Annotated in this window: 54 protein-coding genes (1 of these 54 cut by a window edge); 34 read left to right on the forward strand and 20 right to left on the reverse strand. The window is 69.3% G+C overall.

Going from position 1 to position 57,253, the window contains the following annotated elements:
- The 16 genes from VFK57_03685 to VFK57_03760 all read left to right on the forward strand — a co-directional run.
- Positions 1-224, forward strand: a 224-nt coding sequence (locus VFK57_03685; protein HET7694783.1) for a hypothetical protein, incomplete at its 5' end; no start/stop codon positions are given.
- 116 nt (positions 225-340) lie between these two features.
- Positions 341-697 (forward strand): NADH-quinone oxidoreductase subunit A, encoded by a 357-nt coding sequence (locus VFK57_03690; protein HET7694784.1) that lies wholly within the window; start codon positions 341-343, stop codon positions 695-697.
- Positions 698-718: 21 nt separating this feature from the next.
- Positions 719-1,177, forward strand: coding sequence for an NADH-quinone oxidoreductase subunit B family protein (locus VFK57_03695; protein HET7694785.1), 459 nt, complete (start codon positions 719-721; stop codon positions 1,175-1,177).
- A gap of 28 nt (positions 1,178-1,205) precedes the next feature.
- Complete coding sequence (locus VFK57_03700; protein ID HET7694786.1) at positions 1,206-1,799, forward strand: NADH-quinone oxidoreductase subunit C; 594 nt, start codon at positions 1,206-1,208, stop codon at positions 1,797-1,799.
- Positions 1,800-1,803: 4 nt separating this feature from the next.
- Positions 1,804-3,057, forward strand: a complete 1,254-nt coding sequence (locus VFK57_03705; GenBank protein HET7694787.1) for an NADH-quinone oxidoreductase subunit D — start codon at positions 1,804-1,806, stop codon at positions 3,055-3,057.
- A 13-nt stretch (positions 3,058-3,070) separates the two neighbouring features.
- Positions 3,071-3,544, forward strand: a complete 474-nt coding sequence (nuoE, locus tag VFK57_03710; protein HET7694788.1) for an NADH-quinone oxidoreductase subunit NuoE — start codon at positions 3,071-3,073, stop codon at positions 3,542-3,544.
- Entirely contained in the window at positions 3,541-4,890 is a 1,350-nt protein-coding gene (nuoF, locus tag VFK57_03715) for an NADH-quinone oxidoreductase subunit NuoF (protein ID HET7694789.1), read from the forward strand. Before nuoE ends, nuoF begins: the two co-directional genes overlap by 4 nt.
- Positions 4,891-7,113: an NADH-quinone oxidoreductase subunit NuoG gene (gene nuoG, locus VFK57_03720; GenBank protein HET7694790.1), complete on the forward strand. Its 2,223-nt coding sequence runs from the start codon at positions 4,891-4,893 to the stop codon at positions 7,111-7,113.
- A complete protein-coding gene (nuoH, locus tag VFK57_03725) occupies positions 7,114-8,166 on the forward strand; it encodes an NADH-quinone oxidoreductase subunit NuoH (protein ID HET7694791.1) in 1,053 nt (350 codons plus the stop codon).
- The gene (locus tag VFK57_03730) at positions 8,159-8,770 is read left to right on the forward strand and encodes an NADH-quinone oxidoreductase subunit I (GenBank protein ID HET7694792.1); all 612 of its coding nucleotides are present in this window, start codon (positions 8,159-8,161) and stop codon (positions 8,768-8,770) included. The genes nuoH and VFK57_03730 overlap by 8 nt, the downstream gene beginning before the upstream one ends.
- Positions 8,767-9,261: an NADH-quinone oxidoreductase subunit J gene (locus VFK57_03735; protein HET7694793.1), complete on the forward strand. Its 495-nt coding sequence runs from the start codon at positions 8,767-8,769 to the stop codon at positions 9,259-9,261. Before VFK57_03730 ends, VFK57_03735 begins: the two co-directional genes overlap by 4 nt.
- Before the next feature lies 1 nt (position 9,262).
- A complete protein-coding gene (gene nuoK, locus VFK57_03740) occupies positions 9,263-9,562 on the forward strand; it encodes an NADH-quinone oxidoreductase subunit NuoK (GenBank protein ID HET7694794.1) in 300 nt (99 codons plus the stop codon).
- Positions 9,563-9,565: 3 nt separating this feature from the next.
- Positions 9,566-11,446, forward strand: a complete 1,881-nt coding sequence (gene nuoL, locus VFK57_03745; GenBank protein ID HET7694795.1) for an NADH-quinone oxidoreductase subunit L — start codon at positions 9,566-9,568, stop codon at positions 11,444-11,446.
- Positions 11,425-12,981 (forward strand): NADH-quinone oxidoreductase subunit M, encoded by a 1,557-nt coding sequence (locus VFK57_03750; protein ID HET7694796.1) that lies wholly within the window; start codon positions 11,425-11,427, stop codon positions 12,979-12,981. Before nuoL ends, VFK57_03750 begins: the two co-directional genes overlap by 22 nt.
- Complete coding sequence (locus VFK57_03755) at positions 12,978-14,387, forward strand: NADH-quinone oxidoreductase subunit N (GenBank protein ID HET7694797.1); 1,410 nt, start codon at positions 12,978-12,980, stop codon at positions 14,385-14,387. The genes VFK57_03750 and VFK57_03755 overlap by 4 nt, the downstream gene beginning before the upstream one ends.
- Before the next feature lie 396 nt (positions 14,388-14,783).
- On the forward strand, positions 14,784-15,725 hold the full coding sequence (locus VFK57_03760) for a PEGA domain-containing protein (GenBank protein ID HET7694798.1): 942 nt from the start codon (positions 14,784-14,786) through the stop codon (positions 15,723-15,725).
- Between the two features lie 10 nt (positions 15,726-15,735).
- Here VFK57_03760 and VFK57_03765 read toward each other — a convergent pair whose 3' ends face one another.
- The gene (locus VFK57_03765) at positions 15,736-17,274 is read right to left on the reverse strand and encodes a HAMP domain-containing sensor histidine kinase (GenBank protein HET7694799.1); all 1,539 of its coding nucleotides are present in this window, start codon (positions 17,272-17,274) and stop codon (positions 15,736-15,738) included.
- The gene (locus VFK57_03770) at positions 17,267-17,998 is read right to left on the reverse strand and encodes a response regulator transcription factor (GenBank protein ID HET7694800.1); all 732 of its coding nucleotides are present in this window, start codon (positions 17,996-17,998) and stop codon (positions 17,267-17,269) included. The genes VFK57_03765 and VFK57_03770 overlap by 8 nt, the downstream gene beginning before the upstream one ends.
- A 119-nt stretch (positions 17,999-18,117) precedes the next feature.
- Here VFK57_03770 and VFK57_03775 point away from each other — a divergent pair, with 119 nt between their 5' ends.
- Together VFK57_03775 and VFK57_03780 are read left to right on the forward strand one after the other, a co-directional pair.
- Positions 18,118-19,338 carry an efflux RND transporter periplasmic adaptor subunit gene (locus tag VFK57_03775; GenBank protein ID HET7694801.1) on the forward strand — a complete coding sequence of 407 codons (1,221 nt, stop codon included), beginning with the start codon at positions 18,118-18,120 and terminating at the stop codon, positions 19,336-19,338.
- A gap of 64 nt (positions 19,339-19,402) precedes the next feature.
- Positions 19,403-20,284 (forward strand): alpha/beta fold hydrolase, encoded by an 882-nt coding sequence (locus VFK57_03780; GenBank protein HET7694802.1) that lies wholly within the window; start codon positions 19,403-19,405, stop codon positions 20,282-20,284.
- Positions 20,285-20,294: 10 nt separating this feature from the next.
- Here the strand turns inward: VFK57_03780 and VFK57_03785 are convergent, their stop codons facing one another.
- Together VFK57_03785 and VFK57_03790 are read right to left on the reverse strand one after the other, a co-directional pair.
- On the reverse strand, positions 20,295-22,406 hold the full coding sequence (locus tag VFK57_03785) for a VWA domain-containing protein (protein ID HET7694803.1): 2,112 nt from the start codon (positions 22,404-22,406) through the stop codon (positions 20,295-20,297).
- A 2-nt stretch (positions 22,407-22,408) separates the two neighbouring features.
- Positions 22,409-25,792 (reverse strand): TonB-dependent receptor, encoded by a 3,384-nt coding sequence (locus VFK57_03790; protein ID HET7694804.1) that lies wholly within the window; start codon positions 25,790-25,792, stop codon positions 22,409-22,411.
- A gap of 91 nt (positions 25,793-25,883) precedes the next feature.
- Between VFK57_03790 and VFK57_03795 the strand changes: the two genes are divergently transcribed.
- A complete protein-coding gene (locus VFK57_03795) occupies positions 25,884-26,666 on the forward strand; it encodes an SGNH/GDSL hydrolase family protein (protein HET7694805.1) in 783 nt (260 codons plus the stop codon).
- Between the two features lie 291 nt (positions 26,667-26,957).
- Here VFK57_03795 and VFK57_03800 read toward each other — a convergent pair whose 3' ends face one another.
- Positions 26,958-29,633 (reverse strand): ABC transporter permease, encoded by a 2,676-nt coding sequence (locus tag VFK57_03800; protein HET7694806.1) that lies wholly within the window; start codon positions 29,631-29,633, stop codon positions 26,958-26,960.
- Positions 29,630-29,977 carry a PadR family transcriptional regulator gene (locus VFK57_03805; protein HET7694807.1) on the reverse strand — a complete coding sequence of 116 codons (348 nt, stop codon included), beginning with the start codon at positions 29,975-29,977 and terminating at the stop codon, positions 29,630-29,632. Before VFK57_03805 ends, VFK57_03800 begins: the two co-directional genes overlap by 4 nt.
- A gap of 125 nt (positions 29,978-30,102) precedes the next feature.
- Here VFK57_03805 and VFK57_03810 point away from each other — a divergent pair, with 125 nt between their 5' ends.
- From VFK57_03810 to VFK57_03820, 3 genes are all read left to right on the forward strand, one after another.
- A complete protein-coding gene (locus VFK57_03810; GenBank protein HET7694808.1) occupies positions 30,103-30,393 on the forward strand; it encodes an NAD(P) transhydrogenase subunit alpha in 291 nt (96 codons plus the stop codon).
- Entirely contained in the window at positions 30,390-31,784 is a 1,395-nt protein-coding gene (locus VFK57_03815) for an NAD(P)(+) transhydrogenase (Re/Si-specific) subunit beta (GenBank protein HET7694809.1), read from the forward strand. The genes VFK57_03810 and VFK57_03815 overlap by 4 nt, the downstream gene beginning before the upstream one ends.
- A 336-nt stretch (positions 31,785-32,120) precedes the next feature.
- Complete coding sequence (locus VFK57_03820) at positions 32,121-32,513, forward strand: response regulator (GenBank protein HET7694810.1); 393 nt, start codon at positions 32,121-32,123, stop codon at positions 32,511-32,513.
- Positions 32,514-32,618: 105 nt separating this feature from the next.
- On the opposite strand, the gene VFK57_03825 is transcribed toward VFK57_03820, so the two are convergent.
- From VFK57_03825 to VFK57_03865, 9 genes are read right to left on the reverse strand one after another with little or no spacing between them, the layout of a single operon-like run.
- Positions 32,619-33,818 (reverse strand): cytochrome c oxidase assembly protein, encoded by a 1,200-nt coding sequence (locus VFK57_03825; GenBank protein ID HET7694811.1) that lies wholly within the window; start codon positions 33,816-33,818, stop codon positions 32,619-32,621.
- Positions 33,815-34,192, reverse strand: a complete 378-nt coding sequence (locus tag VFK57_03830; protein ID HET7694812.1) for a hypothetical protein — start codon at positions 34,190-34,192, stop codon at positions 33,815-33,817. Before VFK57_03830 ends, VFK57_03825 begins: the two co-directional genes overlap by 4 nt.
- Positions 34,173-34,784: a cytochrome c oxidase subunit 3 gene (locus tag VFK57_03835; GenBank protein HET7694813.1), complete on the reverse strand. Its 612-nt coding sequence runs from the start codon at positions 34,782-34,784 to the stop codon at positions 34,173-34,175. Before VFK57_03835 ends, VFK57_03830 begins: the two co-directional genes overlap by 20 nt.
- Positions 34,781-36,787 carry a cytochrome c oxidase subunit I gene (gene ctaD / locus VFK57_03840; protein ID HET7694814.1) on the reverse strand — a complete coding sequence of 669 codons (2,007 nt, stop codon included), beginning with the start codon at positions 36,785-36,787 and terminating at the stop codon, positions 34,781-34,783. Before ctaD ends, VFK57_03835 begins: the two co-directional genes overlap by 4 nt.
- A complete protein-coding gene (coxB, locus tag VFK57_03845) occupies positions 36,784-37,725 on the reverse strand; it encodes a cytochrome c oxidase subunit II (GenBank protein ID HET7694815.1) in 942 nt (313 codons plus the stop codon). Before coxB ends, ctaD begins: the two co-directional genes overlap by 4 nt.
- Positions 37,725-38,243, reverse strand: coding sequence for a cytochrome c (locus VFK57_03850; GenBank protein ID HET7694816.1), 519 nt, complete (start codon positions 38,241-38,243; stop codon positions 37,725-37,727). The genes coxB and VFK57_03850 overlap by 1 nt, the downstream gene beginning before the upstream one ends.
- A 53-nt stretch (positions 38,244-38,296) precedes the next feature.
- A complete protein-coding gene (locus VFK57_03855; protein HET7694817.1) occupies positions 38,297-39,109 on the reverse strand; it encodes a substrate-binding domain-containing protein in 813 nt (270 codons plus the stop codon).
- Positions 39,106-40,929, reverse strand: coding sequence for a methanol/ethanol family PQQ-dependent dehydrogenase (locus tag VFK57_03860; GenBank protein HET7694818.1), 1,824 nt, complete (start codon positions 40,927-40,929; stop codon positions 39,106-39,108). The genes VFK57_03855 and VFK57_03860 overlap by 4 nt, the downstream gene beginning before the upstream one ends.
- 51 nt (positions 40,930-40,980) lie before the next feature.
- Positions 40,981-41,238 (reverse strand): histidine phosphatase family protein, encoded by a 258-nt coding sequence (locus VFK57_03865; GenBank protein ID HET7694819.1) that lies wholly within the window; start codon positions 41,236-41,238, stop codon positions 40,981-40,983.
- A gap of 87 nt (positions 41,239-41,325) precedes the next feature.
- On the opposite strand from VFK57_03865, the gene VFK57_03870 reads away from it, so the two are divergent.
- Together VFK57_03870 and VFK57_03875 are read left to right on the forward strand one after the other, a co-directional pair.
- On the forward strand, positions 41,326-41,772 hold the full coding sequence (locus VFK57_03870) for a hypothetical protein (GenBank protein HET7694820.1): 447 nt from the start codon (positions 41,326-41,328) through the stop codon (positions 41,770-41,772).
- A gap of 7 nt (positions 41,773-41,779) precedes the next feature.
- On the forward strand, positions 41,780-42,847 hold the full coding sequence (locus tag VFK57_03875; protein HET7694821.1) for a chemotaxis protein CheB: 1,068 nt from the start codon (positions 41,780-41,782) through the stop codon (positions 42,845-42,847).
- 5 nt (positions 42,848-42,852) lie between these two features.
- Here VFK57_03875 and VFK57_03880 read toward each other — a convergent pair whose 3' ends face one another.
- Complete coding sequence (locus VFK57_03880; protein HET7694822.1) at positions 42,853-44,709, reverse strand: CheR family methyltransferase; 1,857 nt, start codon at positions 44,707-44,709, stop codon at positions 42,853-42,855.
- 72 nt (positions 44,710-44,781) lie between these two features.
- Here VFK57_03880 and VFK57_03885 point away from each other — a divergent pair, with 72 nt between their 5' ends.
- The 3 genes from VFK57_03885 (at position 44,782) to VFK57_03895 (ending at position 46,274) form a co-directional block, all read left to right on the forward strand.
- Positions 44,782-45,342, forward strand: a complete 561-nt coding sequence (locus tag VFK57_03885) for a PAS domain-containing protein (protein ID HET7694823.1) — start codon at positions 44,782-44,784, stop codon at positions 45,340-45,342.
- A gap of 87 nt (positions 45,343-45,429) precedes the next feature.
- Positions 45,430-45,684: a DUF2934 domain-containing protein gene (locus tag VFK57_03890; protein HET7694824.1), complete on the forward strand. Its 255-nt coding sequence runs from the start codon at positions 45,430-45,432 to the stop codon at positions 45,682-45,684.
- A complete protein-coding gene (locus VFK57_03895; protein HET7694825.1) occupies positions 45,681-46,274 on the forward strand; it encodes a response regulator in 594 nt (197 codons plus the stop codon). Before VFK57_03890 ends, VFK57_03895 begins: the two co-directional genes overlap by 4 nt.
- 19 nt (positions 46,275-46,293) lie before the next feature.
- On the opposite strand, the gene VFK57_03900 is transcribed toward VFK57_03895, so the two are convergent.
- The gene (locus tag VFK57_03900) at positions 46,294-46,626 is read right to left on the reverse strand and encodes a tRNA-binding protein (GenBank protein HET7694826.1); all 333 of its coding nucleotides are present in this window, start codon (positions 46,624-46,626) and stop codon (positions 46,294-46,296) included.
- Between the two features lie 65 nt (positions 46,627-46,691).
- Between VFK57_03900 and VFK57_03905 the strand changes: the two genes are divergently transcribed.
- Both VFK57_03905 and VFK57_03910 read left to right on the forward strand, forming a co-directional pair.
- Positions 46,692-47,429 carry a DUF72 domain-containing protein gene (locus VFK57_03905; GenBank protein HET7694827.1) on the forward strand — a complete coding sequence of 246 codons (738 nt, stop codon included), beginning with the start codon at positions 46,692-46,694 and terminating at the stop codon, positions 47,427-47,429.
- Positions 47,426-48,445, forward strand: coding sequence for an SDR family oxidoreductase (locus tag VFK57_03910; protein HET7694828.1), 1,020 nt, complete (start codon positions 47,426-47,428; stop codon positions 48,443-48,445). The genes VFK57_03905 and VFK57_03910 overlap by 4 nt, the downstream gene beginning before the upstream one ends.
- 27 nt (positions 48,446-48,472) lie before the next feature.
- Here the strand turns inward: VFK57_03910 and VFK57_03915 are convergent, their stop codons facing one another.
- The 3 genes from VFK57_03915 to VFK57_03925 are packed head-to-tail and all read right to left on the reverse strand — an operon-like array spanning position 48,473 to position 50,767.
- Positions 48,473-49,603, reverse strand: coding sequence for a zinc-dependent alcohol dehydrogenase (locus VFK57_03915; GenBank protein ID HET7694829.1), 1,131 nt, complete (start codon positions 49,601-49,603; stop codon positions 48,473-48,475).
- Positions 49,604-49,638: 35 nt separating this feature from the next.
- A complete protein-coding gene (locus VFK57_03920; GenBank protein ID HET7694830.1) occupies positions 49,639-50,385 on the reverse strand; it encodes an SRPBCC family protein in 747 nt (248 codons plus the stop codon).
- A gap of 19 nt (positions 50,386-50,404) precedes the next feature.
- Complete coding sequence (locus tag VFK57_03925) at positions 50,405-50,767, reverse strand: hypothetical protein (protein HET7694831.1); 363 nt, start codon at positions 50,765-50,767, stop codon at positions 50,405-50,407.
- Positions 50,768-50,819: 52 nt separating this feature from the next.
- Here VFK57_03925 and VFK57_03930 point away from each other — a divergent pair, with 52 nt between their 5' ends.
- The 5 genes from VFK57_03930 to VFK57_03950 form a co-directional block, all read left to right on the forward strand.
- Positions 50,820-52,370, forward strand: coding sequence for a D-aminoacylase (locus VFK57_03930; GenBank protein ID HET7694832.1), 1,551 nt, complete (start codon positions 50,820-50,822; stop codon positions 52,368-52,370).
- A gap of 7 nt (positions 52,371-52,377) precedes the next feature.
- Positions 52,378-53,823, forward strand: a complete 1,446-nt coding sequence (locus VFK57_03935) for a hypothetical protein (protein ID HET7694833.1) — start codon at positions 52,378-52,380, stop codon at positions 53,821-53,823.
- Positions 53,824-53,968: 145 nt separating this feature from the next.
- Positions 53,969-54,934 (forward strand): metalloregulator ArsR/SmtB family transcription factor, encoded by a 966-nt coding sequence (locus VFK57_03940; GenBank protein HET7694834.1) that lies wholly within the window; start codon positions 53,969-53,971, stop codon positions 54,932-54,934.
- A 37-nt stretch (positions 54,935-54,971) separates the two neighbouring features.
- The gene (gene ahcY / locus VFK57_03945) at positions 54,972-56,468 is read left to right on the forward strand and encodes an adenosylhomocysteinase (protein HET7694835.1); all 1,497 of its coding nucleotides are present in this window, start codon (positions 54,972-54,974) and stop codon (positions 56,466-56,468) included.
- 175 nt (positions 56,469-56,643) lie between these two features.
- Positions 56,644-57,253 carry the 5' end (the start) of a S9 family peptidase gene (locus tag VFK57_03950; GenBank protein HET7694836.1) on the forward strand. It continues 1,706 nt past the right edge of the window, so 610 of the gene's 2,316 nt are visible here — the first part of the coding sequence; the start codon lies at positions 56,644-56,646; its stop codon lies off the right edge, out of view.

A 57,253-nucleotide genomic window follows, 5' to 3' on the forward strand; every position in this document is an offset into this window, starting at 1 on the left:
CCGCCCAGGAGCTCGAGCAGCGCGTTTCGCAGATGCTGCAGCTCTACGCGCAGGAGACGCAGGCGCTCAGCCACTCGGTGCGGCTGCCGGCGCTGCTCGCGCCGGTGCGCGAGCGCCTTGCCCAGCACCTCAGAGAGGAAATGGTCCGAGTCGCGCGTACCCTCGCGCGCAACGTGGCGACGCCCAGGATGCGTGGCCGCCGCGCGCGCTCGAGCGTGCAGTGAACCTTCGCGCGCACGGTCTTTGCCGTTTGATCTGGGTCAAGCTTGGCACGCGAAAACAGGTAGAATTTGCGCCTGCAGCGACGGGGGGCGGGAAGGTTCCGCTGGTCGCCTGAACTATGCTAGCTGAGTACTATCCAATCCTGCTCTTCATCCTCGTCGGCTTGGCGGTCGGCGTGGGCCCCATGGTGCTCGGCAAGCTGCTCGGCCCGAGCCGGCCGGATCCGGAGAAGCTCTCGCCCTACGAGTGCGGCTTCGAGGCCTTCGAGGACGCGCGCATGAAGTTCGACGTGCGCTACTACCTCGTGGCCATCCTCTTCATCCTGTTCGACCTGGAGATCGCCTTCCTCTTCCCCTGGGCCACGGTGGTCAACGAGGTCGGCCTGTTCGGCTTCCTGTCGATGATGCTGTTCCTCGCCATCCTCGTGGTGGGCTTCGTGTACGAGTGGATGAAGGGAGCGCTGGAATGGGAGTAGCCCGTGGGCGTTGAAGGGCTGATGCAGCAGGGCTTCGTCACCACGAAGCTCGACACGGTCATCAACTGGACGCGCACCGGCTCGATGTGGCCGATGACCTTCGGCCTCGCCTGCTGCGCGATCGAGATGATGCATGCCGGCGCGGCGCGCTACGACCTCGACCGCTTCGGCATCGTGTTCCGGCCGAGCCCGCGCCAGTCCGACGTGATGATCATCGCCGGCACGCTGTGCAACAAGATGGCGCCGGCCCTGCGCAAGGTCTACGACCAGATGGCCGAGCCGCGCTGGGTGGTGTCGATGGGTTCCTGCGCCAACGGCGGGGGCTACTACCACTATTCGTATTCCGTGGTGCGCGGCGCCGACCGGATCGTGCCCGTCGACATCTACGTGCCGGGCTGCCCGCCCACCGCCGAGGCGCTGCTGTACGGCCTCGTGCAGCTGCAAAACAAGATCAAGCGCACCAGCACGATCGCTCGATGATGCCGAGCCCGACTGCAACGATCGCTCGATGACGCCCAGGCTGCAGAAGCTGTTCGACCTTCTCCAGCAGGCGGGCCTCGCGCCGCTCGAGCGCCTGGGCGAGGTGACCGTCGAGGTATCCGCCGCCCGGTACAAGGAGACCTGCCTCGGGCTGCGCGACAGCCCGGAGCTGCGCTTCGAGCAGGCGACCGACCTCTGCGGCGTCGACTACGCCGCCTACGCCGGGCGCCGCGTGCCGCAGGGCGGCCGCTATGCCGCCGTGGTGCACCTGCTGTCCTTCACGCACAACTGGCGGCTGCGGGTGCGCTGCCTGTGCCCGGACGACGAGTTCCCGATGCTGCCGTCGCTGGTCGAGGTGTGGCCGAGCCTCAACTGGTACGAGCGCGAGGCGTTCGACCTCTTCGGCATCATCTTCGACGGCCATCCCGACCTGCGCCGCATCCTCACCGACTACGGCTTCGTCGGCCACCCGTTCCGCAAGGACTTCCCGATCACCGGCTACGTCGAGATGCGCTACGACCCGGAGCAGCGGCGCGTGGTCTACCAGCCCGTGACCATCGATCCGCGCGAGGTGACGCCGCGCATCGTGCGCGAGGAGCACTACGGCGAGGGGGGCGCCTAGCGCGATGCCGGAGATCCGCAACTACACGCTCAACTTCGGGCCGCAGCACCCGGCGGCGCACGGGGTGCTGCGCCTGGTGCTCGAGCTCGACGGCGAGGTGATCCAGCGCGCCGACCCGCACATCGGGCTGCTGCACCGGGGCACGGAGAAGCTGGCGGAGCACCGCACCTTCCTGCAGACGCTGCCGTACATGGACCGCCTCGACTACGTGTCCATGATGTGCAACGAGCACGCCTACGTGCTGGCGGTGGAGAAGCTGCTCGGCATCGAGGTGCCGATCCGCGCGCAGTACATCCGCGTCATGTTCGACGAGATCACGCGCATCCTGAACCACCTGCTGTTCCTCGGCACGCAGGGCCTGGACCTGGGCGCGATGACGGTGTTCCTCTACTGCTTCCGCGAGCGCGAGGACCTGCTCGACTGCTACGAGGCGGTGTCCGGCGCGCGCATGCACGCGGCCTACTACCGGCCGGGCGGCGTGTACCGCGACCTGCCCGACAGCATGCCGCAGTACCAGGCGCAGTACTCGCGCAACTCGAGCCAGATGCGCGAGATGAACGCCAACCGCCAGGGCTCGCTGCTCGACTTCATCGAGGACTTCACCCGGCGCTTTCCCAAGTACGTCGACGACTACGAGACGCTGCTCACGGACAACCGCATCTGGAAGCAGCGCACCGTGGGCATCGGCGTGGTGGAGCCGGAGCGCGCCAAGGCGCTCGGCTTCGGCGGCGTCATGCTGCGCGGCTCGGGCATCGAGTGGGACCTGCGCAAGAAGCAGCCCTACGAGGTCTACGACCGGCTCGACTTCGACATCCCGGTCGGGCGCAACGGCGATACCTACGACCGCTACCTCGTGCGCATCGAGGAGATGCGCCAGTCCAACCGCATCATCAAGCAGTGCGTGGACTGGCTGCGCAACAACCCCGGTCCGGTGATCGTCGACAACCACAAGGTGGCGCCGCCATCGCGCGAGGAGATGAAGCGCGACATGGAGCAGCTCATCCACCACTTCAAGCTGTTCACCGAGGGCATGCACGTGCCCGAGGGCGAGGCCTACGCCGCCATCGAGCACCCGAAGGGCGAGTTCGGCGTCTACCTGGTCTCCGACGGCGCGAACAAGCCCTACCGCATGAAGCTGCGCTCGCCGGCCTACGTGCACCTGTCGGCCATGGGCGAGCTGGCGAAGGGGCACATGCTGGCCGACGCCGTGGCCATCATCGGCACCATCGACATCGTATTCGGCGATATCGACAGATGAGCGAGCGCGCGCGATGCTGACCCCCGAATCCCTGCAGAAGATCGACCGCGAGGTGGCGAAGTACCCGCCCGAATGGAAGCAGTCGGCGGTGATGATGGCGCTCGCCATCGCGCAGGACGAGAAGGGCTGGCTGTCGACGGAGACGATGGATTTCGTCGCGCAGTACCTCGGCATGCCGCCGGTGGCGGTGTACGAGGTCGCCACCTTCTACAACATGTACAACCGCGAGCCGACCGGCAAGTACAAGATCACGCTGTGCACCTGCCTGCCGTGCGGCCTGCAGGGCTCGCTCGCCACGGCGGACTACCTGCGCCAGAAGCTCGGCATCGACTTCAACGAGACCACCCCGGACGGGCACTTCACCCTCAAGGAAGGCGAGTGCATGGGCGCCTGCGCGATGGCGCCGGTGCTGCTCGTCAACAACAAGAAGATGCACGACTACATGAGCAACGAGAAGATCGACCAGCTCCTCAAGGACCTGAAATGAGCCTGCTCGACTACGGTCCGGACGCGATCCTCATGAAGGGGCTCGACGGGCGCAACTGGCGGCTCGCCGACTACGAGAAGCGCGACGGCTACGCGGCGCTGAGGAAGATCCTCGCCGAGAAGACCAAGCCCGAGGACGTGACCGCCGAGGTGAAGAAGTCGGCGCTGCGCGGCCGCGGCGGCGCCGGATTCCCCACCGGCCTGAAATGGTCGTTCATGCCGCGCCAGTTCCCGGGGCCGAAGTACGTCGTGTGCAACTCCGACGAGGGCGAGCCGGGCACGTGCAAGGACCGCGACCTGCTGCGCTACAACCCGCACTCGGTCATCGAGGGCATGATCATCGCCGGCTACGCCATGTCGGCGGGCGCGGGCTACAACTACATCCACGGCGAGATCTGGGAGATCTACGACCAGTACGAGGAAGCGCTGCGCGAGGCCTATGCCGCCGGCTACCTCGGCAGGAACATCCTGGGCTCGGATTTCTCGTTCGAGATGTACGCGCATCCGGGCTACGGCGCCTATATCTGCGGCGAGGAGACGGCGCTGCTCGAGTCGCTCGAGGGCAAGAAGGGCCAGCCGCGCTTCAAGCCGCCGTTCCCGGCGAGCTACGGGCTCTATGGCAAGCCGACGACCATCAACAACACCGAGACCTTCGCCTCCGTGCCGTGGATCATGCGCCACGGCGGCGACGCGTTCCTCGCGCTCGGCCGGCCGAACAACGGCGGCACCAAGCTCTTCTCCGTGACCGGCCACGTCAACCGGCCCGGCAACTACGAGGTCAGGCTGGGCACGCCGTTCGCGAAGCTGCTCGAGATGGCGGGCGGGGTGCGCGCCGGCCACAAGCTCAAGGCGGTGATCCCGGGCGGCTCGTCCATGCCGGTGCTGCCGGCGGACATCATGATGGCGACCGACATGGACTACGACGCGATCGCCAAGGCGGGCTCCATGCTCGGCTCCGGCGCGGTGATCGTGATGGACGACTCGACCTGCATGGTGCGGGCGCTCGAGCGCCTGTCGTACTTCTACTTCGAGGAATCGTGCGGGCAGTGCACGCCCTGCCGCGAGGGCACCGGCTGGCTCTACCGCGTGGTGAACCGCATCGAGACGGGCCGGGGGCGCATGGACGACCTCGCGCTGCTCGACAACGTGGCGGACAACATCGCCGGCCGCACCATCTGCGCGCTCGGCGACGCGGCGGCGCTGCCGGTGAAGAGCTTCCTCAAGCACTTCCGGCAGGAGTTCGTCCACCACATCGAGCACAAGCGCTGCCTGGTTCAGGGCGAGATCGAGCCGAGGTGGGGGCGCTCCGGCGCGCACCAGGAGACATCGATGAAGGCGGCGGCCTAGATGCTCAAGGTCCAGATCGACGGGGTCGAAGTCGAGGTGCCGCACGGCGCGACCATCATGGACGCGACCAACAAGGTCAAGACCTACGTCCCGCACTTCTGCTACCACAGCAAGCTGTCCATCGCCGCCAACTGCCGCATGTGCCTGGTCGAGGTGGAGAAGGCGCCCAAGCCGCTGCCGGCGTGCGCCACGCCGGTGACCGACGGCATGAAGGTCTGGACGCACTCGGAGAACGCCAAGAAGGCGCAGAACGGCGTGATGGAGTTCCTGCTCATCAACCACCCGCTCGACTGCCCGATCTGCGACCAGGGCGGCGAGTGCCAGCTGCAGGACCTCGCGGTCGGCTACGGCCACAGCAACTCGCGCTACCAGGAAGAGAAGCGCGTCGTGCTGCGCAAGGAGCTGGGGCCGCTGGTCGCGGCCGAGGAGATGAGCCGCTGCATCCAGTGCACGCGCTGCGTGCGCTTCGGACAGGAGATCGCCGGCATCATGGAGCTCGGCATGGCCGGCCGCGGCGAGCATTCGGAGATCGTCTCGTTCGTCGGCAAGGCGGTGGACTCGGAGCTCTCCGGCAACATGATCGACCTTTGCCCGGTGGGGGCGCTGACCTCCGAGCCGTTCCGCTACAAGGCGAGGACATGGGAATTGTCGCGGCGCAAGTCGGTGTCCCCGCACGACGCGCTGGGCTCCAACCTGCTCGTGCAGGTGAAGCAGAAGAAGGTGATGCGCGTGCTGCCGCTGGAGAACGAGGCCATCAACGAGTGCTGGCTCTCGGACAAGGACCGCTTCTCCTACGAGGGCCTCAATTCCGCCGACCGCCTGACGCAGCCGATGCTCAAGCGCAACGGCCGCTGGGAGGAGGTCGAGTGGCAGGTGGCGATGGACGAGGCGGTGTGGGGCCTCAAGGGCCGCGGCCTGGGCATCCTCGCCAGCCCGCATGCGACCCTGGAGGAGCTCTACCTCGCCGGCAAGCTCGCCGCGGCGAGCAGCGGCGCGGCGGACTTCCGGCTGCGCCATGCCGACTTCTCGGCCGACGGCAAGCGCGGCGGCGTGCCGTGGCTCGGCATGGGCATCGCCGACCTGGGCGGCCTGGACCGCGTGCTGGTCGCCGGCTCGTTCCTGCGCAAGGACCATCCGCTCATCGCCCAGCGCCTGCGCCAGGCGGCGAAGCGCGGCACCAAGATCTACGTCGTTCACTCGGCGGACGACGACTGGCTGATGCCGATCGCCGGCAAGAGGATCGTCGCGCCATCGGAGCTCGCCGCGACGCTCGCCGGTTGCGGGAAATGGCTGGAAGGGGCGAAGAACGCCGCCGTGCTGCTCGGCAACTTCGCCCAGCAGCATCCGCAGGCGGCGCAGATCCATGCGGCGGCCCAGGCGCTCGCGCAGGCGGCGGGCGCCAAGCTCGGCTTCCTCGGCGAAGCGGCCAATTCGGTGGGCGGCTACCTGGCCGGCCTGCCGGTCGGCGGCGGCCTCGCCGCCGCGCTCGCCAAGCCGGCGCTGGTGCTGCTCAACCTCGAGCCTGAGCTCGACTGCGCGGACCCGCGCGCCGCCATGGGCGCGATCCGCCAGGCCGAGTTCGTCATCGCCCTCAGCCCCTGGCGCGTCGGCCTCGACTACGCCAATCTCGTCCTGCCGATCGGCGCGTTCTCCGAGACCGCGGGCACCTTCGTCAATACCGAAGGCCGCGCGCAGGGCTTCCACGCCGTGGTGCCGCCGCCGGGCGAGGCCCGCCCCGGCTGGAAGGTGCTGCGCGTGCTCGGCAGCATGCTGGGCGCGCCCGGGTTCGAGCTCGACACGATCGAGCAGGTGCGCGCCGAGTGCCTGGACGGCAAGGACATCCGCTCGCTCCTCTCCAACCAGATCTCGGCCGGGGCCCAGCCGCCTGCGGCAGCGGGGCAGGGCATCCAGCGCGTCGCCGACGTGCCCATCTACTTCGCCGACCCGCTGGTGCGGCGCTCGGCGCCGCTGCAGGCGACCCGCGACGCCGCCCACCCCAGGGCATGGATGAACAGCAGGCTGATGTCGCGCCTCGGGCTCGGCAGCCAGGACCATGTCCTCGTGAAGCAGGGCGATGGCCAGGCGCGGCTCGCCGCCGCCCTCGACGAGCGGCTTCCCGACGACTGCGTGCGCATCGCCGCCGCCCATGCCTCCACCGCGGCGCTCGGGCCCATGTTCGGCACGGTGTCCCTCGAGAGGATCGCCGTGGGGAAGGCCGCCTAGATGAACTGGACGACCCGGCTCGAATGGCTCCAGACGCGGCCCGAGACATGGTTCGGCCCGACCTGGGGGCCGGCCGTGTACGAGACGGTGGTCAGCCTCGCCTTCATCGTGGCGATCGTCGCCCCCCTCATGATCGGCATCGCCTACCTCACCCTTTGGGAGCGCAAGCTGATCGGCTGGATGCAGATCCGCATCGGGCCCAATCGCGTCGGGCCGCTCGGCCTGCTGCAGCCGATCGCCGACGGCGTCAAGCTGCTGCTGAAGGAGAACCTGGTGCCGGAGAGCGCCGACCGGCCGGTCTATCACCTGGCGCCGGTCGTGTTCCTGATCCCGTGCCTGCTGATCTTCGCGACCATTCCGTTCGCGCCCGGGCTCGGCGTCGCCGATCTGAACACCGGCGTGCTCTTCTTCCTGGCGATCTCGTCGATGGAAATCGTCGGCCTGTTCATGGCCGGCTGGGGGTCGAACAACAAGTATGCGCTGCTGTCGGTGATGCGCGCGGTGAACCAGATCATCTCCTACGATCTGCCGTTCCTGTTCGCCGCGCTCGTGCCCGCCATGCTCGCCGGATCGCTGAAGATGACCGACATCGCCGCGGCGCAGTCGGGCCTGTGGTTCATCGCCTATCCGGTGTTCGGCCAGCTCGCGTTCTTCGCCTTCATCGTCGCCGCGGTCGCGGCGGAGAACCGCGCGCCGTTCGACATCCTCGAGGCGGAATCGGAGCTGGTCGCCGGGTTCCGCGTCGAGTATTCGGGGATGCAGTTCGCGTTGATCCAGCTCGCCGAGTACGCGCACGTGCTCGGCGCCTCGTTCCTCGGCGCGCTGTTGTTCCTCGGCGCCTGGGCCGGGCCCGGCCCGGCGTGGCTCGGGCCGCTGTGGTTCCTGATCAAGGCGCTCGGCGTCTTTCTGCTGCTGACGTGGATCCGCTGGAGCTTCGTCCGCATCCGCGCCGATCAGATCATGCGCCTGTCCTGGAAGCTGATGCTGCCGGCGACGCTCCTGCTGCTGCTCGCCACGGCCGTGTTCATCGTCCTGCGGGGGCCGCATGCATAACCAGCCCCGGACGCCGGCGCCGCGGAGCGCGCTCGCCGAAGCGGCGGCCATCGCCGGCGCGGTCGTGCGCGGCATGCGGATCACGCTCGTCAACCTGTTCCGCAAGCCGGTCACGGTGCACTACCCGACGGTGACCCGTCCGGCCACGGATCGGTTCCGCGGCCTGCTCGCGCTCACCTACGACAAGGAGACCGGCGAAGAGAACTGCATCGGCTGCCGCCTGTGCGAGTTCATCTGTCCGCCGGCCGTGATCAAGGTCGAGATGCTGAAGGGGGAGAAGCGCAACTACGCCAGGACCTTCACCCTCGAGCTCTACGCCTGCGAGTTCTGCGAGCTGTGCGTGCAGGTCTGCCCGACCGACGCGATCGTGATGATGAAGTCGTTCGATCTCTCGACCGCGGACCGCCGCGAGATGCTGCTCGACAAGGATCGGCTGCACGTGCTCGGCCTCCAGCACGTGCCCTCGTGGGCCACCGGCAACCGCCTGCGCGACATGCAACAGCCCCCGAAGAAGGAAGCTGGAAGCGCGAAACTGGAAGCTGAAAGCGGGAAGCCGGGAGCCGGAAGCGGGAAGCCGGAAGGCGGAAGCGGGGCGCCAGCGTGACGCTCGACGCGATGGCCTTCTGGGCGTGCGCCGCGGCGCTCGTCGGCTCGGCGCTCGCGGTCGTGCTCGGCAGGAATCTCTTTCATTCCGTCCTCTGGCTCGCGCTCGCGCTGGTCTCGACCGCGGCGATCTTCCTGACGCTCGACGCCGAGTTCCTCGCCGCCGTGCAGGTCCTCCTCTACGCCGGCGGCGTCGTCACCGTCGTCGTCTTTGCCATCGTCGTCACCGAACGGCTGGTCGGCGAGCGCCTGTCCCACGTCAGCCGGCGGGTCGCCACGGCGGGCGTGGCGTGCGCGGCGCTCCTCGCCGTGCTCGTCCGCGCGATCGACGCCGCCGATCTGCATCTGCCGAAGCCCGCGCTCGCGGGCGATTTCACCGAACAGGTCGGGCTGTCGCTGCTCACGCGATACGCGCTGCCGTTCGAGCTGCTGGCGGTGCTGCTGGTGGTCGGGCTGCTGGCGGCGAGCTATTTCGCGAGGCCGGAGGACTAGCGTGGGACTCTCCGCCTACCTGACGCTCGCCGCGACCGTGTTCTGCATCGGGCTCTTCGGGACGATGACCCGGCGCAACACCGTCGGCATCCTGCTCGGCATCGAGCTGATGCTGAACGCGGTGAACATCAACTTCGTCGCGTTCAGCCGGTTCCGCGGCATCGACACCGGCATGATCTTCACCCTGTTTGCGATCTGCATCACCGTCGCCGAGATCGCGCTCGGTCTGGCGATCGTCATTCTCCTGTTCCGCACCCGCCGCACGGCGAGCGCGGATCACATCGACTGGCTGAAGGGCTGACGGATGGCTGCCAGTCCGCTCACGTTCGCCCTGACCGCGCTCCTGCTGCCGGCGGCGTCGTTCCTCGTCATCGGGCTGCTGCCGCCGCTCCGCCGGTCGGGACGGCTGGCGGCGCTCCTGTCGATCGCCTGCGCGCTCGGCGCGCTCGCCGCGGCAGTGCTCGGGTGGACGGCGGTCGACGACATGTCGATCGCGCGGGTGCCCTGGCTGCCGGGGGTGCACGGGCCGCTCTCGACGGTCGGCGTGATGGTCGACCCGCAGTCGGCGACGATGCTCCTGCTGGTGACGCTGGTATCGCTGCTGGTCCAGATCTACTCGCTCGGGTATCTGAGCGACGAGCCGCGGCCGGCGCTCGGCCGCTACTACGCGTTCCAGTCGCTGTTCGCGTTCTCGATGATGGGCGTGGTGCTGGCGCCGAACCTGCTCCAGCTGTTCGTCTGCTGGGAGCTGGTCGGCGTCTGCTCGTACCTGCTGATCGGGTTCTGGTATCGCAAGCCGGAGGCGGCGCGGGCCGCGCTCAAGGCCTTCTGGATCACGAAGGCCGGCGACGTCGGGCTGCTCGTCGGCATCGTTCTCCTCTACGGCGCGACGGGCACTTTCGACCTGATGCAGCTGCGCTTCCTCGCCGACAACGGCCGCATCCCGCTCGCGGGACTCGGCGTGATCACCTTCTGCATCTATCTCGGGGCGATGGGGAAGTCGGCGCAGTTCCCGCTGCACGTCTGGCTGCCCGACGCGATGGAGGGGCCGACGCCCGTCTCCGCGCTCATCCACGCGGCCACGATGGTGACGGCCGGCGTGTACCTGCTGACGCGGCTCGACTGGCTGTTCGCGCTGACGCCGCAGGTGCTGTCGATCGTCGCGTGGAACGGCGCGCTGACCGCGCTGCTCGCCGCCATCCTGGCGTGCGTCCAGACCGACATCAAGCGGGTGCTGGCGTACTCGACAGTCTCGCAGCTCGGCTACATGATGGCCGCCATCGGCGCCGGGTTCGCCCCTGCCGGGTTCCTCCACCTGCTGACGCACGGCGTGTTCAAGGCGCTGCTGTTCCTCGGCGCGGGCGCGATCATCCACGCCGTCCACACCAACGAGATCACCGCGATGGGGGGGCTGGGGCGCCGCATGCCGCAGACGCTCGCGGTCTTCCTCGTCGGCACGCTGTCGCTCGCCGGCGTGCCGGTCTTCGCCGGCTTCGTCTCGAAGGAGGAAGTGCTCGCCGCGGTCTGGACGGGCGGCTTCCCGGTGCCGTTCGCGATGCTGCTGCTCGCGGCCTTTCTCACGGCGTTCTACATGTTCCGCGTGGTGTTCCTGGTGTTCTTCGCGACCGACCCTCGCCCCTCGCACCTCGATCCTCGACCCTCGCCCCTCGCACCTCGCCCGTCCGGCCACGCGCACGATCCGCACCCGGTAATGGCCCTGCCGCTCTGGATCCTGGCGATCGCCGCGCTCGCGATCGGCATCACATTCACCATCCGCCCGCCGCAGCCTGAACCCGAGTTCCACGCGCCGGCGTGGGCGGCGCCGGCGGCGATTGCGGTCGCGCTGGGAGGCATCGTGCTCGCGTGGCTGACGTATCAGCGGCGTGCGATCAGCGCCGATACGCTCGCAGCGGCGTTCGCGCCCATCCGCCGGGCGGCGCTCGCGAGATTCTGGCTGGACGATCTCTACGCGGCGATCTATCGCTCGATCCTGCTGGCGCTGTCGCGTCTCGTCGGCTGGATCGATCGCTATCTGGTCGACGGCGTGCTGAACGTGATCAGCGCGTGGACGCTCGACGGCGGCGACGCCCTGCGCCGGATGCAGACCGGCAAGGTGCAGGACTACGTGTTCGCGCTCGGCTTCGGACTGCTGGCGCTGATCGTGTGGATGGGGGTCAGCTGGTGACGGGGCTGCCGGTTCTGTCGATCATCACCTGGTCGCCGTTCGTGGCCGCGCTCGTCATCATGGCGGCGGCACGGCACCGCCCGCTGCTGGTGCGCTGGACCGCCGCGGTGGGGGCCGGGATTCCGCTGGCGCTGGCGGTGTGGCTGTGCGTCGCCTACGACCGGGGCGCGGCAGGCTTTCAGTTCGTCGAGCGGCTGCCGCTGGTCCCCTCGTTCGGCATCGCCTACGAGCTGGCGATCGACGGCATGGGGCTGGTGCTCGTCCTGCTCACCGCGATCATCCTGTTCGCGGGCGTGTTCGCGTCGTGGACCGTGAAGACGCGCGGGCAGGAGTTCTACGCGCTGCTGCTCCTGCTCGTCACCGGCGTCTTCGGCGTCTTCGTCTCCTTCGACCTGTTCGTCTTCTTCCTCTTCTACGAGATCGCCGTGCTGCCGATGTACCTGCTGATCGGCATCTGGGGATCGAGCGGGGAAGTGCGGCCGCAGGGGATCTTCGGCTGGGCGTTCAATCGCACCGGCGTGGGGACGAAGGAATACGCCGCGATGAAGCTCACGCTGTACCTGCTGCTCGGGTCGGCGTTCATCCTCGTCGGCATCCTGGCGCTCTACACCGCCGCGGGTTCGACCAGCTTCTCGTATTTCGCGCTGCAGCAGGCGCAGTTCTCGCCCCGCCTGCAGTGGTGGGTGTTCCTGGCGTTCTACATCGGCTTCGGCGTGCTCGCCGGCATCTGGCCGCTGCACACCTGGTCGCCCGACGGCCACGCGTCCGCCCCGACCGCCGTGTCGATGCTCCACGCCGGCGTGCTGATGAAGCTCGGCGCCTACGGCGTCGTCCGTCTCGGGCTCGATCTCGTGCCGCTGGGCGCGATCGAATGGGCGTGGCTGGTCGGCGCGATCGCCTGCATCAACATCGTCTACGGGGCGTTGAGCGCCATGGCGCAGACCGACCTGAAATACGTCGTCGCCTACTCGTCGGTCTCGCACATGGGCATCGTGATGCTCGGCATCGCGACGCTGACCGAGCAGGGGCTCAACGGCGCGGTGTTCCAGATGGTCGCGCACGGGATCATGACCGGGCTGTTCTTCGCGCTGGTCGGTCTCGTCTACGAGAAGGCGCACTCGCGCGCGATCTTCACCATGGGCGGGTTCGGGACGATGATGCCGGGCATCGCGACGGCGTTCGCCATCGGCGGATTCTCGTCGCTCGGCCTGCCGGCGACCGCCGGGTTCGTCGCCGAATTCCTCACGTTCGTCGGCGCCTGGGCCTCGGCCCACCAGTGGTGGCTGTTCCCGGCGGTGATCGGCGCGTTCCTCACCTCGATCTACGTCCTCCGCGTCGTCCGCGCCATCTTCTGGGGCCCGAAGAGCGCCGACCCGCACTTCCAGAACCTTCCCGATGCGCGGGGCACGGAGTGGGTCGCGCTGGTGTTCCTCGCCGGCGTGCTCGTGCTGTTCGGCGTCGTGCCCTGGATCATCGTGGCGCCGATCGACACGGCGACCGTGCCATTGCTGACGCGGCTGGGGATCGCCCCATGACTCTGAGCCTGGAACTGGCGCTCGGCGGACTGATTCTCCTGGTGTTCGGGCTGGGGCTGTTCCGCCCCGCGGTTCCCGATCGCCGCTGCGGGTGGACGTCGCTGATCGGCCTGATCGGGCTGTCGATCTGGGCGTGCCTCCTCCAGCCTGGGGGATCGCTGTTCGGCGGCACCTTCGTGCTCGATCCGCTGGCGCTGTTCGCCAAGCGATTGTTCCTCGTGTCGGGTGCGGTCAGCGTGCTCGCCACGCTCGGCGTGCCGGGGGAGCGTTTCACCCGGCGCGGATCGGAGTACCACGTCGCGCTGCTCACGTCGCTGCTGGGGATGCTCGTGCTCGCGTCCGCCCGCGAACTGGTCCTGCTGTTCGTGGCGTTCGAGCTGATGTCCATCCCGCTGTATTTCCTGACCGGCTTCCAGAAGCGCAGCGAGATCGCGCCCGAAGGCGCGCTGAAGTTCTTCCTCGTCGGCACCGTCTCGTCGGCGATCCTGCTCTACGGCTTCTCGTTCCTGTTCGGCGCAACCGGCACGACCGCCATCGGCGCCATCGCCGGTGCGCTGGCATCCGAAGACGTGCTGGCGACGCTCGGGCTCGTGCTCGTGCTGGCGGGCGTCGGGTTCAAGATCGCGGCCGTGCCCTTCCACATGTGGGTGCCCGACACGTACGAAGCGGCGGCGACGCCGTTCGTCGCCTGGCTGTCGGTGGCGCCGAAGGCCGCGGGCTTCATCGTCGTCTTCCGGTTGTACCTCGAGGGGGCCGGCAGCGCGGCATTCCTGTGGGTGCCGGTCGTGTCGGCAATGGCCGGCCTGACGATCGTCGCCGGCAACCTGATGGCGATCCCGCAGCAGAACGTCAAACGGCTGCTCGCGTATTCGGGCGTCGCGCACATCGGCTACATGCTGATGGGGATCGCGGCGATGTCCGACGACGGCGCCGGCATGGTGCTCTTCTACCTCGTCGCCTATCTGTTCGGGAACATGGGGGCGTTCCTGGTCGTGCAGGCGGTGGCGACGTCGGAAGGATCGGATCGGATGGAGGGCTATCGCGGCCTGGCGCAGCGCTCGCCGGTGCTCGCGCTGAGCATGCTGCTGTTCCTGCTGTCGCTCGGCGGCATCCCCTTCGTCGCGGGGTTCTGGGCCAAACTGTTCATCTTCCGCGCCGTCATCAACCAGCAGATGTACGTGCTCGCGCTGCTCGGCGCGGTGCTCACGATCGTCGCGCTGTATTACTACCTGGTGCTCGCCAGCCGGATGTACATCGACGCGCCGACGCGCGCCGATGCCGTCCGCCTCAGCGCCCCGCTTCTCGTCGCGATCCTGATCTGCGCGATCGGCACGGTGGTGATGGGCCTCTACCCGGAACCGTGGGTCAAGGCCGCCCTGGCCGCCACGTCCGGGTTGTTTTCCTGAGCGGGATTCAGCCTGAAGGCCCGCGCCGGCGGCAAAACCGCCGGCGCGGGTGTGACAATGTTCGTGGTTCGCGGCACGAACATCATCGACCTGAAAGAGTCGCGCGTCGGACGTCGCCCGTTGTGCACCGTCGTTGGGAGGAGTCGCGATGTGAGGCGTGCGACAGTCCGTCCGCGCTTGATCAATAGGACGCTGCCCGCCTGCGCCTGGACGCCGAAGTTCTGTGAAGAAATTGTGACGGCCGCCCCTCGCCCCTCGACCCTCGCCCTTCGCCCCTCTGACACCTCACGTGGACACGCTGTGTGCTCCTCAGAGGACGCACGGTGTCCCCGACGCGGCTCGACCGCAGGCACCGGGGTTGCTTGCAGCATCAATGCCTGCCATGCGGAGGATCCTGTGACTTCCAAGCGTCTCGTGATTTTCAGCTGTGCCTGCATCACGACGGCCGTCGTGATGACGATGCTGTGGCCAGCGGAGGCTGCTGCGCAGAGACGCGCCGTTCGCCGCGCCCCCGTGCGCACGAGCGTCTTCGTCGGCGTCGGCTTCTACCGGCCCTACTACTACTACCGGCCGTTCTTCTACACCCCGTTCTACAGCCCGTTCTACGATCCGTTCTACGCGGGCTGGTATGCGCCCTACTATGCGCAGTACCCGCGGTATCCCTACTACTACAGCCGCGCCTGGGCCAGCGCGCGGCTCGAGGTGAAGCCGCGCAGCGCGCAGGTCTACGTCGACGGCTACTATGTCGGCGTGGTCGATCAGTTCGACGGCGTGTTCCAGCGCCTCGACCTGCCGACCGGCGAGCACGAGATCTCCGTGTACCTGCCGGGGCACCGCACCTACACGCAGCGGACGCTCTTCCGGCCCGGCGCCACGTATCACTTCAAGGCGATTCTCGAGCCGCTGCCGGCCGGAACGCCGGAGGAACCGGTCCCGCAGCCCGCGCCCGGCGCGCCGCGCGGCGGCGACCCCTACGACCCGCAGGGCTACGGCGACCCGCGCGAGCGGCGCGACCCGCGCGACCCGCGCGACCCGCGAGGGCCGGAGCGGACGATGCCGCTGCCCGACCGTCCGGCCGAGCGACGCGGCGCCGACAGCCGCGACTTCGGCACGCTGACCCTGCGCGTGCAGCCGCTCGACGCGGTGGTGATCATCGATGGCGAGCGCTGGGACAGCCCTGAAGGAGGCAGCCGCCTGGTCGTGCAGTTGACCGGCGGGTCGCATCGCCTCGAGGTCCGCAAGGAAGGCTTCCGGACCTACACGTCGACCGTGCAGATCCGCTCCGGCGAGGCACAGTCGCTGAACATCAGCCTGACGCCCGGCGGGATGAATCCTTGATCCGTTATCGCTAATCCTGAATCCCGGATCGACGATCGCCGGAACCGGGCAGCAGGAACTCGAACACCGCGCCGCCTTCCGGCGCGTTGAACGCGCGGACGTCGCCGTCGTGGCGGTGGACGATCGCGCGAACGATCGAGAGTCCCAGGCCGCTGCCCGACGGGACGCGGGTGCCGGCGCGCGAAGTGTCGGCTTTGTAGAAGCGATCGAAGATGTGCGGCACGTGCTCGGGAGGGATCCCCGGACCGGAATCGGCAATGGTGATGCGGACGCGATCGCCGGCCGGCTCCGCCTTCAGCGCGATGGTGCCGCCGTCGGGCGTATGCCGCAGCGCGTTGGCGGCAACGTTCTGCAGCGCCTGCTCCAGCCGATCGGCGTCGCCGTAGATCAGCGGCGTGCCCTCGGCGACAGACGTCGTCAGCGTGATGGTGCGCTCCAGCAGCGCCGGACGATGGCGGTCCGTGACGCGGCGGAACAGATCCGCCGCCAGCACCGGCTCGCGATCGAGCGTGCCGCCGCCCCCTTCGAGGCGCGCCAGATCGAGCAGCTCGCCGATGATCGCTTCCAGCTTGTGCGTTTCCTGGTGTGCGATGTCGAGATATCTGGCTCGCGTCGCGGCGTCGATCGTCAGCTCGGGCATGCCGAGCGTCTCGACGTAGCCGCGGATCGCGGCGAGCGGCGTCATCAGCTCGTGCGACACGTCGGCGAGGAGCTGGCGGCGGGCGCGGTCCGAGTCGGCGAGGGCGGCGGCGCGCGCCTCGAGGTCCATCGCCATCCGGTTGAACGTCGCGGCGAGTCCGCTGACCTCGTCCCCCCCCGAGTCGTTGGCGCGGACGTCGGTGCGCCCTTCGCCGAGCGCGCGCGCCGCCTGCTCCAGATCGCGCAGCCGCTTGTGGCTCGGCCCGAAGATGAGCAGCGCCATCAGCGCCGCCCCGGCGCCCAGCAGCGCGACGCCGACCAGCGCCAGCGTCGGGGCGATCTCGCGCAGACCTTCCGACAGAGGCGGCGGCCCGCCCGGCACCGCCACCAGTCCGACGCGGCTGCCGGACACGGCGATCTCCGAGTACAGCGCGAACGACCGCCGTCCGCCGCCGCGCCCGGTGATGATGCGGCCGGCGGCGCCGCGGCCGTCTTCGCGGCGATCGTCCGGGCGGTCGTCGCTGTCGAACCGCCGATCGTCGAAACGCCGGTCGTCGACGCGCAGCTCGAGCCGGCGCCGCGCGTCGCGGCCGAGGGTCGGCGGCACCGGGGAGCGATTGGACAGCGTCCGCGGATCCCCGGACAGCACGACCACGAAGGGTTGGTACCCGGACCCGTATTCCCTGCGCAGGTGCGCGTCGACGTCGAAGGACGGGTTCTGCGCCAGCTTCGCCGAGAGGTCCCGCGCGACCAGGTCGGCGAGCTCCGCCGGCGTGCGCGCCTGGCCCCAGACGCGATCCATGAGCCAGACCGCGAGCGCCGTCTGCACCAGCAGCAGCACCGCGAGCAGCGCGATGTAGCCCAGCGCGATCCGCCAGTACAGGCTCCGATACCAGCGGCGTTCAGGCATCGGTGAACTTGTATCCCGTGCCCCACACGGTGGAGATGTAGCGCGGCGCCGCGGGATCGCTCTCGATCTTCTTGCGCAGGCGCTTGATCAGCGTGTCGACGCTGCGTTCGGTGATGTGGGTGTCGCTGCCCCACACGCGCTGGACCAGCGCGTCGCGCGAGAACACGATGCCGGGGTTGCTGGCGAGGACGTAGAGCAGATCGAACTCGTGCGCGGTCAGCTCCACGTCGCGGCCGTCGACCCGCGCGAGCCGCCGCGCCGGATCGACGTGCAGCCCCCCGGCGGTCACCGGCGCCTGATGGGCCGGTGCGCCGGCGGCGGCGCGCCGCCGGCGCAGCAGCGCGCGGACGCGGGCCATGAATTCGCGGATGCCGAACGGCTTGGTGAGGTAGTCGTCCGCGCCGCTCTCCAGGCCGTCGACCTTGTCGGACTCCTCGCGGCGCGCCGTCAGCATCAGGATCGGCACGTCCCGCAGCTGCGGCTCGCGGCGGATCGCGCGCGTCACCGTGATGCCGTCCAGCCCGGGCAGCATCACGTCGAGAATCATCAGGTCGAACGGTTCGCTCCGCGCCAGCCGCAGACCTTCGGTGCCGTCGCCTGCTGCCACCGCCTCCAACCCCTCGAGACGGAGGTGCAGCGCGACCAGATCGCGGATGTGCTGGTCGTCTTCGACGACGAGCACACGCGCCGGCGGTTTCTCGCTGGCGGGGTCCTGTCCCGACATTTCCTTCAGTCTAGCCAGTGTAGCGGCCGTCCCGCTTGCCCGGCGGGCGGTTTCCCGCTGCCACGGAAATGTCATGGCGCCGCCATCAGGGCGTCACCGTCCGGGTCGTATTCACGGTCATGAAGCGCACCACGCTCGCATCCGCCGGGCTCATCGTCGCCGCCACCGTCGGGTTTGGCGCCTACTATTCGATGCGCGCCGAACCGGCGCCGGCGCTCACCACCGCGGCGGTGACGCGCGGCGACATCGTCAATGTCGTGTCGGCGACCGGCACGCTGCAGGCGGTGACCACGGTGCAGGTGGGCAGCCAGATCTCCGGCACGGTCGAGTCGCTGCACGCCGACTACAACTCGATGGTCCGCAAAGGGCAGCTCCTCGCGCGGCTGGACTCGTCCACGTACGCCACCGCGCTCGAGCAGGCGCAGGCCGCGCTCCAGAGCGCCGAGGCCGAGGTCGAGCGGCTGCGGGTCGCGCGCGCCGCCGCCGATGCGGCGCTGGTTCGCGCCCGCGAGCTCACCGCCAGACAGCTCCTGCCCGCGGCGGACCTCCAGACCGCCGAAACCGACAGCAGGACCGCGGCGGCGCAGCTCGTTGGCGCCGAGGCGCGCGTCGCGCAGGCGCGGTCGGGCGTCCGGACCGCGCAGGTGAATCTCTCGAAGACCGTCATCACCTCGCCGATCGACGGCGTGGTGATCGCGCGCAACGTGGACGTGGGGCAGACCGTTGCCGCCAGCCTGTCGGCGCCGACGCTGTTCATCATCGCCGCCGACCTCACGCAGATGCAGCTCAATGCCAGCATCGACGAGTCGGATCTCGGCCAGGTCGCCGCGGGGCAGACGGTGACCTTCACGGTCGACGCCTATCCGTCGGACAGGTTCTCCGGCACGGTTTCGCAGGTCCGGTTGAACGCGACGTCGGTGAACAACGTGGTGACGTATGCGGCAATCGTCGATGCGCCCAATCCGGCGCTGAAGCTGAAGCCCGGAATGACCGCGACGCTGACCGTCGAGATCGCGCGGCGTGAGGGGGTGCTGCGCGTGCCGGCGGCGGCCCTGCGCTTCAAGCCGTCCGCCGAGGTGCTCGCGCGGCTCGAGAGCACGCCGGCGCAGCAGCCTCCGAAAGGGCCGACCCTGTGGATCCCGAGCGGCAAGGGGATCGCGCCGCTCCCGGTGAAGACCGGCGCGGCAGACGCCACCTACACGGAAGTGATCGGGAGCTCGCTGGTGGAAGGGGCAACGGTGGTGACGCGCGCGGCGGTACCCGGCGACGCCGCAGCCGCGGCGCGCCCGTCCTCGCCGAATGCCGGAAACCCGCTGCTTCCTGCCGGCCGCCCGAGATAGCGCACCAATTACCGATACGTGATCGGCGATCGCGGAGCGCGCTCGTTCCGTATCCTAGATGAGGATGCGGACGAGTCAGGCGCGGACCGTCGGCGTGGGTGCTGGTGTGCTGCTGCTCGCAGCGGGGATGGCGTGTTCGCAGCTGCCGAAAATCGGCGCCGGCGGGCTGCTTCATCCGGGACGGCGCGCCGCGATCGCGCCGGCGCCTGCCGGCTGTGAGCACGTGGAGCTCACGGGAGCCGGCGTGACGCTGCGCGGGTGGCGGTGCGGACCGCCGGCCGCCGCTGCCGGCACGATCGTCTACCTGCACGGCATTGCCGACAACCGCGGCAGCGCCGCCGGCGCGATCCAGCGGTTCACCGCGCGCGGGTTCCAGGTCATCGCCTACGACAGCCGCGCCCACGGCCAGTCCGGCGGAGACGCATGCACCTACGGCGTCTTCGAAAAGCGGGACCTGCAGAAGGTGCTCGACGCGATCGGCGTCCGCCGCGCCGCGCTCATCGGCACGTCGCTCGGCGCGGCCGTCGCGCTGCAGGCCGCGGCCGACGATCCCCGCATCGCTGCCGTGATCGCGGCTGAAACCTTCTCCGATCTGCGCACGGTCGCGACCGAGCGCGCGCCGTTCGTCTTCTCCCGCCGATCAATCGCGCGCGCGTTCGTGCTCGCGGAGCAGCAGGGCGGGTTCAGCGTCGACGCCGCATCCCCGGTCGCCGCCGCCCCGCGCATCAGAGTCCCCGTGCTCCTCATTCACGGCGCCGCGGATCGCGAGACGCCGCCGTCGCACTCCCAGCGTGTGTTCGACGCGCTCGCCGGCCCGAAGCGCCTGCTCCTCGTGCCCGGCGCCGGCCACAATCAGTCGCTGCGGCCGAACGTGTGGACCGAGATCGATCGCTGGCTGGACGCCCTCCCGCCCGGGACCCTCGGGCGGAACGCGGCTGGCGGCTAGCGGATGGCGGCTACCGCAGCAGAAACATCAGCCGTGGAAACGCGAACCTGCCGGCGGCGGCGTCGATGATGTTGATCTGGCAGGTGTAGAGTCCCGGCGGCAGCGAGCCGGCCGGGACTTCGAGCTTGAACACGGCGGCTTTGCGTGACGGATCATCGATCGCGGCGCGCTCGACCACCGGCGTCTCGAAGACCTTCACCTTGCCGCGGTAGAAGGCGAGGCTGGTGCGAAGGTCCGCCGTCGATTCGGCTGCGGCGGGGTCGTAGACCTCGTAGTAGAAGACCATCTTCTGATCCCTGCCGGCGACGTGCGTCAGGTTCGGGATCAGTTGCTCGCCGTTGCGCACGAGCGGGTTGTTGCCGCTCTCCCTGGCGGGCTGCACCTGGGTGCTCAGGATGACCGAGCTGACCTTCAGCGGCGCCTGCTTCAGCTCGGGCACCACGACGGGGGCTTCGAACGAGCCCATGAGACCGCTGGTGTTCTCGCGGACGACGACCTTGATCGAGAAGCGCCCGGGCGGCAGCGTGACCGCCGACTGATACAGCACCTGCTTCGACGTGAGCGTGCCGACCGATCCCGGCGGCAGCTTCATCGTCTGGCGGATGCGGCCGACCGGGCGCCCCTGCTCGTCCTGCACGACGCCGAGCACGTCGAGCGCGATCTTGTCCCGGTCCTTCTCGGCGGGAACGGGGATCGCGGAGCCGGGCACCGCCATCGAGATCGGCACGTAATAGCGATCCGCCGCCAGCCGGAAGAAGCCGGCGTTCACCAGGACGGGAAGGTCCGTCGCCGAGACGGCGGAGAACAGCATCTCCTGCAGCTGCGTCTCGCGGTCGGTGTTGGCGGTGTGCGCGAAGTCGCGATCGGCGTAATACCCCTGCCGCGCCTCGACCCGCGCGCCGGCGATCGATGTCTTCAGGCGCACGCGGATGCGGCGGAAGCGGCCGTCCCTGGTGGTGTTGCTGCTGTTGTAGCCGAGGAGATAGTACGCCGACATGTCGCGCTGGACTCGCGCGAACGCTTCGCCGAAGTCGTTCGAGTCCATGAACGCCTTCCCGCCGGTGTCGGCGGCGAGCGAGCCGAGCGTGTCCTGCGACGCGGAGAGGCGCGCGAACTGCTGCGACACGCCGCGGCCGGAGAAGAGCGCGGTGCCGCGGCCGCTGGCCTGGCGCGCGTCGCCGCCGGGGACCACCGCCTGCAGCCCGCGCGTATCGACCGGGTAGATCGCGACGTGGGCGCGCACCGCGGCATTGATCGCAGCGCGGAGCTCCACCTGGTTGTCTTCGCCGCTCCGCTCCATGCCGGCGCTGAAATAGAGGATCGACTTCTTCTGTTCGAGCGGCGCGAGCGTCTCGGCCAGCGCCTTCAGCGCGCGGAGACGGACATCGTTGTTGAACATGTCCATCGCCACGGTGTCGTCCGACGTGGTGGACTCGTCCGCCGCGGTCTGTTCGTCGGTGGCGACGGTGTCGGCGGCCGGCGGCGGCGTGGCCGTCCCTTCGGTGTAGCCGAGCCGCGCCAGCGCCGCGCCGACCTTCGCGCGATCGCCCGTGAAGTCGCTCAGCACGTCGAGCATCGAGCTCACCGTCGCCACCGCGACCATGTCGGCGGGGCTCATCGACTCGTTGACGTACTTCGTCGCGGAATCGACGGCGCGCTGCACGTCTTCCGGCTGCATCGAGCTGATGTCGAAGAGGAGCACGATCAGCCGCCGGCCGGCGAGATCCTCAGAGGCCAGCGGTTTCGCGGTGCCGGCCTCTGCCGCCGCAGCCGCCGAGGGTTGGGCGCGGCGCGTCTCCTCGGCGAGCCTCGCTTCCGCTCCGGCGAGCAGGTCCACCGCCGCCGCGCTCGCCGGCTTGTCGGTAATCTCCTCGAACGTGAAGCTGCTGATCGTCTGCGGCTTGCCGTCCTCGAGCACCTCGAAGTCCGCCGCGGTGAGGTCGCGGACGACGCCGCCGGATCCGTTGCGGACGATGACGTCCACGGACACGACCTGCGTGTTGCCGCGGAAGACCGGGGGCTTTTGCTGGCCGCGGCTCTGAGGTGTGAAACCGTGCGTGACAGGCGCCGCCAGCAGCGACGCCGCGGCGACTCCAGACAGCAGCAGGCGTCTCGATCGCATGGTCAGAACCGGAAGCGGAGATTGAGCTGCGCCGAGCGCATCGGCCCCACGGCGAGCACCTGGCCGAACGTCGGCGAGTTCACGGTGGTGTCGACCCGCGTGTAGTTGACGCCGTTCAGCAGGTTGTTGGCGTTGAACTGCACCGTCAGTCCGCGAGTGCGGCCGAACTGCAGGTCGCGCGAGAACTGCGCGTTGAGCAGCCGGCTGCCGGGGCCGATGATGACGTTCCGGCCCGCGCTGCCGAAGGTCCCCGGCAGCGGCACCGCGAACGCCTCGGTGTTGAAGAAGCGGTCGATCGTCGGGCCGGCGATCTGAATCGGCCCGCCGAGATAGTCGGCGCGCAGCGTGCCATTGGTGCCGCGCGCCGCGTCGGCCGCCGCCGCCTGCAGGCGGGGCGTGAGCGGCGTGCCCGACTGCCAGACGACGTTCGCCGAACCGCGCCAGCGTCCGAAGATCGCGGCGAGGCGGCCGCCGTTGTTCAGCCAGCGCTTGTTGGGCCCGAACGGCAGCTCGAACGACAGATTGCCGGAGAGCTGGTGCCGGCGGTCGAAGCTGGAGAGCGCCCACTCGGCCGCGAGATTCTGGTCGTTCTGCGCCACCACCGTGCCGCCGCCGATGTTCGAGGCGTCGTCTTTCGACCTGGCGAGCGTGTAGGCGATCGATCCGCCGAGTCCCTTCACCATCCGCCGCTGCAGGCGGAACGTGGCGGCGTTCAGCACGGAGGATCCTTCGGAGGTCTGCCAGAGGAATGGCTGCACCCCTTCGATGCGCAGGCCGTCCGGCCCGCGGTTGGGGGCGCGAATCACGTCGAGACTCGCGCCGGTGGTGCGGGTGTAGCCGGCGCCGGCGTTCCAGTTCTGCGTCAGGTCGCGCGAGAAATCCGCGTTCCACGTCTGCACCCGTCCCAGGGCGTAGTTGGCGTCGACGCCGTAGGTGTTGGCGACGCCGGTCACCGCGTTGAGGAACGCGTTGGTGAGCGCGAGCGGCACGACCGCGTCGCCGATCACCGTGTCGCTCGTCGAGAACGGCGGCTGCACCGCGAGCTGGCGCGCGATGTTCGCGTAGGACCCCGAGTTGAAGCTGATGCCGTAGCCGCCGCGGAGGATGGTGCCCGGTGCGATGCGCCACGCCGCGCCGACCCTCGGCGCGACGTTGTTGGTGTCGGCGTTCAGCAGTCCCGACGGGAACGTGCCGTGGAACGGTCCGCTGTCCCCCGGCAACACCGGCGCCGCCGCGGTGAAGTCCGGCGGGACGTCCAGGTTCACCATGTGGCCGCTGCGCTCGACGAAGGGCCAGATCAATTCATAACGGACGCCGAGATTGAACGTGAGCGTGCCGCTCTTCCGCCAGTCGTCCTGGAAGAACAGGCTCATCGACTTGCCCGTCATCCGGATGTTGCCGGGGCCGTACTGCACCGAGCCCTGCTGCGGCAGGCCGAGCAGGAAGTCCGCGAAGTCGAGGCCGCCGCTGCGCACGACAGGCGATCCGCCCGCCGCGTACAGCCCGGTGAAGACGAAGGCGCCGTTCGCGTTCGCATCCGACTGGCTGGCGGTGCGATCGAAACGATAGTCGCCGCCGAACCGCAGCTGGTGCGTCTTCCAGGGCTGCGTCCAGTTGTACGAGAGGGCGACGCGGCGATCGCTGCGCCTCGAGGGGGTGACGTCGCGCACGCTCGAGATGCTCGCGAACGACAGCGACGGAATCCCCCAGTTGAACGGGTCCGTCGAGATGCCGCCGATGCCGATGTCGCCGGCGACGTTCTCGACGCCCGCATAGTTGTTCGAGGTGTTGGAGGAGGTCGACGAGAAGTTGACGCTGATCGCGTGCAGCGTCCGTCCGTGCCGGACGTTCAGCGACACCGGGACCGCGACGTTGGTGCCGGCGTTCTCGCCGCCGAGCGCCGGCAGCACGTTGCGCTGATCGTTCCGGTTGCGGCGGTACTGCAGCTGCGCGGTCAGGTTCACCGAGGTGCCTTGCGCGGCGCCGCGTCCGCCGCGGCCGCCGGCCGGCCGCTGGCCGCCCGCCGCGAATCCGCCGCGTCCGCCCCCGCCGCGTCCGCCTGCCGGCGCCGGCGTGAAATTGTGCGTGACGCGGACGCTGACGTTGTCGCCCGAGGACTGCGACGTCCCGATGTTGTGGAAGTTGCGCGTCGGCCCGGAGAGGTTCGGCAGCGGGATGAAGCGCAGCAGGGCAACCGCGGCCGGATCCATGCGCTCGATCGGAATCACGTTGCCGGGGAACGGCTGTCCCGTGCGGGGATCGATGACGGGCGCCGCGCTCGCCGAGAAGTCGCCGGTGCGCATCGCCGGCGACGGCACGGTCGCGTACTGATCGAAGAGGTTGCTGCCGCGGTTGCCGTTGTAGGTGAGCGTGAAGTTCGTGCGCCGCGTGCCGTCGTAGATCCCCGGGAGTTTCACCGGCCCGCCCAGCGTGCCCCCGAACGACTGGCGGGTGTAGGGACGTTCCTGGACCGCGGATCCGGAGCGCAGCTGATACGGCGCGGCGTCGAGCGCGGATCCGCCGAAGGTGTAATTCGTGGTCCCGTTGTAGCGCTGCTGCTGGCCGCCGCGGCCGCCGATGACGAATCCGCCCGGGCCGCCAGGCCCGCCCGGTCCCCCGCGTCCCTCGCCTCCGCGTCCGCCGGGCCCGGGCCCGCCCGGACCGCCGAACCCGCCGCGTCCCCCGGGACCGCCGCGTCCGCCCTGTTCCCCCGCGAAGCCGGCGGCGAACTCTCCCGTCGCCGGATCGAACACGCCGCGGCCGATGGCGTCGAATCGATCGTTGAGCAGGCCGCGATCGAGGCTGGCGTTGCCGCCGGTGATCGCGATCGCATCGGACGGCGCGTCGGTGGAGAAGCCCGCCGGCAGCAACAGCCGGGCGGCCGCTTCCTCCGCCTCGCGATCCGCGGCCGGCGCCTGCGCGGCGGTGTCTGCCTGCTGGACCGGCACCACGCTGGTCGGCGCGGCTCCGCGCTGCGGGGCCCGGGCCGCCTGCGGTGCCGGCGCCTGCCGCGGCGGCAGCACGAGCGAGACGTCGACGGTCTGCGCGCACCCGGAGCCGGCAGCGCCCGGGTCAGCGACGACGAGCGGGCGCTGCACCCGGGTGAATCCGGCCAGCTCCGCCGTCAGCGTGTACTCGCCCGGGGCGAGCGCGACGGAATACGCGCCATCGGTTTCGGTCGAGGTCGCGGCGCGGACCACATCGCCAATCTTCAGCGTGATCGCCACGCCGGGCAGGGGCGTCGCGCCGCTCGTGGCGCGTCCCGAGATCCGGCATCCGCCGCCGGCGGACGTCTGGCGCGCGTCGAGCGGATTCATCAGCGCCAGCGCGGCAAGCAGTCCGGCGGCAAGTCCGGCCGCGCGCCGCGAAACAGGGGTGGTTTCCATCGGTTGGTCGGGAATACGCCTCCTGGCCGCAATTGGTTTAGGATGCAGCCCCTGCCACAATCTTTTCACACGGCATGACGGAGGGGGCGGAATGACTCGAACGATGATGGCGCTCGCGGCGGTGGCCGTGATGGGCGTCCAGGCTCCGGCGCCGCAGGCGCCGCAGATCGATCCCACCTGCCCGGAGATGGCCACGGCGCTCCAGGCGCTGCTGCGCAACGACGCCAGGCTCCGCGATTGGGCTCAACTGAACCGCTACCGGGACGCGAACCGCACCTTGCCGCCGCCTGCCGGCGGCGAGCCGCGCGTCGTCTTCATGGGGGACTCGATCACCGACGCCTGGCCGCAGCCGCGCTTCGCGTCGACGTTCTTTCCCGGCAAGTCCTACGTCGGGCGCGGCATCAGCGGGCAGACCACCCCGCAGATGCTCATCCGCTTCCGTCCCGACGTGATCGATCTCAAGCCGAAGGCGGTCGTCATCCTCGCCGGCACGAATGACATCGCCGGCAACACCGGCACGATGACCGACGAAGACATCCAGCGCAACCTGATGTCGATGGCGGAGCTGGCCAAGGCCAACAACATCAAGGTCGTGCTGTCCAGCATCCTTCCGACCAGCGCGTATCACACCCCCGAGCGGGGCGTGCCGCAGACCACGTCGCGGCCGATGTCGCGCATCCGGGCGCTGAACGACTGGATGAAGCAGTACGCCGCCGCGAACGGCCACGTCTACCTCGATTACTTCACCGCCATGCTCGACGCCAGCGGCGTCATGAAGACGGAGCTGACCGCGGACGATCTGCACCCCAACGCCGCCGGCTACGCGGTCATGATGCCGCTGGCGCAGGCGGCGATCGATCGCGCCCTGCGCTGAGATCTCAATCGAAGGAGTCGAAGGAGGCGAAGAAGCGAAGGAGCGCGAAGGAGCCGAAGGAGCGAAGGAGCGCGAAGGAGCGCGGTTTCTCGTTTCTGTCGGAGCTCGAAGGGGCGAAGGTCGAAGGTCGAAGGGTCGAAGGGGCGAAGGTCGAAGGAGCCCGCTGCGGCGCGAGGATCCGCCAATCTTCTTCGACCTTCGCCCCTTCGACGTCCCGACCGAAACAGAGAGCGCGTTCCTTCGAGCTCCTTCGAACTCCTTCGCCTCTTCGCCCTCCTTCGCCTCCTTCGATTACGAACGCAGCACGCGCACCGGATCGACGCGCGCCGCGCGCCGCGCGGGAACGACGCTGGCGATCGCGGCGACGGCGAGCAGCACGAACGCCACCGCGGCGAAGCTCGCCGCGTCGCGCGGCGCGACGCCGTACAGGTAGCGCTGCAGCGCCGACGTCAGCCACAGCGACGTCAGCAGGCCGATGGCGAGCCCGGTGATCGCGATCGCCATCGACTGCCGCACCACCAGCGCCACGATGTCCCGCACCTGCGCGCCGAGCGCGGATCGCACGCCAATCTCTCTGGCGCGCTGGGCCACGCTGTACGAGAGCACGCCGAACAGCCCGACGCCGGCAATCGCCAGCGCGAACAGCGCGAACGTGCCCAGCAGCACGGCGTAGAGCCGCGGCTTCGCCAGGCTCTCCGACACCCGATCCTCCATCGTCATGATCGACTCGAGGGGCGCCGCCGGGGCCGCCTGACGGACAACCGCGCGTAGCGCCGGGACGATGCGGGCCGGATCGTCGGCCGTCCGGACGACGAGGTGGATGTCGGACGCATACAGCGGCCGCTGCGCCATCGGGAAATAGACGTCCGGCTGCGCCGCGTCTCCCACGCTGTTGCGCGCGGTGTCCTCGACGACGCCGACGATGGCCACGGTCGTGTTGTCCGCGCCGGGCAGCGTCCAGCCGAGCGCCCGGCCGTCGAGATATCTGCGCGAGAACTCGCGATTCACGATCGCGACCCTCCCTCCCGTCGTGGCGTCCGCCGCGGTGAACTCCCGTCCTTCGACGACCCGCTGTCCGAGCGCGGCGAAATATCCGGCCGTGACCTGGCGGGAACCCGATTGCACCTGGACCGTCGAGCCGTCGCGTTTCTTGACGGGGAAGGACGACAGCATCTCGCCGCCGGTGAAGGGGAGCGCCGTCGCCGCCGCGGCGCGAGTCACGCCCATTCCGGAGATGCGGCCGAGAATGTCCTGGACGATCTGCACCCGCCGTTCCTCGGAGAACAGGCGATCGGCGAGGATCAGACGCGCGGACAGCACGTTGGTGCCGTCGTATCCCAGGTTGGCGTGCGTCATCGCGGTGAAACTGCGGACCAGCAGCAGGGCGCCGACCAGCAGCACCGACGCGATCGCGACCTGCGCGGCCATGATGAAGGCGCGGGCGCGGGCCGTCCCGGTGCGCATGCCGCCGCCGACCGGCGCCAGCGAATCTTCCACCAGGGCGGGGACGACGCTGCCGCGCGCGGCGTGCAGCGCCGGGAGCAGTCCGCAGCCCAGCCCCGCGAGAATCGAGACCAGGATGGCGAACGCCTGAATGCGCCAGTCGAAGACGAGATCGTCGACGCGCGGAAAATCGGCGGGCAGCAGCGCCGGAAGGGCGCGGTGCATCAGCGCCGCCAGCGCGAGGCCCGCCGCGCCACCGAGCAGCCCGAGCAGCAGGTTCTCGACGAGCGTCTGCCGCACGAGCCGGCCGCGGCCGGCGCCCAGTGCCGCGCGGATCGCAAGCTCGCGGCGGCGCACTGACGCGCGCGCGAGCTGCAGGCTGGCGGCATTCGCGGTCGCGGTGGCGAGGAGGAGGAGCACGGCCACGAACAGGATCCCGATCGCGGGGCGGACGTCGCGGGTCAGGGCCTGCAGCATCGGAATGGCGGAGACTTCGACCGCCCCGTCGCTGCCGAACACGGCCATCACCACCGGTCCGCGGGAGGGCACGGTGCGGCCGCGCGCGCTGCCTTCCGCAGCCGCCTGCTCCGGCGTGACGCCGGGCCGCAGCCGGCCCAGCGCCTGGAACAACTGTATCGACTGCGCCGGCGAGGTCTTGCTCACCATCGGCACGACGATGAACGGCGTCCACGCCCGCGTCGCCCGATCGGGGAACATGAAGGACGCCGGGGTGACGCCGACAATCGTATGGGGCGTGCCGCCAACGCGCAGCGTGCGTCCGACGACGTCGGCGGCGCCGCCGAAGCGCTCCTGCCAGAAGCCGTAGGAGAGGACCACCACGCGCGGGCGCCCTGTTTCGGCATCCTGCGGCAGGAACAGCCGGCCGAGCAGCGGCCTGGCGCCGACGACATCGAGGAGTCCCGCCGTCACGGCGGCAGTCTGCACGCGCTCCGGCTGCTCGTCACTGCCGATCACCGCGCGCCGGCCCGACCACGCCTCGATGGCGTCGAGCGTCGCCGACGGCGACTCCCGCCAGGCCAGGAACGCGGCATTGGTCATCATCGGGTTGAAGCGGCGGGTGCTGCCCTGACGCGTTTCGTACAAGCGCACCAGCCGGGGCGCGTCCGCCCATGGCAGCGGCTTCAGCAGCACGCCATACGCGACGCTGCCGATCGTCGTCGTCGCCGCGATCCCCAACGCCATCGTGGCGACGACCAGTGCGGCGTAGACCGGCTCGCGGCCGAGCAGGCGCAGGGCATAGCGGACGTCCTGGGGGATGGAGGTGAGGCGCCCGCCGGAGCCGGACGGCGGCGTGACCGCGGGGGCACGCCGGCCGCGGCGGCGGAGCAGCGCCGGGTTCGCCAGCCAGGCCTCGATCTGCGCGTCGACGCGGGCGATCGCGTCCGCGGCCGGGAGGCCGTCCGCCCGCGCCGCCGCATAGGTGGAGGCGGCATGCTGCGCGAGCTCTTCGAGCACGTCGTCATCGAGCGGCAGCCGGGCGGCGAGGCGGGCTTTCCAGTTCATGACGCGGTCCGTATCCGGGCGACGCGATTGAGCGCCGAGAAGAAGGTGTCCCAGACGCCGCGCTGGCGCGCCAGCGTCGCGCGGCCGCTGCGCGTCAGCTTGTAGTAGCGGCGCCGGCGCTGACCTTCACGCTCCACCCAGCGCCCTTCGATCAGCCCGCGGTCCTCGAGGCGATAGAGCGTCGGGTAGAGCGAGGTGACGTGAAAGTTGATCTCCCCGTCCGAGCGGCTCGCGATCAACTGGCCGATCTCGTAGCCGTGCCGCTGGCGCTCTTCGAGCAGGGCGAGGATGAGGAGCTCGGCGCTGCCGCGTTTCAGCTCCCGCGCCAGCGATGTCGTGCCCATATATGGCCACAACTAATATCACAAGTCGGGGGGCCGGGGATCGGGCAACGGGGAGCGAGCCGCGAGCGGCGAGCGGACCGCGGGGAGCGGGCAGCGCCCGGTGCAATCGGATATATTCCCAAGCCATGGATTCGCTCGATTTCTGGTCGATGCTCTTCGTGTTCATGCTGGCGACGTTCGTCGGCTTCCAGGTCATTCAGAACGTCTCGCGCCTGCTCCACACGCCGCTGATGTCGCTGACCAACGCGATCTCGGCGATCGCGGTCGTCGGCTCGATCCTGATCGCCGGCGAGCGGGAGTCGGATCTGACGACCCTGCTGGGCGTGGTGGCGGTGGCCGCGTCGATGACCAACATCGTGAGCGGGTTCCTGATCACCGATCGGATGCTCAAGATGTTCCGCGAGAAGCAGAAGTGAACGAGCACTTCATCCAGGCCAGTTACTTCCTCGCCGCCATCCTCTTCATCCTCTCGCTGCGGTGGCTGAATCATCCCCGCACGGCGCGGCGCGGCGTCGCCGCCGGCGTCGGCGGGATGGCGGCGGCGATCGTCGGGACGCTCCTGGCGCCCGAGATCGTCGACTACCGGTGGATCGCCGTGGCGCTGGTCGCCGGCACGATCGCGGGGATCCCGCTGTCGCGTGTCGCGCTCACCGCCGTGCCGCAGCGGACGGCGCTGTCGCACGCCTTCGGCGGGCTCGCGGCAGGGCTGGTGGGCACCGCCAAGTACATCATCTGGCTGGAGCACGGCGAGCTGACGACGTTCCGGGTCTCGGCCATCGCGCTCGAAGTGATGCTCGGGTTCCTGACGTTCACCGGCAGTCTGATGGCGGCGGGGAAGCTGCAGGAAGTCATCCCGACCCGGCCGATCACCTACCGCAACCAGAACTTCGTCAACTTCCTCCTGCTCGGCATCGCGATCGTCGCGGGCGTCTATCTCGCGTTCGGCGATCCGCATTTCTGGCCGGCGTATGTGGCGCTGGTCGTGCTGTCGCTCGCCTTCGGCGTGCTGCTGATCCTGCCGATCGGCGGCGCCGACATGCCGACCGTCATCTCGCTGCTGAACTCGTACGCCGGCCTGGCGGCGGTGGCGATGGGGTTCGTGCTGCAGAACAAGCTGCTGATCATCGCCGGCGCGCTCGACGGATCGTCGGGCCTGATCCTGTCGATCATCATGTGCCGGGCGATGAACCGGTCGTTCGCCAACGTGCTGTTCGGCGCGTTCGGCCAGGTGCAGGCGGCGGCCGCGATCGGGGAGGCGAAGACGGTCAAGAGCGCGACGCCGCAGGACGTCGCCGACATCATGACCCACGCCGACCGCGTCGTCATCGTCCCCGGCTACGGGATGGCGGTGGCGCAGGCCCAGCATCGCGTGCACGAGCTGTACGACCAGCTCACCAGGCGCGGCGTGGACGTGAAGTTCGCGATCCATCCGGTGGCGGGACGGATGCCCGGCCACATGAACGTGCTGCTCGCCGAGGCCGAGATTCCCTACGAGGCGCTGGTCGAGATGGACGACATCAACCCGGAGATGCCGCAGGCGGACGTGTGCCTCGTCGTCGGCGCCAACGACGTCGTCAACCCGGCGGCGCGCCACGACAAGGGGAGTCCGATTTTCGGCATGCCGATCATCGATGCCGACAAGGCAAAGACGGTCGTCGCAATCAAGCGGTCCATGAACCCCGGGTTCGCCGGGATCGAGAACGAGCTGTATTACGACGACCGGACCCTCATGGCCTTCGGCGACGCCAAGCAGGTGCTCGGCGAGGTGGTGAAGGCGGTGTCAGGAGAGGGCGGCAGCGGACACTGATTAGAATTCGAGCGGCAGCCAGGTCAGACGGGACGCCACCGACGCGAGAAACAGCAGCACCAGGGACGCTCCGACGGCTGCACCAACGGCTTTCAACATGACGAATGAGACCTCCGCTCCTTCACAGGGGCAAGGCTCGTTCCCCGAAGCGCCGCACACGCAAGATGTTGCGGACGTTCGGCTTCACCGCGACTGTGCGTCCGCCGCACAGCCGCGGGCATGTTCGAATTCTGCAATCCCCTTCACGATTCTGTCAGCGCGGTCCTCGGGCCCGGGCCCGATTTCAGCGAATTGCGGGCGGAAATGCTGGCATGCCGCAGGCATTCTGCCCGGGGCATGTCGCCCCTGGTTCTGATCGTGGTCGACTCGCTCGACGCGCGCACGCTCTACGGCGAGTATCTCGAGTTCTGCGGGTTCCGCGTGATGACCGCCGACGACGGCGAGCGGGCGGTCGCGTCGGCGCGGAGCGCGCATCCGGACGTCATCCTGATGGATCTGGCGCTGCCGCGGGTCGACGGCTGCGAAGCCATCCGGCAGCTGCGCGCCGATCCGCGCACCGCGGACACCCCGGTCGTCGCTCTCATCGGCCAGAACTTCGGCGACGATCCGGATCTCGCGCGCGAGGCCGGCGCGGACCTGTGCCTGTCCAAGCCGTGCCTGCCATCCCAGGTCGGCCGCGTCGTCCGCGCCATGCTGTGGCGCCGCGAGCTGGTCCGCTCCTCCGCCTGACGCCGCCGATCGCGCGGACAGCACGAGTCCAGAGTCACGCGCGACGGACAGCACGGACAGCACGGGTCCCTCTGTTTGCTCCGTGTCTTCCGTGTGATCGTGCCTTCAACGGAGTGTGTACAGGTAGGCCGCGATGTCTCGCGCATCCTGATCCGTGACGCCGAGGTTGGGCATCGCGTTGCCGGGATCGGCGCGCTGCGGATACTGGATCCATTTGATCATGTTGTCCGGCGTGTTCACGAGGTGGCCGCCGAGATAATGCCGCTGCGCGATGGCGGTGAGCGGCGGACCGACGGTTGCCCGGGCGCGATCGATGCCGGGGATGGTGTGGCATCCGGCGCACCCGTACTTGCCGATCGCGGTCTTGCCCTGGTGCACGCTGCCGCCGGTGAGCGTCTCTGCTTCGTGCGTGAAGTCCGCGCCGCACGCTGACGAGAAGGCGGCGGCCGCGAGCAGCACGAGCAGCGTGCGCGACGCCGCGTCGGTGGCGCCGAGGCGAACGCGCCGCTCCGCTTCGCCCATCCACGCGGCGAACAATGCCAGCCCGAGCACGATGAACACCACGCCGGCCGGTATCCACATCAGCAGACCGGCGAGCTGCTGATCGCCGAGCGGGTCCACGCGCCAGGCGGCGCCCTGGCTCACGTAGTAGCTGTACCACGGGGACGGCGCCACCGTCAGGAGCGCGCCGAGCGCGCCGCTGTGGATCGCGGTGAGAAAGACGTAGACGACGGCCAGGCCGTAGCCCTGACGTCCGTAGCGTCCGTGGACCATCGCCCACCAGAAGAGCGAGGCCGCGGCCACGAACGAGAGATGCTGCACGGCATGGACGCTCTCATCGGCGAGCGCCGCCTGATAGAGCACGGGCAGGTGCCACATCCAGAGGGCGGCCGCCTGGATGAGGAATGCCGCGAGGGGAGCAGTCGCGGACCGCCAGAGGCGAAGGAACCGCGCGCCGCGGAACGCCGTCGAGATCCGTTCGCGGCGTGCCGCGGGGAACGCCCACAGGAACGCGAACAGCGGGCGGCCGAACGCCATCAGCGGCGCGGCGATCAGCATCAGCAGCGTGTGCTGGGTCATGTGCACTGAGAACAGGATGCCGGACAGCCACGCGATCGGCGAGACCAGCGCGGCCGCGGCGACGAGCCATCCCGCGGCGAACGCCGCGACGCTCAGGGTCGGCAGTCCGCGCCGGCCGTGCGTCCGGCTCCAGAGCCGCGCGACGCCCGCCGCGTACATCGCCGCCGAGAGCAGCAGCGGCGCGGCCACTGCGGGGTGCAGCTCCCAGTGTTCGAACGCGCTCACCACGTGCATGGGTGCTGCACCAGCGCCGGGATCTCCGTCGCGAGAATGACGACGGCGAACCATGCACACAACGCGAGTCCTCCCAGCGCCATGAAGCGCCGCCGGAGAAGGCTGGTGCCGCCCGGATGTTCGCTCGCATGCTCGTCGTCCTGCCGCGGCGGCGCGGCGCGCCACGCCGCCGCGGCCGCCGCCGCGACCAGCGCCAGCGCGATCGCCGTCGCGAGGTGCAGCATCCACTTCTGCCGCTGCTCGCAGGCGACATACGAGAGGATGTAGTTGGTCTGCAGCAGCGCCGCCCACACGAGCGGCCCGGCGAGGATCCCCGCCCACAGCGCCAGCAGGCGCGGCGCCGGCTCAGACGATCCGTGGGGCAAGGTAGAGGACGCCATAAATCGGCAGCCAGGTGGCAATGACGAAGTAGTAGTAGAACGCGTTCTCCGAGACGTCGACGAACCGGTGTTCGTCCATCGGACCGGTGAACACCATCACGTTCAGCACCGCGGAGTCGAGCAGATCGGTGAGCACGTGAACGGTGTGGAATCCGAGCAGCACCCACGTCACGGATCCGTAGGCGTTGGTGTCCCAGCGCACGTTCAAGGCCGAGAACTCGAAGAAGCGGACGACGGTGAACGCCGCCGCGAAGGCGACCGATGTCGTCAGCCAGATCTGCACGCCGCGCCGATCGAAGCGCTCCGCCGCGCGCTTGGTCAGCTCGTTCGGCACCGCCGAGACCAGCATGATGACGACGTTCAGCGTGCCCCAGAACAGCCGCGGCGTCGGCACGCCGTCGGGCCAGTGCGGCACCCGTCCCTTCAGATACAGGTAGCTGGTGATCACCAGCGCGAACGCCATCGCCTCGATGGCGATCATGCACATCGTCCCCCACCAGAGAACGCTGCGGTGTCCGAAGGCGTAGGTCGGCAGCGGGCTGACGTCGAGCGCCGCCCGGGAGGCGCGCCCGCTCACCACAATCCCTCCCTCAGGCTCAGGCGGGTGCCGAACTCTCCGCGCTCCAGCTTCTTCTTCCCTTGCGTGGGCCAGAACCAGCCGATCAATGCGAGCAGGATCGGAATCGAGCCCCAGACCGTGCCCCACGGATTGAAGATCGACCAGATGAACATCAGCGACGTCGCCAGCGCCGCGACCAGCGGCCACAGCGACGGCCCGTGCACGGGATAGCGATGGTCCGGCTCCGCGTCGAGCACGTGCGTGACCAGCACTTCCTTGTGGTCCGAATCGAGCCCGATCACCGGCGGCGGCGTCAGCTCGGGGTGCCACAGCGGCTCGCGGCTGGCGACGGTCGGCTGGGGATGGAAGTTATAGGACGGCGGCGGCGACGACGTCGCCCACTCGAGGGTGGAGCCCTCCCATGGATTGTCGCCGGCGGCCGCGCCATGCCGGGCGCTGCCGATCACGTTGATCAGATACAGCAGCAGCGAGAGAAAGATGATGCCGGCGCCGATGGTCGCCAGCAGGTTCATGTTGAACCAGCCGAGGCCGGCGGGGTAGGTGTAGACGCGCCGGGGCATCCCGTACAGCCCGAGCAGGTGCATCGGGAAGAACGTCAGGTTGAAGCCCGCGAACAGCAGCCAGAAGCTCGCCTTGCCCAGCCGCTCGCTCATCAGCCGTCCGGTCATCTTCGGGAACCAGTAGACGATGGCGCCGAGCAGCGGGAAGGTGGAGCCGCCGATCAGCACGTAGTGGAAGTGAGCGACGACGAAATAGGTGTCGTGGACCTGGCGATCGAGCGGCACCGACGCCAGCATCACGCCGGTGAGCCCGCCGATGATGAAGATGAAGAAGAAGGACGCCATGTAGAGGAACGGCGTCGTCACGCGCAGGCCGCGGGCGGTCCAGATCGTCGCGATCCATCCGAAGATCTGGACCGCGGTGGGAATGACGATCATGATGCTCGCGGCGGTGAAGAAGCTCTGGCCGAACTGCGGCAGGCCGGTCGCGAACATGTGGTGCACCCACACGCCGAAGCCGATGAAGGCCGTCGACACCATCGACAGCACCATCGCCAGGTAGCCGAACACCGGCCGGCGGGTGAACGTCCCGATGACCTCCGACATCATCCCGAGCGCGGGGACGAAGATGATGTAGACCTCGGGGTGGCCGAAGAACCAGAACAGGTGCTGCCACAGGAGGGCGTCGCCCCCTTCCGCGTGATTGAAGAACTGCGTGCTCACGAGCCGGTCGAGGATCAGGCAGGTGCTCGACACCATCACCGCCGGCATGGCGAACAGGATCATGAACGAGACGATCAGCATCGCCCAGACGAACAGCGGCATGCGGTTCAGCGACATGCCCGGCGTGCGGTGCTTGAGGATGGTCGTGATCAGGCAGGTCGCGGTGGTGAGGCTGGAGACCTCGGAGAACGTGATGAGCTGCGCCCAGACGTCCGCGCGCTTGCCGTAGCCGAACTCCGGCCCGGCGAGCGGCGGATAGCTGAACCAGCCGTTGTCCGGCCCCGTGTTCCCCAGGAACATGACGTAGAGAAAGATGCCGCCGAACAGCATCATCCAGTAGCTGTAGGCGAGCAGCTTCGGCAGCGCCATCGTCCGCGCGCCGATCATCAGCGGCACGAAGTAGATGCCCATCGCCAGCACCACCGGCACGGCGAACAGGAACATCATCGTCGTCCCGTGCATGGTGAACACCTGGTTGTACAGGTCCGGACCGAGGAAGGTGTTCTCGGGGCGCGACAGCTGCAGCCGCATCAGCGCCGCGAGGATCCCGCCCAGCGCGAACCACAGGAAGGCGGTGACGAGAAAGCGGCGGCCGATCGCCTTGTGATCGACTTCGGCGAGCCAGCCGATGAAGCCGCGCGAGTTCTTCCAGACGCGGCCGAGCAGCTGCCGGTCGTGCTCGAGCGCGGCCGCGTCGAGGCGCGGATCGTCGTGGACCACCCGGGCGTGAAGCTGCTCGTCGTGCCGCTTCTTCTCCTCCCCGGTCGGCCCCCTCATTTCAGCGTCTCCAGGTAGGCGAGCACCGCCTGCAGCTCCTCCGCGCGCAGTCCCTGCGGCGGCATCCGGTTACCCGGCTTCATCGACTGCGGATCGGCGATCCAGCCCGCGAGATAGCCGCGCAGGTTCGGCACCGATCCGGCCGCGATGGTGCTGCGCGTCGCGATGTGGGTGAGATCGGGAGCGGTGCGGCCGCCGGCGAGGGTGCCGGTGATGTTGTGGCACATCGCGCACGGACCGCGTTCGACGATGTCCCTGCCCCGCTGCTGCTCCGGCGAGACCGGCGGCGGCGCCGGCGCACGGTTCGCCGTCAGCCAGCGCTCGAACTGCTCGGGCGGCTCCGCCACGACGACCAGCGCCATCCTGGCGTGCTGCAGGCCGCAGTACTCGGCGCACTGGCCGCGGTAGACCCCGGCAGTGTCGGCCTGGAGCCACAGCTCGTTGAGCCGTCCGGGGATCAGATCGATCTTCCCCTGCAGGTTGGGGATCCACAGGCTGTGAATCACGTCGGTCGACAGCAGGTTGAAGACGACAGGGCGCCCGGTCGGGATGTGAATCTCGTTGGCCGTGGTGACGCGCAGGGACGGAACGGGATGGTCGTACTGCACGTCCCACCACCACTGATTGCCGGTCACCTGGATGCGGAGCGCATCGGGGGAGCGGAGCGTGTCGAGCGCGCGTCCGATGACGACGCTCTGGAAGAGCAGCGCGAACAGCGCGACGAGGCTGACGCCGCCGGCGATGGCGACGTTGCGCGTGATGGTCGACTGGCTGGTGTCGGCCGCGGCGGCGCGGCGTCCGCGGACGATCGCGATCGATGCCGCGATCGCGACCGCGAACCAGACCGCGGTGCAGATCCAGAACATCGTCCACCACAGCTCGCTGATGCGCTGCGCCTGGATGCCCGCCGGGTGGAGGATCGACTGCAGGTGCGGCATCAGCGGTGGCCCGTCTGCACCGGTTTCTGCCGCGATTGGCGCGACTCGGGCAGGGCGGCCATCTGATCGTCGCTGCGGCTGGTCGCGATGGACGCTTCGACCTGCCCCGACATCGCCTGCACGTAGGCGACGAGCTGCCAGATCTGCTGCGTCGGCACGTGACCGCCGAACGACGGCATGCCGTCCGGCCGTCCCTGCGAGATGGTCGCGTAGATCTGGTCCGGCTGGCCGCCGTAGATCCACTTGTCGTCAATGAGCGGCGGCCCGATCGCGCCGCCGCCGTTGACGCCGTGGCACGGCGCGCAGTTGAACGCGCTGTACAGCCGCTTGCCTTCGCCGATCCCCCACGCGTTCCCCTGGTAGGGGCTGCTCACCGGCGCCTGCTGCTGCGAGGCTCCCGGCTGGAACTCGGTCACGCGCACCCCGGTCTCCCGATTCGCAGACGCCGGCAGATCCTTGTAGCGCCGGGCCTCCCGATCGCAGCCCGCGGCGATCAGCCCGGCGGCCACGGCCAGCACCCGTGCAATCCGTGCGATCCGTGTGATCCGTGGCCACCGCACTGTCCGTGGCATCAGCGGCCGCCCTCGATCCGCGGCACGCCGTAGTCGTCCAGAATCCGGTCGATGTCGGCGCGGCGCCGTCCGATGAAGTCGTCGAGCTCCGCCTGCAGTCCGGCATCGCCGCGGCGCACCCCCATCGAAATGTCGAAGACGAACGGCAGCGCCGGCGAGTCCCCCTGCGGCGACACCGGCGTCAGCTCCAGCGGGTGCTGCGCGGCTTTCGCGAAGTAGCCCGCCGCCGGCCCCCACACCACGGCAGCGTCGACGTCGCCGCGATCGACGGCATCGACAATCGCGGAGAGCGGCGCCGGCCTGGAGTAGTCGCCGTACACGGGAAAGCCGACCACGTTGCGCACCAGCCCGCGCCGCGCCAGCGCGTGCGCCGGGGGAGTGTTGGCGAAGTCGTCGCCGATCATCTGCACGCCGATGCGAAGCTCGCGCAGCCGCGGATCGTCGAGCGACGCCAGCCGCGCGCCCCGATCGCGCCGCGCCGCGAAGACGTAGGTCGAGCGGTAATACGGACGTGAGGTCCGCGTCGGCTCGAAGCCGCTCGGCACGCCCATGACGACGTCGCAGGCGCCGGCCTGCAGCGTGTTGCGGACGAACCCGCGCCGCTGCGCCCACCAGGTGTACTCGAGCCGTGCGCCGCGATCGGCCGCGAGCAGCGCCGCGATGCGGTTCTCGAACCCCTCGCGCGCCTCGTTGGAGAACGGGAGGTTGTTGGGATCCGCACAGACGCGAATCACCCGGACGTCCCGGCACGACGCCGAACCGAGCAGCGACCCGGCGAGTGCCGCCGCCGCGAGCCCGCGAAGCCGGCTCACTGGCCGCCTCCGATGGCAAACACGTAGAGCATGCCGCCGCGCGTCGTCGCATCCTTCAGGTCCGCGAGCGCACCGCCCCAGCCGTTCCCGGCCGTCGCGTCTCGGGGGTCCAGATCGGCGCTGACGATCGCGCCCGCCCATCCGCCCACGCCGGCGAGGACGGCGACGTACTGCCTGCCGTCCGGGCCGCGATACGACACCGGCTGCCCGATGATTCCCGAGCCGCACTTGAACCGCCACAGCTCTTCGCCGCTCTTCGCGTTCACCGCCTTGAACCAGCCGTCCATCGTCCCGTAGAACAGCACGTCGCCGGCGGTGACGAGCGTGCCGCTCCACACCGGGAAGTGCTCCTTGATCGTCCACGCCGGCTGCGCCGACACCGGGTTCCACGCGGTGACCACGCCGCGGTTGCCGCCCGGGCCGGCCTTGTAGACGACGCTCGCGCCGACGAACGGCGTCCCGGCGATATAGCTGGTGGTCATGGTCTCGAGGTCCTCGCACAGGTTCTGGTGCGGGATGTAGACGAGCCCGGTCTGCGGTGAGAACGACATCGGCTGCCAGTCCTTCATGCCGGGGGCGGCCGGGCAGATGTCGCGGACGACGACGCCGAGGCGCGGCGCCTTCTCCTTCACTTCGATCAGGCGTCCGGTCTTCATGTCGACGCCGCGGTTCGAGTTGACGTAGCCGAACGGCGCCGCGGAGAGGACCTCGCCGGTTGCGCGATCGAGGACGTAGAACAGTCCGTTCCGATCCGCGCGCATCGCGACCTTGCGCTGCTGGCCGTCGACGGCGAGATTGGCGAGCACCACCTCGTTGACGCCGTCGTGATCGAAGAGATCGTGCGGACTGGTCTGATAGAACCAGCGCGCCTCGCCGGTTTCGGGAACCCGCGCGAAGATGCCGGCGGTCCACTTGTTGTCGCCGGGGCGCTGGTCGGGGTTCCACGGCCCCGGGTTGGCGGTGCCGTAATAAAGGAGATTGAGCTCGGGATCGTACGAGATCCAGCCCCACACGGTGCCGCCGCCCGTGCGCCACGCCTCGCCGGGCCAGGTCGTCATCCCGAGGTCTTTGCCGCGGTCGCCGTCGTAGTGCGGCGTGAAGCTGGGCCCGATCAGGACGTCCTTATCGGGTCCGGTGCTGTAGGCGCGCCAGGCGATCGATCCGCTCCCCGCGTCGAGCGCGGTCAACCATCCGCGCACGCCGAACTCGCCGCCGCTGTTGCCGACGAGCACCTTGCCCTTCACGACCAGCGGCGCCATCGTCATGCTCTCGCCCTTGTTGATGTCGGCGAGCGGCGTGATCCAGCGCGGCTGTCCCGTCGCCGCATCGAGGGCGATGGTGCGGCCGTCGAGCGTGTTGAAGAAGATCGCGCCGTCGGCGTAGACGGCGCCGCGGTTGACCGTGTCGCAGCAGGCCACGCCCTTGGAGGCGCCGAGCGGCTTCGGATCGTACTGCCACTTGAGCGGCGCGCCCGGCCGACTCAGGTCGAAGGCATAGACAATGTTGGGAAACGGCGTGACGACGAACATGGTCGAGCCGACGACGAGCGGGGCGGCCTCGTGTCCCGCGACCATGCCGGTCGAGAAGGTCCAGGCCACGCCGAGCCGGCTGACATTCGCTGTCGTGATCTGATTCAGGCCGGAGAAGCGCGTCGACGAATAGTTCTTCGCCGGCATCACCCACTGGCCGTCGTCTGTCTGCAGCTGGGCTGGATCGCTGGCGGTGAGCGATCCGTTCAGTGGTCTGACGGATGCAGGGGGCGAGGTGTCGAGAGTCTGGCCCTGGCATGCGGCCAGTACCGCAGCCGCCGCGGCTGCCATGGCCGCCGTTGCGGGGAACCACGCACGCACGGTCGTGCTCGTTGCAAATCCTCAACCAGCGAACATACCTCGCCATTCGTGAACGTCTGCCGCGTCGCAGGTGAGGATGGTGACGGACGCCGGCGGCACTTCCACATCCGGCCAGCGCTCGAGCGGCAGCTTGCGCGCGGCGAGCACGGCGTAGCGGATCAGTTCTGCGTGCGTGACGACGACGATCGTGCGGCCGGGGTGGCGCGCGTGCAGGCCGTGCAGAGATCCGGCGCGCGACGACCAAGCCGGTCTGGATCTCGGAAGTCGGCGTGTCGACATTCGGCGCGGAGGAAGTGCAGCAGTTCGGCCTGCGCCGCACGGCGGAGCTGCTAAGGGGGGCGCAGCCCCCGCATCCACTGGTACAGCTTGTACGATCTGCCGCGCGCCTGGCCGGCGACGACGCGGCATCGCGAGGCGGAGGGCTCGTCGTACTACCGGCACTTCTACATAGGGCTCCTGCGCGAGGACGGGACCCCGAAGCTCGCGTTGCGGGGTTTCGCCGGGTGCACGCCCGAGTTCGGCCTCTGCCAGTGGTTCCACTTCGAGGATCACCGCCTCGACCACGCGGTCCGCACGATGGGCGACCTGGGTGTAACCTACATGAGGACGGGATTGAGCTGGGCCGACAGTCTGCGTCCGGGCGCGCACACGTGGTTCGACCGTCAGATGCGCGCGCTGGAGGCGTTCGACGTCACGCTCACGTTCTGTTTCACCCCCGAATCGGAGGGTGTGCGGCCCGATCACACCAGCCCGCCGCGCGACGTCGGACGCTTCGCCGACTTCTGCGCCGCGCAGGTGCGGCGCTACGCGTGAGGCACTCATGACCCACGACATCATCGTGATGGGAGCATCGGCCGGCGGCGTCGAGGCGCTCAGCCGCGTCGTCAGCGAGTTGCCGCGCGACATCCGCGCGTCCATTCTCATCGTCCTGCACGTGTCGCGCGGCAAGAGTCTCCTGCCGGAGATCCTCTCGCGCGTCGGACGGCTGCGCGCGCTGCATCCCGACGACGGCCAGCCGCTCGAGTACGGCCGCATCTACGTGGCGCCGCCCGACCGGCATCTGATCGTCGAGCCGGGGCGCGTGCGCGTGGTCCACACAGCGGCGGAGAACGGCGTCCGCCCCTCCGTGGATCCGCTGTTCCGATCCGCCGCGCGATCGTACGGCAGCCGAGTGATCGCGGCGCTGCTGACCGGGTCGCTCGACGATGGAACCGCCGGCATCGTCGCGGTCAAGGCGGCGGGAGGCATCACCGTGGTGCAGGATCCCGAGGAAGCGTTCGCGCCGGGCATGCCGCGGAGCGCGATCGCCTCCGGAGCGGTCGACCACGTGCTGCCGATCCGCGACATCCCGGTGCTGCTGGCCGCGCTCGTCGACGAGCAGGCGCCGCCCCGGCGAGCCGATCTCGAGCACCCGCACCTGCGCCAGATGGAACCGGATCTCGGCGAACGGACGCTGGCGATCGACGGCGCCGACCGCCCCGGACGTCCGTCCGTGTTCACCTGCCCCGAATGTCACGGCACCTTGTGGGAGGCGGACGAAGCCGGGCTGCTGCGCTTCCGCTGCCGCGTCGGACACGTCTACTCACCGGAAACCATGCTGGCGGCCCAGACGGATGAAGTCGATCGCGCGCTGTGGACGGCGCTGCGCACGCTCGAGGAGCGGGCGGCGCTGGCGCACAGGCTCGCCGAGCGCGCCCGCGCCCGCCGCCATCCGCTGGTCGACCGGGCGTTCACCGATCGCGCCAACGAGTCGATGCGGGAAGCCGACCTGGTGCGGCGCCTGCTGTTCGAACGCAGCCCCGCGACCGAAACGGTGCCCGACGACCTGGCCAGCGCGATCGGCCCCGGCGTGCCGGGGCGCGACGACCCCGACAAAGACACGCGGTAAGCGGATCAGCCCGCGCCCTCCTCGTCCATCACCAGGATGACGCCGGCGGTCTCCCGGTTGCTGTCGGCGAGCGCGGAGATGGTGACGCGGCATTGCAGCGGACGTCCCTTGCGGCTGGTGGCCGGCAGCACCACGGTCGTGTCTTTCGCGCGCCCGTGCAGCACCTCGCCCACGGCGCCGTTCAGCGATTGCACCGGCAGGCCGATGTCGAGGCCGAAGAAATAGTCCCCGGTCACTTCGTCGGCGCGCAGGCCCCACAGGTCCGCCGCCCGTGCGTTCCATGCCTGCACGCGCAAGTCGCGATCGAGCACCACCACCGCCGAACGAAGGCTCGTGAGCACCGATTCGAGGAACGCGTTCGAGGTGTTCAGCTCCAGGCCGCGGGTGCGCAGTTCGTCGTTCATGGTCTGCAGCTCCTCGTTGGTGGACTGCAGCTCTTCGTTCATGGTCTCGAGCTCTTCGTTCGTCGATTGCAGCTCCTCGTTGGTCGTCTCCAGCTCCTCGACGGTGGACTGCAGCTCCTCCTTGGTCGTCTCGAGCTCTTCGTTCGTGGACTGCAGCTCCTCGTATGCGGTCTCGAGCTCCTGCTTCGAGTTGACGAGATCGTCCTGCAGCGCGCGGATGTGGGTGACGTCGGCGAACGAGACGCGCGTGCCGAGGAGGGTGCCTTCCTCGCCGACGAGCGGCGCGAACGAGACGTCGTAGTAGCGCGTGCCGCCCGGACGATCCCACGCGACGCCGCGGATCTGCACCTCGTGGCGCTCGTCGCCGGCGCGCTCGATGTGCGCCCGCAGTTCGGCGGGGCGATAGGAGAGCTCGAGCTGGTGCAGCGGCGTCCCGATCTCCGCCGCGCCGAGACCGAACTGACGCCGCGCGGCGCCGTTCACGCCGACGACGATGCCCGCGGCATCGATGACAATCTGCGGATCCTGCCCGGCCTCGAACGCCAGCTGCCGGAGACGGACGGTTGGATCGGGTTGCTGGGGCACGGCGTCCTCTCGCCCGTTCGCGCCGAGCGCCGGCTGACGATCGCGGTGCCGGGCGCTCGTCAGCGTGGTCCTGAAGATACGACGTTTCAGGTCGATCGGCTGGAACAGCGCGCTCTGCGTGAACAGCATCTCCGCCCGGCCCAGCACCAGGCAGCCGCCGGGCACCACGGAGAAGTAGAACCGGGACATCACCTGGCTCTGCGCCTCCGCATTCAGGTACATGAGCGTGTTGCGGCACAGGAGCAGGTCAACGCGCGAGATGGGCGCGTCCTGCAGCAGATCGTGCCGGCCGAAGATCACGCCGCGCCGCAGCTCGCGCACGACCATCAGCCGCTCTCCGGCCCGCTCGAAGAACTTCGCACGCAGGTCGTCGGGCGCGTCCGCGGCCTGCTTTTCCGTATAAACCCCCTGCCGGGCCTCGGCGAGCGCCTCTTCGTCCACATCGGTCGCGTATATCTTGATGCGCTGCCGGAATCGGTCCATCCCGAGCGTATCCGCCAGGAGCATCGCAATGCTGTAGGCCTCCTGTCCGGTCGCCGTGCCGGCGACCCAGACGCGGAGCGGCGCGTGTTCCGGCTTGCCGGCCAGGAGCGAAGGGATTACCGTCTCAGCCAGCGCCTCCCAGACGTCCGGATCCCGGAAAAACCGGGTGACGTTGATGAGAATAGTGTTGAAGAGCGCCGGAAACTCGTCGGGGTGGACCTGCAGATAGTCGAGGTACTCGTCGTAATCGCGGATGCCGACCGCTTCCATGCGTTTCTGCATGCGGCGGGTCAGGGTGGTGCGCTTGTAGGCGGTGAAATCGAAGCCCCGGGCCTGGCGAAGGTAATCGAGAATCTGCTCCAAAGCCAGCCTCGGCGGCGGGTCCGACATCGTGCGTGACTGTACTACAGGCACCGGGGTAAAATGCAGGTTCGTCGGAGTGTCAAACGAGAGGTTTCCCCTATGGCGATTGACGTGCTGGAACTGCAACTCGCCTCGGCCCTGCAGCGCTTCGCCACACTGCAGCGGCGCGCCACGTCGGATCGCGATCACGGCAAGCTGCTCGGCCGATCGCTGCAGGAACTGGGCACCGCGCTCGAGGAAGTGCGCGTCGCTCAGGAACAGCTGATCGAAGGCCGCCAGAGACTCGAAGCGCTCCAGCTGGAGCTGGCCCGCGAACGCGAGCGCTACTGGCAGCTGTTCGATCAGATGCCGCAGCCCTACGTCGTGACCGAGCCCAGTTCGGTGATCACCGAGGTGAATCGCGCCGCGGCGCAGCTGTTCAATGTCAGTCAGCGGTTTCTCGTCGGCAAGGCGCTCAGCGTCTTCGTCTGCGAGGAGCGCGCCCGCTTCCTGGCGGATATCTCGCGCCTCGCCAGCGAGGGACGCTCCGCAGAGCTGACGTTCAAGCTCCGACCGCGGGAGCGCGCCCCGGTCGACGTCACCGTTGTCGTCGGCGCGGATGCCCGCGGATTGCGGTGGGTCTTCCGTACCGCCGCGTTCTCCGACCCGTCGCCGAACTGACCCTGCAGGCCGGCCGAAGCCGGTGCGTATGACTTCCATCGGCCGATCCCTTGCGTGGATGGCACGGCGGTTGATTCAGGTCGCGCCATGGCAAAGGCACGACGACTCAAGGATACGGACCAGACCGCGTCTCCTGCTGCCGGGATGACGGCGCCCCACGACGCCAGCCCCGGCAACGAAGACGAACGCACCACCGGGCATTCGCCGGAACAGATCGCGGCGCGTGCCTATGAGCTGTATCTCGCGCGCGGCGGCACCCACGGGCAGGACTGGGACGACTGGCTCGCGGCCGAGCGCGAACTGGCCTCCGCCGCGGAACCCCGGAGTGAATCCAAAGAGTGAGAGCCGACCACCGGCAGCCCTTCGTTCTCGTCGCCGACGACGATCGGGACACGCGCGAGTTGTACCGCGCCTGCTTCGACACGAATGGCTATCGTACGGCCGAGGCGGTCACCGGATCGCAGGCGATCGTTTCGGCCGTCGAGATCGTGCCCGACGTGCTGCTCACCGACTACGTGCTGCCGGACGTCGACGGCGTGACCGTGGCCCGGCGTCTCAAGTCGGACGGCCGTACTGCCGGGATTCGCATCCTGATGGTGACCGGCTACGCCAACCCTGATCTGCAGAAACGGGCCGCGGCCGCCGGCGTCGATCGCGTGCTGCTGAAGCCCTGCCTCCCGCAGGCCGTCATGCGCGAGGTCTCCCGGAGCCTGGCGCGGCCCACCATTCCCCCCGCACCGCCGGCCCGCCCGACCGAAGCGGTGGCGCGCGTGCGTGACGAGTTCGGTGCGCTTCCAGGCCTGGCGCTCACGGCCGAGCAGGCGCGGCTCGTCTTCGAACTCGATCGCGACATGTGCGATCGGATCCTCGGCGTCCTCGTCGCCGAAGGATTTCTCGCGAGAACGCCGCAGGGCGCGTACCGGCACAAGTAGCGCGCGCCGGCGCCCCGCCCTAGAACAGCTTGCCGCCCGGCGGCACCTCTGCGTCGGGGACGACGAGGACGACGCGCCCGTCCGCGTCGGGTACACCCAGCGTCAGAACCTCCGACATGAACGGGCCAATCTGCCGCGGCGGAAAGTTCACCACCGCGAGCACCAGCCGTCCCTCGAGACTCTCCCGCCCATAACGCGCGGTGAGCTGCGCCGACGACGTCTTGACCCCCAGCTCGGCGCCGAAATCGATCTGCAGCTTGTAGGCGGGCTTGCGCGCCTCGGGAAACGGATCGGCGCGGAGGATCCGTCCGACGCGAATGTCGACGCGCTCGAAGTCCGCGAAGCCAATCATCGGCGCGCACTATATCAGCACACCTCGGCCGTTCAACGGGTACGTCGCTTGCGTCATTTCGAGCGATGGCCCGCGGCCGGGCGCGCGTGGGGTGCTCGGGGTGGCAGTACAAACACTGGCGCGGCGATTTCTATCCTGCCGCCGTCCCGCAGGCGCGATGGTTCGAGTACTACGCGGAGCGGTTCGACACGGTCGAGATCAACAACAGCTTCTATCGTCTGCCCGAAAGGGGGACGTTCGCGGCATGGGCGCGGCGCGCGCCGCCGGGATTCGTGTTCTCGGTGAAGGCGAGCCGCTTCCTCACCCACATGAAGAAGCTGAAGGATCCCGAAGAACCGATCGAACGTTTGTTCTCCCGGATGGAGGCGCTCGGCGCGCATCTCGGGCCGGTGCTGTATCAGTTGCCGCCGGGGTGGACGGTGAACGTCGAACGCTTTGCCGGCTTTCTCGACGCGCTTCCGCGCGGGATCCGGCACGTCGTCGAGTTCCGCGACCCGACGTGGTACGACGCCGGGATCCGGCGGCTGATGCACGCGCATGGCGTGGCGCTGTGCCTGCACGACATGCCCGGATCGGCTACCGGCAGGCTGTCCACGTCGCCGTTCGTCTACGTGCGGTTTCATGGATCCGGGCAGAAGTACGGCGGCGGATATTCCCCCGCCCGGCTGCACGGCTGGGCGGAGTGGCTGAACGCCCGGCGCGACGAGGGTTGCGACGTGTATGCGTATTTCAACAACGATGTGGGCGGCCATGCGCCGCGTGACGCGATGACGCTGCGCCGCGCGCTGGAGGAGACGGCATGAAGAGGTTTGCGCTTGGACTGACGGCGGGGCTCGGGGCGGCGCTGGTGGCGACGCGGCTGGCGCGCGCGCGCCACGCGATCTCGTTCCAGGGGCGCGTCGTCGTCATCACCGGCGGCTCGCGCGGGCTGGGCCTGGTGCTGGCGCGGCTGTTCGTCGACGAGGGGGCGCGCGTGGTGCTGCTGGCCCGCGACCTCGCCGAGCTGGAGCGGGCGCGCGAGGACCTGGAGTCGCGAGGCGGCGAGGTGATGACGCTGCGCTGCGACGTCCGCCGGCGCGCCGACGTCCGAGCCGCGATCGACACGGTGCTCGACGCCTGGCGCACCGTGGACGTGCTGATCAACAACGCCGGCATCATCCAGGTGGGGCCGCTCGAGCACATGGATCACGAGGACTTCGAGAATGCGATGGCGACCCACTTCTGGGGACCGCTGCATCTCATTCTCGAAGTCACGCCGGTGATGCGCCACCGCCGCTTCGGGCGCATCGTGAACATCTCGTCGATCGGCGGGCGCATCGCGGTACCGCACATGGCGCCCTACACCGCCAGCAAGTTCGCCCTGGTCGGGCTGTCGGACGGCATCCGCGCCGAGCTCGATCCGTACGGCATCCGCGTCACGACGGTGGCCCCGGGCCTCATGCGGACGGGCTCGCCGGTCAACGCCCAGTTCAAGGGGAGGCACGAAGCCGAGTACGCCTGGTTCAAGGTCTCCAGCTCGCTGCCCGGCATCACCATTGCCGCGGAGCGCGCCGCGCGCAAGATTCTCGAGGCTTGCCGCTACGGCGACCCGGCGCTCACCATCACGCCGCAGGCGAAGCTCGCCGCCGCGGCCAATGCGGTGGTTCCGAACACCTTCGCGCGCGCGACGATGCTCGCCACGCGCGTGCTGCCGGCGGGAACCGGATTGGAAGGGAACACCGCCAAGAAGGGGTTCGAGAGCGAGGCGAAGTCGAAGTGGACGCCGTCGGTCGTGACCAGGCTCGCCGATCAGGCGGCGATGGCGAACAACGAAATATAGGGCGGGTGCCGGCCACCCGGCGCCGGTTCAGGGCTTCAACACGACCTTGATGCAGCCGTCTTCCTTGTCGCGGAACGTCTTGTACGCCTCCGGCGCCTCTTCCAGCCGGAGCCGGTGGGTGATCACGTAGGACGGATCGATTTCGCCGCGCTGGATCCGGTCCATCAGGATCGGAAGGTAGCGGTGCACGTGCGTCTGGCCCATCTTCAGCGTCAGGCCCTTCGAGAACGCCGCGCCGAACGGCATCTTGTCCAGGTAGCCGCCGTAGACGCCGGGGATCGACACCGTCCCTCCCTTGCGGCAGCAGTGGATTGCCTGCCTCAGCGCCGAGATCCGGTCGGTCGCGAGCATCATCGAGGTCTTCGCCTTGTCGTACCAGTCGCCGATCGTGTTGCCGTGCGCTTCGAGGCCGACGGCGTCGATGCAGGCGTCCGGGCCGCGGCCGCCGGTCATGTCCTGCAGCGCCTCGAACACGTTGGTCTGCGTCAGGTCGATCACGTCCGCCTTGCCGCGGTCGGCCGCCATCATCAGGCGTTCCGGCTCGCGGTCGATGGCGATGACGCGGCCGGCGCCGAGCAGCCACGCCGAGGCGATGCAGAACTGCCCGACCGGGCCGCAGCCCCACACCGCGATCGTGTCGCCCGGCGCGATGCCGCAGTTCTCCGCCGCCATGTAGCCGGTGGGGAAGATGTCGCTGAGGAACAGCACCTGCTCGTCGCTGAGCCCGTCCGGAACTTTATAGGGGCCGACGTCGCCGAACGGCACGCGGACGTACTCCGCCTGCCCGCCGGCGTAGCCCCCCATCATGTGCGAGTAGCCGAACAGCCCGGATCCCGAATGCCCGTAGGCTTCCTCGAGCATCCAGGCGTTCGGGTTCGAGTTGTCGCACGCCGAGGTGAGGCCGCGCTCGCAGAAATAGCAGTGGCCGCACGCGATCGTGAAGGGGACGACGACGCGATCCCCTTTCTCGAGGCGCGTGTTCTCGGGCCCGACGTCGACGACCTCGCCCATGAACTCGTGTCCGAGGATGTCGCCGCGCTTCATCGTCGGGATGAAGCCGTCGAGCAGGTGGAGATCGGAGCCGCAGATCGCGGTGAGCGTCACCTTCACGATGGCGTCGCGCGGATTCAGGATCTGCGGATCCGGAACCCGCGCCATCCGTACGTCATTCGTGCCGTACCAGCAGAGTGCTTTCATCCGCGCGGCTGACCCGACGTGGTCGGCACCTCGCCCGCTTCGACGAGCTGCTTGAAGCGGCGCAGGTCTTCGCGGATCTCGGTTTCGGCGTCGCGGCCGAACAGTCGCGCGACGGCGGCCCCGACCTTGCCTCCAGGCGGGCTGTACTGCAGGTGCACGGTGACGCGCGTGCCGCGGCCGCCGGCCGCCTCGTCGAAGTTCACCGACCCGGCGCTGATCACATCCGACCCCTCGAGCGAGCGCCAGGCGATCAACTGATTCGGCACCTCGTTGTAGACCTCGGCGTCCCATTCGACCGACATCCCGGCGGGCCCCTTGGCGCGCCAATGGGAGATCGTCTCGGTGACCTTCTCCACGCCCTCGAGATGGCGCATGAAGCGCGGCAGGTTCTCGAGGTTGCGCCAGAAGCGGTACAGCTCGGCGATCGGCCGGTTGATCGTCACGCTCTCGAGCACGTTCACGCCGCGCGAGCCGCGGAGCGCCGCGCGCGTGTCGTCCGGATTGGCGGCGGTGTTCATCCCCAGCGCTTCGTAGACGTCGCAGTGCGCGCTGACGCCGCGCCGCAGCAGCAGCGCCCCGAGCCCGGCGTGCAGCCAGCCGTTGCGCTTCAGGCGGGTGAGGCCGTAGACCGCGAGCCCCGCGCCGGCGGCGATCGACGCCCAGCGCTCGATTTCACTGAGGTTGCGATCCGATCGCGCGCGCGCCTCGCGCGCGTCGTCGGGGAATGTCAGCTCCATGTTCATGTGCGTTCGCTCTCCTTTGTCATCTGCGTCCGGTGCCGGCGGTCGGCGTCCACGACGGCGAGTCGCTCGCCGGAAACGATTCGTCGGAGGTCTCGTGGACGATGTCGTGCGCGCGCCAGCCGCGGTCGCGCAGCACGGTGTTGGTCCAGTGGCGCGCCACGGCGAAGTCGTGCCGCCCCATCGCGGCGCGGACGGTGACGACGGCGCCAAGGGTGGCGAGGAGACCGCCGCCAAACCCGCCGCGGCGCGCGCCGACCATGGTGAGGGCGGTGCCCCACGCGGCGGCGATCCACCGTTCCCGGTCGTAGGGGGATGCGGTCTGCCGATCCCAGACGTTGTCGGGCCCACGGGCGACCATCAGGTTGCGGGAAGTTTCAGCCATAACGGGACCGTCGGCTGCACAACGCGTACCCGGCGTAGATACAATGCCGCGCATGAAGGTGCTTCTGACCGCTGTCTTCGTTGCAGGCACGGCTGTGCTCATGGCTCAGTCGGATCAGCTCGCCCCGCCGAAGCCCGGCGACGGCGCGCGGTTCGACGTGCTGATCCGCGGCGCCAGGGTCATGGATGGGTCGGGCAATCCATGGCTGCGCGCCGATGTGGGCATCACCGGCGATCGCATTACCGCTGTCGGTACGCTGACAGCCGCCACCGCCACGCGCGTCATCGACGCCGGCGACCGCATCCTCGCGCCGGGTTTCATCGACGTGCACTCGCACGCCGCCGAAGGCCTCACCCGGCCGGCGCTGCACCAGGCACAGCCGCTCATCGCGCAGGGGATCACCACCCTCGTCGTGAATCCGGATGGCGGCGGGCCGGTCGACCTTGCCGCGCAGCGCGCGGCGATCGAGCAGGCGCGGCCTGGACCGAACGTGGCGCTGTTGATCGGACACGGGTCCGTGCGCCGCACGGTGATGAAGGAGTCGCGCGCGGAGCCGGCCGCCGCCGAGCTGCAGCAGATGAAGGATCTGGTGCGGCGCGGCATGCAGGAAGGCGCCTTCGGGCTGTCCTCGGGCCTCTTCTATGTCCCCGGCAGCTTCGCGAAGACGGAAGAGGTCATCGAGCTCACGAAGGTCGCCGCGGAGTTCGGCGGCCTCTATACCAGCCACGTGCGCGACGAGGGGAACTACGACGCCGGCGTCCGCGCCTCGGTCGCCGAGGTGATCCGCATCGCAGAAGAGGCGCGCACCATCGGCGTCGTGAGCCACATGAAGGCGCTGGGGAAGGACAGCTGGGGACTCGGCCCGGCGCTGATCAAAGACATGGAAGAGGCGCGCGCGCGCGGCGTGCAGGTGTTCGCGGATCAGTATCCCTACGAGGCATCGTCGACGAATTTACGCGCCGCCCTGGCGCCGGGCGGCGTCGAGCCGACTGAGGCGGTGGTCACCGAGAACCTGCGCCGCCGCAACGGTCCCGACGCGGTGCTGATCGCGCAGTTCGCCGAAGACCGCACGCTCGCCGGCAAGACGCTGACGGAGATCGCCAGGCTGAAGGGGATCTCCCCGGTCCAGGCGGCGATCGCGATGATCCGCGCGGGCGGCGCCTCGATCGTGTCGTTCAACATGTCCGAGCCGGACATCGAGGCAATCATGAAGGCGCCGTTCACGATGGCCTCCAGCGACGGCGGCCTGCCGACGCCGGGCGTCGGCCAGCCGCACCCGCGCGACTATGGCGCGTTCGCGCGCCGGCTCGCCGTCTACGTCCGCGAGCGCAAGGTGGTGCCGCTCGAGTTCGCCATCCGTTCGATGACCAGCCTGCCGGCCGCGGTGTTCGGGATTCCGGACCGCGGCGCGATCCGGCCAGGTGCGATTGCCGACGTCGTGATCTTCGATCCCGCGCGCGTGCGCGACGCCGCCACCTATACGGCGCCGCAGGCGCTCGCGGAGGGGATGTCGGACGTGCTGGTCAACGGCGTGCCCGTCCTGCTCGACGGGAGGTTCACCGACGCGTCCCCCGGCCGGGTTCTGAAGAAGGGACTGCGGTAGACGCGCGTTGGATCCGGCGCGCCTCTACCCGCTGAACGACGCGCCGGTCCGTGCCGAACGCGGCAGCGTCCTTTATTGGATGACGAGCGCGCGGCGGCTCGGCTACAACTTCGCGCTCGAGCGCGCCGTGGCTCATGCCGTGGCGCTGCGCAAGCCGCTCGTCGTGTTCGAGGCGCTGCGGTGCGGGTACACCCACGCCAGCGATCGGCTGCACGCGTTCGTCATGGAGGGAATGGCGGAGCATGCGGCCGCGCTGCAGAAAGGTCCGGTCCGCTACTACCCGTACGTGGAGCCTGCGGCGGGGGCCGCATCGGGGCTGCTGGCCGCCCTCGCGCGCGGCGCGTGCCTTGTCGTCACCGACTGGTATCCCGCGTACTTCCTTCCGCGGATGACGGCGGCGGCGGCGAGCCGCATCGATTGCCGCATGGAGGCGGTGGACGGCAACGGCCTGCTGCCCGTCGGTCTCGCGGCTCGCGCGGTGCCGATGGCGCACGGGTTTCGCGCGCACCTGCAGAGGCAGCTGCGCGGGCAACTGCAGCAATGGCCGGCGCGCGATCCACTCGCTGCCCTGCCGCGGCGGCGGAAGGCGGCGGTTGCCGGCGGGATCCTCGAACGCTGGCCGGCCGCAACCGGAGCCTCGCTGTCGCATCGCGCGCTGGCCGGGCTTCCGATCGATCACCGGGTGCCGCCGGTGGCGGTCCGCGGCGGCACGGCGGCGGCTCGCGTCCGCCTGCGCGCGTTCCTGAGCGGCGGCTTGTCGCGCTACGCGGCGGACCACCACCAGCCCGAGCGTGACGCGACGAGCCGGCTGTCGCCGTGGCTGCATTTCGGCCACATCTCCGCGCACGAGATCTTCGAGGGGGTGATGTCGCGGGAGCGATGGACGTCGCGGAAGCTGGCGGCGGGCGCGCGCGGCGCGCGTGAAGGGTGGTGGCACGTCAGCAGGTCGGCGGAGTCGTTTCTCGACGAGCTGATTACGTGGCGCGAGCTGGCGTTCAACACCTGCGCCTTCGTGCCGGGCTGCGACCGCTACGCGTCGCTGCCGGCGTGGGCGCGGCGCACGCTCGACGCGCACCGTGCCGATCCGCGCGTGTACGTGTATTCGCTGGCGCAGTTCGAAGCGGCCGCGACGCACGATCCGCTCTGGAACGCCGCCCAGCGCCAGCTCGTCCGCGAGGGGTGGTTCCACGGCTACATGCGGATGCTGTGGGGGAAGAAGATCCTCGAATGGACGCGGACGCCGGAAGACGCGCTGGCGGTGATGGGCGAGCTGATGAACCGCTACTCGCTCGACGGGCGCGATCCGAACTCGTGGGCGGGGTTCGGGTGGGTGCTGGGCCGGTACGATCGTCCGTGGCCGGAGCGGGAGGTGTTCGGCCAGGTGCGCTACATGTCGTCCGCGAACACGGCCCGCAAACTGTCCGTCCGGGGGTATCTGTCGCGCTACGCCTGAAAAAGGGGACTGTCCCCGTTTCCGGCGCTGCGCGTTTTCCCGAGGAAAATGGCTGCCTCCGCCGCCGGAAACGGGGACAGTCCCCGTTTTTTGCCGCTTGCCATCCCGACCGGCCCCGTGTTAAGCTCTCCATCCGGATGAACGGATGGAATACGGCAGGGCGCACGTGACGCACGCGGCGATCTTCGACGACCTCACCACGCTCGCGGACGCCACCCGCGGACGGATGCTGCTCGTCCTCGAGCGCAACGAACTCACCGTCAGCGAGCTCTGCGCCGTGCTCCAGCTCCCGCAGTCCACCGTCAGCCGCCACCTCAAGACCCTGGCGGACGCGAGCTGGGTGTCGTCGCGCCGGGACGGCACCAGCCGCTACTACACGCTGGCGCTGGACGAGCGGGACGCGCACACCCGGCGCCTCTGGTCGCTGCTGCGCGAACAGATTGCCGGCACGCCGGGGGCGGATCAGGATGCCCGCCGCCTCAAGGGCGTGCTCGGGCGGCGGCAGACCAAGTCCGAGGAGTTCTTCGCGTCCGCCGCAGGGCAGTGGGATCGGCTGCGCCGCGATCTGTTCGGCGGCGCCTCGGCGCTCCATGCGCTTCCCGCCTTGATCGATCCGGCGTGGACGGTCGGGGATCTCGGCTGCGGCACCGGCGAGACCACCGCCGCCCTCGCGCCGTTCGTCACCAGAACGATCGCGGTCGATCGCAGCGGCGAGATGCTGCAGGCGGCGCGCCGGCGGCTCCATGGCCTGCCGGGCGTCGACGTCCGCCGCGGCGAGCTCGAGGCGCTGCCGGTCGCGGACCGGGAGCTGGACGCCGCGATCATGCTCCTGGTGCTGCACCACGTGCCGGATCCGGCCGCGGTGCTCGCCGAGGCCGCGCGGACGCTGAAGCCGGGCGGCCGTTTCGTCGTGTGCGACATGCTGCCGCACGACCACGAAGAGTACAAGCAGCAGATGGGGCACGTGTGGCTCGGATTCGGCGACGATCAGATCCGCCGCCTGCTCGCCGCCGCGGGATTCAGCGATGTCCGCATCGTCCCGCTGCCCGTGGATCCGCAGGCCAAGGGCCCGGCATTGTTCGTAGCGTCAGCAGTTCGCAGTACTAACTAACCGCGCCCGGCACGCCGGGCGGTTCGAAGGAGAGACGATGGCCACCGCAGTTCAGGAGCTACACGCGTTCGACGCGGCCCGCAAGGCCGGCCGCGTTCCATTCAAGGTCAAGGATCTCGGCCTCGCCGAGTTCGGCCGCAAGGAAATCCGCCTCGCCGAGCACGAGATGCCCGGGTTGATGGCGCTCCGCGCGCGCTACGCCGCGAAGAAGCCGCTCGCCGGCGCCAAGGTCATGGGCAGCCTGCACATGACGGTGCAGACCGCCGTCCTGATCGAGACGCTCACGGAGCTCGGCGCCGATGTCCGCTGGGTCTCCTGCAACATCTTCTCGACCCAGGACCACGCCGCGGCCGCCGTCGTCGTCGGCCGGCCCGAGACGGGCGGGACGGCGGAGACTCCCAAGGGCACGCCGGTGTTCGCGTGGAAGGGTGAGACGCTCGAAGAGTACTGGTGGTGCACGAGCGAGGCGCTGCTGTGGCCGGACGGCTCGGGCCCGACCCAGATCGTGGACGACGGCGGCGACGCGACGCTGCTGTTGCACAAGGGGGTCGAGTACGAGAAGGCCGGCAAGGTCCCCGCGTTCGATCCGGACAAGGAGCCGGAAGAGTGGGGCGTCATCCTCGAGCTGCTGCGCCAGGAGCTGAAGGGGAACCCGCAGCGCTGGACGAAGGTCGCGAAGGACATGAAGGGGGTCAGCGAGGAAACGACCACCGGCGTGCACCGCCTCTACGAGATGATGAAGGCCGGCACGCTGCTGTTCCCGGCGATCAACGTCAACGACTCGGTGACCAAGAGCAAGTTCGACAACATCTACGGCTGCCGCCACTCGCTGATCGACGGCCTGAACCGGGCGACCGACGTGATGATGGGCGGCAAGGTCGCGGTCGTCGCCGGCTTCGGCGAGGTCGGCAAGGGCTGCGCGCAGGCGCTGCGCGGGCAGGGCTGCCGCGTGATCGTCGCCGAGATCGATCCGATCTGCGCGCTGCAGGCGGCGATGGAGGGCTACGAGGTCAAGCCGATCGAGGACGTGGTCGAGACCGCGGACATCTTCGTGACCGCGACCGGCAACCTGAACATCATCACCGTCGACATGATGGCGCGGATGAAGCACAACGCGATCATCGGCAACATCGGCCACTTCGACAACGAGATCGACATGGCCGGCCTGAAGAAGCGCGGCGTCGAGCGGATCGAGATCAAGCCGCAGTACGACGAGTTCCGCTTCCCGAGCGGCAAGAGCGTCCTGATCCTCGCCGAGGGACGCCTGCTGAACCTGGGCTGCGCGACCGGGCATCCGTCATTCGTGATGTCGGCGTCGTTCACCAATCAGGTGATCGCGCAGCTGGAGCTGCACCAGCACAACGACAAGTATGAGAACAAGGTGTACATCCTGCCGAAGCACCTCGACGAAGAGGTGGCCCGGCTGCACCTGGATCACCTCGGCGTGAAGCTCACCAAGCTCACCCCCGAGCAGGCCGCCTACATCGGCGTCCCGGTCGAGGGACCGTACAAGCCGGAGCACTACCGGTACTAGTCACACACCGAGCCGCGCCGGCGGCTCGCCAGAGAGTCCCCAGAGGACACGAAGACCACAAAGAGAAATCTTTGTGGTCTTTTTCTTTGAGCGCCGTTCTTCGCGGGCCTTGTGAGCTTCGTGGTCGCAGTGCCGGGGCGTGAGCCCGCGGGCCGCGGGAGCATACAATCCCCCGATGCGCACTTTTCGTCCTCTCGCGACGATTGCCGTCCTCGCGATAGCCGTTTCTTCCTCGCCGCGCGCGCAGCAGTCCGTCGACCGGCGCGGCGCGGTTCCGAGCAGAGTCGAGGGACAGGCGGACGTCGCCGCGACGCTGCGCGCGCAGATCGACCGCATCTACACTGAGAACGCGTATGCCGCGCCGCGGTTCGGGCCGGCGCGCTGGCTGCCTGACGCGACCGCCTACGCGATCGTCGAGCGCCGCGACGGCGGCGCAGAGATCGCGCGCTACGACGCCGCCACCGGCGCGAGAAGCGTCCTCGCCGCCACGAAGCTCGACGTCGACGATTACGCATGGTCGGCGGACGGCCGCCGGCTGCTGATCTTCACCAACACCCGCAAGGTCTGGCGCCAGAACACGCGCGGCGACTACTGGGTGTTCGACGTCGCCTCCGGCGCGGGCGCGGCCAGAAAGCTGGGCGGCGCCGCGCCGGACGCGTCGCTGATGTTCGCGCGCTTCTCGCCGGATGCGACGCGAGTCGCCTACGTCCGACAGAACAACATCTACGTGGAGCGGATCGACAGCGGCGCGATCGTGCAACTGACGAAGGACGGGACCGTCCCTC

The sequence above is a fragment of the Vicinamibacterales bacterium genome, assembly GCA_035699745.1.
Classification (GTDB): Bacteria; Acidobacteriota; Vicinamibacteria; order Vicinamibacterales; family 2-12-FULL-66-21; genus JAICSD01.

Bases quoted from the DNA above. Each gene is read 5' to 3' on its own strand.
- nuoL (HET7694795.1), top strand. From the start codon at position 9,566: ATGGCTGCCAGTCCGCTCACGTTCGCCCTGACCGCGCTCCTGCTGCCG.
- VFK57_03865 (HET7694819.1), bottom strand. From the start codon at position 41,238: ATGTCGACACGCCGACTTCCGAGATCCAGACCGGCTTGGTCGTCGCGC.
- VFK57_03755 (HET7694797.1), top strand. From the start codon at position 12,978: ATGACTCTGAGCCTGGAACTGGCGCTCGGCGGACTGATTCTCCTGGTG.
- ahcY (HET7694835.1), top strand. From the start codon at position 54,972: ATGGCCACCGCAGTTCAGGAGCTACACGCGTTCGACGCGGCCCGCAAG.
- VFK57_03695 (HET7694785.1), top strand. From the start codon at position 719: ATGCAGCAGGGCTTCGTCACCACGAAGCTCGACACGGTCATCAACTGG.
- VFK57_03730 (HET7694792.1), top strand. From the start codon at position 8,159: ATGCATAACCAGCCCCGGACGCCGGCGCCGCGGAGCGCGCTCGCCGAA.
- VFK57_03885 (HET7694823.1), top strand. From the start codon at position 44,782: ATGGCGATTGACGTGCTGGAACTGCAACTCGCCTCGGCCCTGCAGCGC.
- VFK57_03880 (HET7694822.1), bottom strand. From the start codon at position 44,709: ATGTCGGACCCGCCGCCGAGGCTGGCTTTGGAGCAGATTCTCGATTAC.
- ctaD (HET7694814.1), bottom strand. From the start codon at position 36,787: ATGAGGGGGCCGACCGGGGAGGAGAAGAAGCGGCACGACGAGCAGCTT.
- VFK57_03905 (HET7694827.1), top strand. From the start codon at position 46,692: ATGGCCCGCGGCCGGGCGCGCGTGGGGTGCTCGGGGTGGCAGTACAAA.
- nuoE (HET7694788.1), top strand. From the start codon at position 3,071: ATGCTGACCCCCGAATCCCTGCAGAAGATCGACCGCGAGGTGGCGAAG.
- VFK57_03920 (HET7694830.1), bottom strand. From the start codon at position 50,385: ATGAACATGGAGCTGACATTCCCCGACGACGCGCGCGAGGCGCGCGCG.
- VFK57_03820 (HET7694810.1), top strand. From the start codon at position 32,121: ATGTCGCCCCTGGTTCTGATCGTGGTCGACTCGCTCGACGCGCGCACG.
- coxB (HET7694815.1), bottom strand. From the start codon at position 37,725: ATGCCGCACCTGCAGTCGATCCTCCACCCGGCGGGCATCCAGGCGCAG.
- VFK57_03790 (HET7694804.1), bottom strand. From the start codon at position 25,792: ATGGAAACCACCCCTGTTTCGCGGCGCGCGGCCGGACTTGCCGCCGGA.
- VFK57_03690 (HET7694784.1), top strand. From the start codon at position 341: ATGCTAGCTGAGTACTATCCAATCCTGCTCTTCATCCTCGTCGGCTTG.
- VFK57_03940 (HET7694834.1), top strand. From the start codon at position 53,969: ATGGAATACGGCAGGGCGCACGTGACGCACGCGGCGATCTTCGACGAC.
- VFK57_03780 (HET7694802.1), top strand. From the start codon at position 19,403: ATGCGGACGAGTCAGGCGCGGACCGTCGGCGTGGGTGCTGGTGTGCTG.
- VFK57_03705 (HET7694787.1), top strand. From the start codon at position 1,804: ATGCCGGAGATCCGCAACTACACGCTCAACTTCGGGCCGCAGCACCCG.
- VFK57_03900 (HET7694826.1), bottom strand. From the start codon at position 46,626: ATGATTGGCTTCGCGGACTTCGAGCGCGTCGACATTCGCGTCGGACGG.
- VFK57_03875 (HET7694821.1), top strand. From the start codon at position 41,780: ATGACCCACGACATCATCGTGATGGGAGCATCGGCCGGCGGCGTCGAG.
- VFK57_03860 (HET7694818.1), bottom strand. From the start codon at position 40,929: ATGGCAGCCGCGGCGGCTGCGGTACTGGCCGCATGCCAGGGCCAGACT.
- VFK57_03910 (HET7694828.1), top strand. From the start codon at position 47,426: ATGAAGAGGTTTGCGCTTGGACTGACGGCGGGGCTCGGGGCGGCGCTG.
- nuoG (HET7694790.1), top strand. From the start codon at position 4,891: ATGCTCAAGGTCCAGATCGACGGGGTCGAAGTCGAGGTGCCGCACGGC.
- nuoH (HET7694791.1), top strand. From the start codon at position 7,114: ATGAACTGGACGACCCGGCTCGAATGGCTCCAGACGCGGCCCGAGACA.
- nuoF (HET7694789.1), top strand. From the start codon at position 3,541: ATGAGCCTGCTCGACTACGGTCCGGACGCGATCCTCATGAAGGGGCTC.
- VFK57_03810 (HET7694808.1), top strand. From the start codon at position 30,103: ATGGATTCGCTCGATTTCTGGTCGATGCTCTTCGTGTTCATGCTGGCG.
- VFK57_03805 (HET7694807.1), bottom strand. From the start codon at position 29,977: ATGGGCACGACATCGCTGGCGCGGGAGCTGAAACGCGGCAGCGCCGAG.
- VFK57_03915 (HET7694829.1), bottom strand. From the start codon at position 49,603: ATGGCGCGGGTTCCGGATCCGCAGATCCTGAATCCGCGCGACGCCATC.
- VFK57_03775 (HET7694801.1), top strand. From the start codon at position 18,118: ATGAAGCGCACCACGCTCGCATCCGCCGGGCTCATCGTCGCCGCCACC.
- VFK57_03765 (HET7694799.1), bottom strand. From the start codon at position 17,274: ATGCCTGAACGCCGCTGGTATCGGAGCCTGTACTGGCGGATCGCGCTG.
- VFK57_03795 (HET7694805.1), top strand. From the start codon at position 25,884: ATGACTCGAACGATGATGGCGCTCGCGGCGGTGGCCGTGATGGGCGTC.
- VFK57_03770 (HET7694800.1), bottom strand. From the start codon at position 17,998: ATGTCGGGACAGGACCCCGCCAGCGAGAAACCGCCGGCGCGTGTGCTC.
- VFK57_03700 (HET7694786.1), top strand. From the start codon at position 1,206: ATGACGCCCAGGCTGCAGAAGCTGTTCGACCTTCTCCAGCAGGCGGGC.
- VFK57_03930 (HET7694832.1), top strand. From the start codon at position 50,820: ATGAAGGTGCTTCTGACCGCTGTCTTCGTTGCAGGCACGGCTGTGCTC.
- VFK57_03800 (HET7694806.1), bottom strand. From the start codon at position 29,633: ATGAACTGGAAAGCCCGCCTCGCCGCCCGGCTGCCGCTCGATGACGAC.
- VFK57_03890 (HET7694824.1), top strand. From the start codon at position 45,430: ATGGCAAAGGCACGACGACTCAAGGATACGGACCAGACCGCGTCTCCT.
- VFK57_03925 (HET7694831.1), bottom strand. From the start codon at position 50,767: ATGGCTGAAACTTCCCGCAACCTGATGGTCGCCCGTGGGCCCGACAAC.
- VFK57_03785 (HET7694803.1), bottom strand. From the start codon at position 22,406: ATGCGATCGAGACGCCTGCTGCTGTCTGGAGTCGCCGCGGCGTCGCTG.